This window comes from Propionibacterium acidifaciens DSM 21887 (genome assembly GCF_000426605.1).
GTDB lineage: Bacteria > Actinomycetota > Actinomycetes > Propionibacteriales > Propionibacteriaceae > Propionibacterium > Propionibacterium acidifaciens.
This window is the reverse complement of sequence record NZ_AUFR01000025.1, coordinates 1-44,621: the sequence shown is the minus strand read 5'-3', so window position 1 is coordinate 44,621 and position 44,621 is coordinate 1. Positions and strand designations below refer to the sequence as shown.

Genomic DNA, 44,621 nt, shown 5'->3' with positions numbered 1-44,621 from the left:
CTGGGAGCTGCGCAAGCGCGCCGTGAAGCACCGTGATTCGTGCCTGGACGGCATCGCCGGGTCCCTGCCGACGCTGGCCCGTGCCGCGAAGACCGCCCAGCGCCTCGACAACGGCGGCCCGGACGGGGTGCCGTTCGCGGCGGAGCCGATCACCTCCGTCGAGGCCGGCGTCCGGGTCCTGCGGCTCGTGCAGCGGGCCCAGGCCAGCGGCGTCGACATCGACCAGGCGGTCCGTGACGCCACCCGGGCCTGGGAGGACGAGATCCGCGCGGCGGAGGAGCCCTGACCGCGGATCCTCCGACGTGCCCGTCGATTCCGGAATCCTCCCGAAGGCTCTTCCGCCCGCCCCGGCGGCCCTCGGGGCATCTCGGGGCCCGGCCCGCCCGTGTCACCGGCTCCTCGGCCCCCGACAACAGCATCCGGCATGGTTTTCGGGGTCGCCGCCGGGAGCGGGTTCCCGGAGGGCTCCGGGACGGTTGGCTGCGTAGGCATGCGTATCCGTGCCGGCGCAGTGCGTAGCTCCCCATGACGACCATTGGAGAAGTCCGGGCCTCGAGCTTGAAATACTCTGATGGGTGGACGGGGAGTCGCCGCCTTCCCGGCCACCCATCGACACATGGTCGGGTGCAGAGGAGAGCTTGTGATGCAGAGTGCCATCACCGTCAGCGGGCTGCGGAAGGTCTACGGTGATTTCGTCGCCGTCGACGACCTCGACCTGCGGATCGAGAGTGGGGAGGTGTTCGCCTTCCTCGGTCCGAATGGCGCCGGTAAGACGACAACCATCGACATCCTCACGGGTGCGCAACGCCGCACCAGCGGGTCAGTGAGCGTGCTCGGGCAGGATCCGCAGCATGACGAGCGCGAGTGGCGGGCCCGGATCGGGGTGGTGCCCCAAGGGACGGCGAGTTACGCGGACCTCACGGTGCGTGAGGTCATTGATCATTTCAGTGCTTTTTACCCGGACCCGTTCCCCACCGGGCAGCTCATCGACATGGTGGGTCTCGGCGCCAAGACCACGACACTCACCAACAAGTTGTCGGGGGGCCAGCGCCGTCGACTCGATGTGGCTGTCGGCGTTGTCGGCAGACCCAGGCTCGTCTTCCTCGACGAGCCGACCACAGGACTCGATCCGGAGGCCCGCAGGGAGGCCTGGGACCTCGTGCGTCTGCTCACGCACGAGGGCGTGACGACGGTGCTCACCACTCATTACTTGGACGAGGCCCAAGAGCTGGCCCAGCGGGCGGGCATCATCGTGCACGGCAGGATGCTCCATGTGGGCACTCTGGACGAACTGGCGAGAATGACCGGCCGCCGGTACCGAGTCTCCTACGCGCTTGATCCTCTTGTCGAGGTGCCCTCGGACCTGGCGGAAGGACTCGGGTCCGAGCCTCACCGTTGTGAGTACACGACCGATGAGCCAACGGCATTGTTGAGGCTGTTACTGGACGCTGCCAAGCGGCAGGGCATTGCAGAGATCCCTGGCCTGCAGGTCAGCCAGCCCAGTCTTGAACAGATCTACCTGAACATGGTCGAACAGACGAAGGATCACCGATGAACGAGGCGATGCAGATCATGACGGTCCATGAGGACACTGCCGCACGGGCCGGGCTTCCCGGAACATTGCCGGGCGCCTTGGCGCGTTCCCGGGTCGAGCTGCGGTCATTCTTCCGGAACTGGCAGTCCTTGGTGTTCACCATGGCTCTCCCCGTGCTGATGCTGCTCGTGTTCGGAGCGGTGTTCACCGGCAAATTGCCGGGCACCGACACCGACTACAGACTGCTGTTCGTGTCGGGTATCATCGCAGCCGGCGTGATGAGCACCAGCTTCCAGTCCTTGGCGATCAGCGTCAGTCTCGACCGTGAGAATGGCCTCATCCGAAGACTGGCCGCCTCGCCGATGCCGAAAGCCGCGTATTTCATCGGAATCACGGTGAAGACGATCGTCACCACCTTGATCGAGACGGCCATCCTCGTGGTGCTGGGCATGGTGCTCTACGGATTGCCGATGCCATCCGATGCCGGACGCTGGTTGACTTTTGCATGGGTGGTTATGCTCGGGGTCACCTCCTGCTCCTTGGCAGGTATTGCGTACACGGCGCTGATTCCCAACGCCAGGTCCGCAGCGGCCATCGCCACGCCCCCGTTCATGATTCTCCAGTTCATCTCCGGGGTGTTCTTCCCTCTCATGATGATCCCGACCGTCCTGCGGTGCACGGCCAGTGCCTTCCCCCTGCTGTGGATGGCCAAGGGCTTGCGTTTCGTGTTCCTGCCCGACTCACTGGCGTCGGCTGAACCGGGTGGGAACTGGAATCTGGGCTTGGTGTGCGGAGCCTTGGCGGCATGGACCGTGGGCGGCGTCATCCTCGTTGTTCTCACCTTCCGGTGGCGGGGCCAGCGTGTGAAGTGAGGCCTCGTGGAGGCCGTTTCTCAGGAGCCACTCGAACAGGCCCGGTGGGGGAATTCCTCGCCCCACCGGGCCTGTTCGAGTGGCTTGGGAGCGACCGGGTCCCCGGCCCGCCGGTCAGCGCCTCCGGCTCCGCTCCTCCTCGGACCCGCTGTCGGCCTGATCCGGTCGTCGAGCGGGCGCAGGCTCCTGGCGGCTCGCCCCGACGATCTTGATCAGTTCGGTTCGACTGGAGATCCCGAGACGGCGATGGATGTTTCGCAGGTGAGTGTCCACCGTGCGCTTGCTCAGGTACAGCGCTTCGGCGGCCTGCGCATTGGTGCATCCAGCGATGACGCGCTCGACGACTCGCCACTCACTCGTGCTGAGCGCCAATGATCCGTCGCCGTCATCCGTGCCGGTGCCGTCGTCCTCGTGGGGGATGATGGCATCCGAGGACGAGTTCACGGTGCGCCACGATTCCAGCGCAGCATGGATGTCGTTCTGCAGGCACTCGGCCATCGCATCCTCATGACAGGCGACGAATATGACTCGGAGCCGCTGCCTCCAGTTCAGGAGCAACGGATTCGTGAGCTCGGCCGATGCAAGAGCACGACCGACGGCGAAGTATTTGTCGATGGCTGATTGGACGCTGCTCCCCCATTGATCGAGGTTCGCGGCGCAGTGGGTGGCGAACACGTGGAGAATGACATGGATCCCGTCGTCCGGCGCGGGGTGCCGGTCCGCGCCGGCGGAGTCCTTCTCGAGATACTGAATCGCGAGCCCGCAGAACTGCGTGACGGCTGAGGCGTGCAGGGCCGCGGTTGCTTCGGCGGCGCGTGACAGCAGCTCGCCGGCCAGCGCCGTGTCCTGCCGGTGGAAGGCGATGAGGGAATGGACGATGAGCGTCCATGCGTAATCGGCGCCGTGAGGGCTGACCAGGGCTCTGGCCCGCCAGCACCACACTGCGGCATCATCAGCGCGATCACTGAGGCACGTGGTCGGCCCGGCCGGGCAGCAGGCGATGAGGGGCAGTCCGCCTGAGGACAGTCCTTGTCGTGCGACGAGTCCCCGAAGATAGCGGCTCGTAGAACGTCGGGTGAAGGCGCGCAGACTCGCCACCCCTGCGCGGATGACGGGAGCAGTTGGGCCGTCGTCGTGGGACATGGCGACGATGCGCCGCAGCACGCGCAGGCGCTGCATGGGCTCGGTGCACGTCGTCGTCGGTGATGTCATGATCCACGAGAGCGCCGCCGTGACGGCACGGGGATCGTCCCGGCCGAGTCGGTCCAGAACTTTTTCGGCCAGGCGCGCGACCAGGACGGGATGCTCCAGCGCGACCGGCGGGGACAGCGCGGTGCACGCGGCGTCGGGTGCGGCTCCGCTGGCGTCGAGCTCCCTCAGCGCCGCCCCGAGAGCTCCCAGATCGGTGTCGGCGCAGACCACGGCCAGTCGGGCGGCCGCTTCGCCCGCTGACGAGTCGCCGGCGAGCTCTGGCAGGGCTTGCACGATGCATCTTCTGCCCTCCGTGCCGGCCGCGTCAGCCGCACGCCGAACCAGGTCCGCCACCTCGTGGGTCACGCGAGGATTTTCGCCCGAGGCGAGCAGCTCGAGCGGCCCGAGATGGTCCGCATCGCCGGGCGGGCTGTTGCTGAGCAGCGCGAGGAGGGCACGCTGGGCGACGGCGAAGGTCGAGGCGTCGAGATGCACGCGCAGCTGCTGCCACAGGGCGACGGTCACTTCCGCAGGCACGGGCTCCGACGAGAGGACCTGCGCCATGGAACGGATGGAGCGTGAGCCCGCGGCCCCCAGGTACTGACAGCCTTTCGGGGTGGTCGCCGGGTATGCACGCAGCGCACGGCACAGCAGGAACACCGCCTGATCCCGGGGCCGGGCGAACTGGGTCCTCACGACATACGCGACGGCTTCTGCCAGCGCCTCGATGATCGCTGACGCAGGGAATGGATCGTCCTCCCCGGTGCGGCGCAGCGCGGTCAGGAACAGCTGCGCCAAGGCGGGGTGACAACCGCACACCGTCTTGATCACTGTCCGGTGCGCGTCCAGCGCGTGGCCGGCCTGCTCCTGCAGGATGCGCCACGGGCTGTCAGGAGGCGTTCCGCGCCGAGTCAGCAGTTTTGGTTCCAAGTGACTGAGACGCGTCACGAGATCGAACTCATCCATGGTATCGGCCACGGTGACCACCACCTGCATGCCGTGGCGCACCAGGTTCTCGATGTCCGATGCCAACCCGGGTTCTGCGCGGAACATTCCGTGGTCATCGATGCAGACCTCGGTGACACCCAGTTCCGTGATGCGGGCGGGCCATGAGTCAGCCGGTGCAGCCGTCCTCTCGCTCTGGTCGTCACTGCGGTGGACGAGGGTCGCACTGCACTCCTCGGGGAGTCCCACCACGTAGGCGCGCCGTCCTGGTTCGGAGGTACCCGTCAAAGCCGTCTCGGGCCAGTCCGGAATCTTCTGTGCGGTGATGGCGGAGGTGATGCTCAGGGAGCCGTTCCGCCGAGCCGAGTCCAAGGGGTTGCTGCCCGCGGTAGCGGCTTGCCCAGACAATACGATCACTCCTCGGGGATGCTTTTCCTTGTCACCTGAGCATAGATCCTGAACCCGGGGGCCCTGGGGGAAGTCCGGCAGGCGTCTTCGGATTGGGGGTGGACCCGGGGTCTGGGGGCTCGGTCCGCCGCTCCCTCGTCCGGAGCCCGGACGTCTCCCTCCCCTCGTCCGTCCGCGGCTCGTCGTCGGCCCCGCGCAGCGCCCCGTCCCGAGCCGGTCCGGGCCCCTCCGGCGGGTACGGGGTTCGCGCGGACGACGCCCTCCGCCCCGCCGTCCAGGAGCCTCCCGACGCGGGCCCGGACGGCGGGGGAGCGGCCCGGTCCACCCGAGGTGCTCGTCCGACGCGGCTCCGACAACGGCGTCGGCCATCCGTCGATGCGGCGTGAGCCGCTCATCGCGCCCTCCGGGGCCTCCGGGGGCCGGACCGGAGGGCGGCCTCGGGCATGGTCCGCGCAGGGTTCGAACGGATAGGATTGGCACCGCGAGAGCGAGAGCCCGCGGCGAGAACCCGCTGTGCGCGGGCTCGCCCAACACTGAAAGGTCAACACCCGTGGCAGTTATCGAATTCCTTGAGGCTCGCGAGATCCTCGATTCGCGCGGCAATCCGACCGTCGAGGTCGAGGTCGTCCTCGACGACGGCTCCTCGGCCCGCGCGGCGGTCCCGTCGGGTGCGTCCACCGGCGCCTTCGAGGCCGTTGAGCTCCGCGACGGCGACAAGGCCCGCTACGGCGGCAAGGGCGTCCAGAAGGCCGTGAGCAATGCCGTCGACACCATCGGCGAGGAGGTCCTCGGCATGGAGGCCAGCGACCAGCGCGAGCTGGACGCCGCCATGATCGAGCTCGACGGCACCGACAACAAGGGCAAGCTCGGCGCCAACGCCATCCTCGGCGTCTCCCTGGCCGCCGCCAGGGCCTCGGCCGACTCCGCGGAGCTGCCGCTGTACAAGTACCTCGGCGGCCCCACCGCCAATGTGCTGCCCGTCCCGATGATGAACATCCTCAACGGCGGCGCCCACGCCGACTCCAACGTCGACATCCAGGAGTTCATGATCGCCCCGATCGGCGCCTCCAGTTTCGCCGAGGCCTTCCGCATCGGGGCCGAGGTCTACCACGCGCTGAAGTCCGTCCTCAAGGACAAGGGCCTGAGCACCGGCCTCGGCGACGAGGGCGGCTTCGCCCCGAACCTCGAGTCCAATGCGGCCGCCCTCGACCTCATCGAGGAGGCCATCAAGAAGGCCGGCTGCAGGCCCGGCAAGGACGTCGCCCTGGCCCTCGACTGCGCCGCCAGCGAGTTCCACGACAACGGCACGTACACCTTCGAGGGCAGGAGGCGCAGCAGCGCCGAGATGATCGAGTACTTCGAGGAGCTCGTCGAGAAGTACCCGCTGGTCTCCATCGAGGACCCGCTGGACGAGGAGGACTGGGAGGGCTGGGCCACGCTCACCGAGCGCATCGGCGGCAGGGTCCAGCTCGTCGGCGACGACCTGTTCGTCACCAACGTCAAGCGTCTCGGCAAGGGCATCGACACCGGTTCCGCGAACGCCCTGCTCGTCAAGGTCAACCAGATCGGTTCGCTCACCGAGACCATCGACGCGGTCAACCTGGCCCACCGCAACGGCTTCCACACCATGATGAGCCACCGCTCCGGCGAGACCGAGGACACGACGATCGCCGACCTCGCCGTGGCCCTGGCCTGTGGCCAGATCAAGTCCGGCGCCCCGGCCCGCGGCGAGCGCATCGCCAAGTACAACCAGCTCATCCGCATCGAGGAGGACCTCGACGAGACGGCCGTGTACGCCGGCGCCGGCGCCTTCCCGCGGTTCAACCCCGACCAGTGGTGAACGGCTGCTGAGCTCGTCCGACGATCGCACGGAGGGCGGCGCCCCGTCGGGGCGCCGCCCTCCGTCGTGTCCGGGGGCCTGCTCGGGTGCGGTCCGGGTGTGTGTCCTGTGCTCCGTGATGCGGCCTGTGCTCCGTGATGCGGCTGGTGGGGTTTGCTCGTGGATCGTGCGCGGGTGGTTTGGTGTGGGCGTTCGGGACGGGCGCCGCGCTCCGGCGTGCTCTTCGGGGCCCTGCGGGCGCGCCGTCGTGCGCGCCGGGTCGGGGATGCCGGGGCACTAGGATGTCGACATGGCTTCCCCACGATCCGGCAAGCCCTCCAGTGGGCGTCCCACGGCGGGCGACACCCCGGCGCGTCGCACCGCCCGGCGCACCTCCCGGCGCGCCTCGCGCGACCGGGACCGCGTCCAGGTGCAGGCCGGGCCCCAGGCCACTTCGGGCGAGGACGGCGTCGTCGAGCCCGAGGACAGTCACGGCGGCATCCACCTCACGAGGAGGCTCGTCGCAGTCCTGCTCGCGGGGGCGATGGTCGTCGTCCCGATCGTCTCGAACTTGACGGTCTACCTGAACCAGCGCCGGCAGATGGCGCAGGCCCGCGCCCAGATCGCCGCGAGCGACGAGCACATCGACGAGCTGCTCGACGAGCAGGAGCGCTGGTCCGACCCGGACCATGTGCGCGCCCAGGCCCGCGCCCGGCTCGGCTGGGTGCTGCCCGGCGAGGTCGGCTTCCAGGTCGTCGACGAGAACGGCAGCCCCTACGGCGGCGGCTCGAGCATCGACCGCACGGGCGCCTCGACCACCGAGGACCAGCCCTGGTGGGAGCGCCTCTGGAACTCCGTCGACGAGGCCGACACGCCGACCGGCGCGCCCTCGACGGCCGACGACGGGCAGATCGTCACCGGGGACGGGGCCGGCGCCGCGCCCACCCCCGGCGGCTGACCCGGTCTCCCGGCGCGGGGTGCTGCAGCTGCGGCGCGGGGCGAGCGCCTCCGTCACCGTCCAGGTTTCCCGGGCGCGGGGCGGTGGTTCGGAGGCTCTGGCAATCGGCACGGCGGCTGCTCCCGGCCTCCCGGGCGCGGGGCGCTGCCGCGTGGACCGGCGGTCGCAGCGAAGGCCGGGTCTGGCCTCCCGGCGCGGGGCGGTGTCTGCTTCACGACGCGAAGCGTCCGCCGAGCCGGCCCCGGCGCGGGGCGCTGCCGGGGCGGGGGTTACCCGCCCCGTGGAAGAATTGTGTCGTGCGTCAGTCCGAACCTCTCAGCGATGAGGATCTGAGGATCATCGCCGATCAACTCGGCCGGGCCCCCAGGGGGCTCGTGGCGGTGGCTTGGCGCAGCCCGTGCGGATGCCCGGGCGTCATCGCGACCGAACCGCGGCTCCCCGGCGGTTCGCCCTTCCCGACCTTCTACTACCTCACCGATCCGCGCGCCGTCGTCGGCTGTTCGCGCCTGGAGGCCGACGGCGTCATGGCCTCGATGACGGCCCGCCTCGGGCAGGACGAGGAGCTCGCCGCCGCCCACCGGCGCGCGCACGAGTCCTACCTGGCCGACCGTCGGGCCCACGGCGAGGTCCCCGAGCTCGAGGGCATCAGCGCCGGCGGCATGCCTCGGCGCGTCAAGTGCCTGCACGCCCTCCTCGCCCACGCCCTCGCGGCGGGCCCGGGCGTCAACCCCCTCGGCGACGAGACCCTGGAGCTGCTCGGCCCGTTCTGGGACGAGCCCTGCCCCCGACACGGCGCGCCCGCCGGGGAGGCGGCGTCATGAGGGTCGCGGCCATCGACTGCGGGACCAACACCCTGCGCCTGTTCGTCGGGACGCTCGACGCCGACGGCTTCCTGCGCGAGCTCGACCGCAGGCTGACCTTCGTCGGCCTGGGCGAGGGCGTGGACGCCACCGGGCGCTTCGCCCCCGACGCCCTGCGACGGGCCTTCCGGGCCTGCGAGCAGTACGCCGAGATCATCGCCGACCTGGACTGCTCCCGGACCCGCTTCGTCGCGACCTCGGCCACCCGCGACGCCGTCAACCGCGAGGAGTTCTTCGCCGGCGTCCGCGCGCGCATGGGCATCGAGCCCGAGGTGATCAGCGGCGTCGAGGAGTCCGAGCTGAGCTTCGCCGGGGCCGTCAACGGCATCCGCTGCCCGAGGAACCCCGTGCTCGTCATGGACAGCGGCGGCGGCTCCACCGAGCTGGTGCGCGGCACGGCCGCCTGCTGCCAGGACAGCGTCACGGCCGTCGAGCGGGGCGTCAGCATCGACGTCGGCTCGCGCCGCCTGCGCGAGCGCATCCTGCACGGCGACCCCCCGACGGCCGGCGAGGTCGGCGAGGCCCGCGAGCTCGTGCGCCACCAGCTGGACGGCGCCGGGCTCGATCTCGGCGGCATCGGCTCGTTCATCGGCGTCGCCGGCACCGTCACCTCGATGACGGCCCTCGCGCTGCGGCTGCGCCGCTACGACCGGGCCCGCGTCCACGGCGCCGCCATGGGCGCCGCCGCCGTCCACCGTGTCGCGGAGCGCCTGCTGACGAGCACGGTCGCCGACATCACCTGCTGGGGCCCGGTGCAGCCGCAGCGGGCCGAGGTGCTGTGCGCCGGCGCCCTCATCGTCGACGAGGTCGTCCGGCGGGTCGGGACCGCCGAACTCATCGCCTCGGAGGCCGACATCCTCGACGGCGTGGCCCTCGGGCTGCTCTCGGACGGGGACGGCCGGGGGCCGGCCGTCCGCTGAACCGGCCCGCCGACGAGGGCCCCGAAGGAGCCACCGGTCGGTAGTCTGGGCGCGGGCCCCCGTAGCCCAATGGCAGAGGCAGGCGGCTTAAACCCGCCCCAGTACGAGTTCGACTCTCGTCGGGGGCACGGCCGGGCCGGGCCCTCCGGCGCCGGCCCGGGGACGGGGTCCCGGTCCGGGGCTACGGTGTCCTCATGACCGACCCGCACCCGCTCACCGGCGTCCGCTTCGAGTCCCCGGTCCCGCCGGGGACGGGATGGCCGGGGGACCCCGCCCGGCCGGGCACCCCCGTCGCCCGCGACGCCGCCGGGGCGGCCCGCCTCGCCGCGGGCGCCGCGACCCTCGAGGAGCTGGACGCCGCCGTCTCCGTGTGCCGCGCCTGCCCGCGGCTCGTCGCCTGGCGCGAATCGGCGGCCACCGTCGGACGGCGCGCCTCCTTCGCCCACGAGCCCTACTGGGGCAGGCCCGTGCCGAGCTTCGGGGACGCGCGCCCGCGCATCCTCATCGTCGGCCTCGCGCCGGCCGCGAACGGGGCCAACCGCACCGGCCGCATGTTCACCGGCGACCGATCCGGCGACTGGCTCTGGGCCGCCCTCCACCGCGCCGGGCTCGCGCGCAGGGCCTCCTCGCAGTCCGCCGGCGACGGGCAGGAGCTCGTGGGGGCCAGGATGGGCGCCGCCGTGCGGTGCGCTCCGCCCGCGAACCGGCCCGCGCCCGCCGAGCGGGACGCCTGCGCGCCCTGGCTCGCCCGCGAGATCGAGCTCCTGCCGTCCGTCCGTGTCGTCCTCGCCCTCGGTCAGGTCGCCTGGGGCGCGGTGCTGCGCGTGGTCCGCGGCATCGGCTGGGACGCGCCCCGCCCCGCGCCGCGCTTCGGGCACGGCGCCGCCGCCCGGCTGTCCGCCCCGGACGGGCGGGCCGTCACGCTGCTGGGCTCCTACCACCCCAGCCAGCAGAACACCTTCACCGGCCGGCTCACCGCCCCGATGCTGGACGAGGTGCTGGCCGAGGCCCGCCGTCTGTGACGGCGCCCGCGCGCCGGCGTCGCGCCGTCAGGGCGCGGACGAGCCCGCAGGCGGCCAGCACCGCCGCGGCGCCGAGCAGGATCCGGGCCAGGAGGGCGAAGCCGCTGGCGCAGGCGCTGACCTGGGCATGCGCGACGAGGTCCTCCCGCAGCCGTGCGATGATCGCCCGGCCCGCCTCGCTGTCCGGCGTCGCCCGGGCGCCGGCGAGCGCCTCGGTCACCCGCTGCTGCAGTTCGCCCGCGTGCTCGGACGCGTAGTCGCCGGCGGCGTGCGCGATGTGCGCCGCCAGGAGCGCCACTCCGAAGGACGAGCCGATCTGCTGGCTCGCGCTGAGCACCGCCGAGGCCAGCCCGGAGCGCTCGGCCGGCACGCCGTCCGTCCCCCTGTTGAAGGCGACCGGGGTGGTGATGCCCACACCGACGCCGATGACGAGCAGCCCGGGCAGCGCGATCCGCGTGTAGTCGGCGTCGAACGAGACGCCGGAGAGAACGAGCAGGGCGAGGCCCTCCACGAGCAGACCCGTCGGCAGAAGGACCCGGGCGCCCAGCCTCGGCACGAGGAGGCGGCCGACGACCAGGGCGGTGACGATGACGGTGCCGACCATGGGCAGGAAGGCGACACCCGTGCGCAGCGGCGAGTAGCCGAAGTGGCGCTGCAGATAGGCGGTGAGCTGGACCAGCCCGCCCATCTGGGCGGCGCCGGCGAAGAACTGGGCGGCGTACGAGGCGGCGCGCGCCGGGCTCGCGAGGATCCACAGCGGCAGCACCGGCCGCTCGGCGCGGTGCTCGCACAGGACGAGCAGGGCCAGCAGGACGACGCCGGCGCCCAGCCAGGCGATCGTCTCGCGCGCCGTCCACGAGTGCTGCTGGGCGCGGTCGAGTCCGAAGACGATGCTGAAGATGCCGGCGCAGCCCAGCAGCAGCCCGAGCAGGTCGTCGTCGACGCGGTCCTGCCCGGGCTCGCGGGCGGCGGCGGGCACCTGCCGGACGCCGATGAGCAGGGCCGCGGCGGCGATCGCCAGGTTCACGTAGAGCGACCAGCGCCAGCTCAGGGCGTCGGTGAGGGCCCCGCCGATGAGCAGGCCGGCCGCCGCGCCCAGCCCGCCGGTCGCGCCGAGCACCGAGAAGGCCCTGGCGCGCGCCCGGTGGTCGGGGAAGGTGCTGCTCACCAGGGCGAGCACCGTCGGGGCGAGGAGTGCGGCGAAGGCCCCCTGGACGGCCCGGGCCGTCACGAGCACCGCGAAGGACGGCGCCAGGCCGCCGGCGAGGCTCGCCAGGGCGAAGCCGCTCAGCGCGATCGCGTAGCAGGCCCGCAGCCCGAGCGCCTGGACGACCCGCCCGCCGAACAGGACGAGACCGCCGAAGGCCAGCGTGTAGGCCGTCACCGCCCACGGCTGCTGAGCGGGTGTCATCGCCAGGTCCGCCTGCATGTCGGGCAGAGCGATGGCGATGATCGTCATGTCGAGCACGACCATCAGCTGCGCGATGACGGCGCTCACGAGGACGCGCCGTCGCGGCGTCGGAGGCGCCGTCCGGGTCGCGTCGGTGTCGAGGATCAGTGTCACGAGAACTCCTATATCAAAACGAGCGTTTTCGCAACAATAGGCCGCCGCGAGTCAAATGACAATGATCGTTTTTGTTTGCTCGGGGATCGCCCCGGGTCACGTGGCGCCCGATGGCGTGCCCGCGGCCGCCGTTATGATCAGGCCATGCCACGGGTGAGCGAGGAGTACCGGCACGGTCAGGCGCAGCGCATCCTGCGGGCCGCGCGCGCCTGCTTCGCCGACGACGGCTTCCACGCCGTGACGATGGACCAGATCATCGCCGCCGCCGGCGTCTCGTCGAGCACCGTCTACCGCTACTACCCCGAGGGCAAGACCCAGCTCATCCATGCGGTCTCGGCCGAGCGCCTCGGCCCGCTCATCGGCTACCTCGAGGAGGTGGCCGGCAGGAACGACCCGGCCCCGCCGGACGAGGTCCTGCGGGAGGCCATGTCGCTGCTCCTGCCTCCGGGCGCCGACGAGGCGATGATCGTCCAGGACGTCCGCCTGGCGGTGAACGCCTGGGCCGAGGCCGCTCGCGACGAGGTCGTGCGGACGATGCTCGGGGGGAATCTCGCCCGGATCCGCGCGCTCGTCACGGCGATCGTGCGCTCCTGGATGCGCTGCGGGCGGCTCTCGACCTCGCTCGGCGTCGAGCAGGCCGCCGAGCTGCTCATGGATGCCGGCTTCGGTCTCGTGGCCGGGCTGGCGATCGAGGGGGGCGGGTCGGCCGCGGTGGTCCGACGGCGCCTGCATCGGCTGTCCGCGGCCGTCGACGAGATCCTCGCCGCGCCGGGCCCCGCCGACGGGTGAGGAGGAGCCGGTGCGCCGTCACGGGGCCGCTCCGGGGGCGAGCGCCCCTTCCCCTCCGGGCGCGGACCGCTACGCTGGAGGAAAGGCCCCAAGGGCGAGTCGACCGATTGGAGCGTCGTGCGCAGCACCAACCCCGTCCTCAGCAGGAGTGACGCGTTCACCCCCGGCCACCGTCAGACCGGTTTCCAGAACCCCGGCCCCCAGCAGTACGCCCAGCCGGGCCACGGCTACGGCCCCCAGCAGTACGGTCAGCCCGTGTACGGCGCCCAGGCCTGGGGGCAGCCCTCCGGCTACGCGCCCCAGGGACAGGCCCCGGCCGTCATGACGATCAACGACGTGCTGGCCAAGACCGGCACGCTGTTCGTCGTCCTGCTCGCCGCGGCGGCCGTCTCCTGGCTCTTCCTGCCCACCGCGCTGCTCTACCCGGTGGCCATCGTCTCCTCGCTCGTCGCCGTCGTGACGTCGGTCGTCGTGACCGTGCGCCACTCCACCTCGGTGCCGGCCATCATGGTCTACACCGTCGCCGAGGGCCTCATGCTCGGCGCGTGGAGCAGGGTCTTCGAGTACCTCTACCCGGGCATCGTCTCGCAGGCGGTGCTCGGCACCCTCGCGGCGACGGCCGTGGTCCTCGCCGCCTACCGCTACCTCGGGGTGCGCGTCACCGGGCGGCTGCGCCGGATCGTCGTCCTGTCGGTCATCGCCTATGCCGTCGTGGCCCTCGTCAACTTCGTCGTCGTCCTCCTCGGCGGGAGCCTCGGCCTCACGGAGATCGGTTCCGGCGCAGGCATGCTGAGCTGGCTCTTCGCCGGCATCGGCGTCACCCTGGCCGTCATGTGCCTGCTCATGGACCTCGAGGAGTGCGAGCGCGGCGTCCGCATGGGCGCCCCCGCCAAGGAGTCCTGGCGCGCCGGCTTCGGCCTCATGGTGACGCTCGTGTGGCTGTACACGAACATCCTGCGCATCCTCAGCTTCCTCCGGAACTGACCGGGGACGGGACGCAGCGGAGGGCCCCGCCGATGGCGGGGCCCTCCGCTGCGTCCCCGGGCCCGTCCGCCTGAGGCGCTCGACCGTGTTCCCTCGGGCGGGGTCCCCGTGCGCCCGGGGACGGACGCCCTGTGCCGGAACGCCTCAGGGACGGCCGCAGAGGGCGTCGCGCCGCCGGCGCAGCGCGGCGATGTCCGCCGGGTCGTCCAGGACGGTGAAGCGCAGGTGCTTCGTCTCGGACGACTGGGCCGGCAGGCGGTGCAGGTCGCCGCGCGCCTCGTGGTACCCGCGGCCGTGGACCGAGGAGTTCGACGGCTCGAGACCGACGACGTAGTCGCCGGAGGCCATCGACTTCCACTGCGTGAAGCAGGGGAACTCCCGGGTCGAGAACTCGACGACGAGCGCGAGCCCGAGCCCGTCGTTGACGACCCCGGCGAAGGTCGAGCCGTCGTCGGCGGCGAGGGTGTGCAGGTAGACCGACTCGGGCACCTCGGGGCGCGGCTCCTCGACGCCCGACCAGGGGGTCGGATCGGCCGCCGCGTCCTCGTTGCGGGGCTCCGCGCCGAGGCTCGGGATGACGACCTCGGCCCCGGGCGCGAGGAGCGGCCAGCCGATGTTGCAGTGGTACATGAGCATCATGGGCTCGTCGCGGAAGCCCTCGTTGACGACCTCGTCGACGAGCTCCAGGGCCGGCTCGCCGAGGCGAGTGCTCAGACGGCGACGCAGCAGGAGGTTCTCGCCGAAGAGCTCGGCCTCGCGGACCTCCCCGTGGACCGACAGGACGTAGTCGTCGCCCTCCCAGGCGGCGTCGTGGCCGACGTGCTCGGCCGGGCTCGTGCGGAGCCGCCCGTGCATGGGGTACTCGCGCCCCTGGGGGTCGCGCCAGGGGGCGCCAATGTTCTCGAAGCCGCAGGTGAAGAACAGCCCGCCCATGATGGACCGCTGCGCCTCCAGACCGTGGGTGTCGAAGGGGTTGCGGCCGTTGAGGCCGGGCTTGGAGGTGAAGGTGAGGTTCTGCCCGCGGTACTCGAGCCGGGCGACGTCGAGCGCCTTGTCCGCCATGGCGGTGAAGCACAGGGGCCCGTTCTTCACCTCGATCGTGCGCATGCCGGCCGCCCGGCCGTCCTCCTGCCGCATGGAGCGCACGAAGGCGAGCTGCTGCATCGAGCCGACCCGGGCGAGCGTCTCGGTACGGTTCATCGGTGGTCCTCCTGGGATCCTGCGCCGTGTCGGCGGGGTGCCGCGGGGAGCCCGGCGCCGGCTCCCGCGTCGCACCGGGGGCCGCTCCTGGGTGCGGGCCCGGGTACGGACAGCCCATCACAGATCACGACGCGCAGGAAGGGGCCGGGCCCGTCGCGCACCGCCCGACGGGCTGGTTGGCGGGCTCCGGCGCGCCGTTCAGCGGGCTCCGCCCGGGTGCCCGCCGCCGATGCTGCCGAGATGCTTGTCGAGCGCCGATCGCGCGCCCGAGGTCCACGGCAGCGCGCGCCAGTGGCGCACCGACACCCAGCGCGCCGACTCGGTGGTGCCCCCGACATCGAGCACCCGCGGGGGCCTCGGCTCGGCGCAGACGGCCGTGTAGATGATGCGCAGCGCCTGGAAGTCCTCGAGCACGCCGGCGGGGGAGGTGCCGATCCAGTGGTTCGACTGGAGGTCGACGACGCGCAGGATCCGGATGCGCTGGTCGGCCTCCTCCAGCACCTCGCGGATGACCGCCTCACTGGGCGTCTCGCCGGGCTCGACGCCGCCGCCGGGCAGCTGCCAGCGCCCGGGCACGGCGGTGCGCCGGCTGCAGGTCGTGCCGAGCACGCCGAGGGGGGAGCGGACGATCGCATAGGCGGCCACGCGCTGGCGCGGCACCGGCTCGACGCCGTTCTCGCGCGGCAGGGCGTGGACGCGGTGGGCGTGGCGCCGGGGCATCCGGCTGCCCGCGCCCCGCTGGGCGACCCGGGCCGTCATGACGATCCCGTCGTCGCACCCGGAGGCCGACATCCAGTCGCTCACCGTCCAGCCCCTGCGCCAGAGCAGCTGGCGAGGGTCCTGGCCATGGCCGACGGTGACGTCGACGACGGGTCCCTCCGACAGACGATGAACCCCGACGATGCGCACCGCCCAATTCTTCCACGCGGCCGGGGCGTCCGGTGGACGGAACCGCCGTCGAGCGGGTGCGCGGTGAGGGGCCGCCCGCGCCGCGAGGCGCGGAGCGCGGCCGTCGTCCCCCAGCGCCGACCCCCGGCCCCCGGGCCCGGGACGCCCCGAGCCGCCGACAGGCGCAGCCCGGTCGTCATGTCCGGCCCCCGGGCGCGGGACGACGGACGCCGACCTGTCTCATCGACGAGGGGAAGTCGAGCCGGTCTCCTCGGTGCGGGACGACGCCGTGCGGCGGCGGGGACCAGCTCTGCGAACGAGGCCGGCTCCCCGGGCGCGGGACGACGCCCCGTGCGGCTACTTCTCCTGCACCGCGCCGCTCATGTCGGTCACGATCTCGGTGCCGCCGGCCTGGAAGCGCATGAGCGGCTCGGTCCTGCCCGACTCGACGTTGATCGTGACGGTCACGTCGGGGGCGGGGCTGCGACCCCCCTGGCCGGCCGTCTGCGCGATGAGCCGGGCGATCGTCTCGGGGCTGATGAGAGAGGAGTCGAACGACGGGTTCTTGTCGCTGTTCTTGATCGTCGAGACGATCGTCGGCAGCCCCACGCGCCGGGTGCGCTCCTCGACGGTCGCCTCGTCGGTGCGCACCCGCACGCTCAGGGCGTCCGCCTTGATCGTCACCGAGAGCACCTGCGGCGAGTTCTGGACGGTGTCGGCCAGCGCCTCGGCGATGTCGGCTGCGCGCGTCAGGTCGAGCTCGTTGATGACCGAGCCGTCGTCGCGGAAGAAGACGGTGCTCGACTCGGGCGTCGTGGTGACCGTCATGAGCACATTGCCGTGGTCGTACTCGTTGATCTGGAGGTCCTGGTCCTGGTTGGAGCCGGAGACCTCGGCGGCGGTCTCGAAGAGGGCCGCCACGTCGTCGAAGGCGAAGTCGTCGGGGTCGAACCGGGCCTGGTCGATGTACTTGATCGTCGAGTCGAGATGGGAGATCGCGCCGTTGGCGTAGCCGATCGTCTCGGCCTTGTCGTCCTCGGTGAGGTAGGTGAGGTTCGCCGCCGCCGCGGTGACCTCGATGCGCAGCACCGGGCGGTCGCCGCTCGCGTGGCGCAGGAAGCCGATGACCTGGCGGGCCCTGCCCGGCCGGGTCAGGTCGTACGCCGGGTCGGGCGCGGAGCCCGGGCTGGCCTGCGAGGCCGTGCTCGTGGGCGCGGGGGAGCCGCTGGGGCCGGTCCTGCCCGCCCCACGGGCGCAGCCGGCCAGGGCGAGGGCCCCGGCGACGAGGGCGCACAGGACCGCGCGGGCTCGGGCGGTACGGCTGGACATGGCCCCCACGCTACTTCCCGAGGCCCGGTCGTCCTGCCCGGCGCGCGGCGGACGCGCCGGACGGCGCCGGGGCGCCGGGGTGCCACACTGGGGCCGTGATCGATCTCAGCGCCCGCGCCGACGAGGTCGCCCCGCAGCTGCTCGGGGCGGTCGTCCGGCGGGGATCCGTCGCCGTGCGCCTCACCGAGGTCGAGGCCTACCTGGGCCTCGACGACCCCGCCTCGCACGCCCACCGCGGCGAGCGCGGGCGGGCGGCCGTCATGTTCGGGGCGCCCGGCAGCATCTACGTCTACGTCAGCTACGGCATCCACCGCGCCGGCAACATCGTCTGCTCGCCGGCGGGGCGGGCCTCGGCGGTGCTCCTGCGCGCCGGTGAGGTCGTCGACGGCGCCGCCGACGCCCGGGAGCGCCGGGGGCTGCCCGCCGACCGGCCCGACGCGCTCCTCGCCAGGGGGCCCGGCAACCTCGGCCGGGCGCTCGGCCTCGACCTGTCCGACAACGGCCTGCTGCTCGGCGGGCCGGACGGCCTCTTCGGGCTCACCGCGCCCGGCGGGCCGGCGGGGCGGATCCTCGTCGGGCCGCGCATCGGCATCTCGCGGGCGGTGTCCGCGCCGCTGCGCTTCTGGCTCGCCGACGAGCCCTCCGTCTCGGGCCGCCGGGGCGGGACGCCCTGGGGCGGAGGGACGGGCCCCGTGGGGGGACCCTCCGGCGGAGGGGACGGGCCCGGAGCCGGGGCCCGTGGGGCCTGACGCGAGGGGCCTCCCGGGCACGGCGGGGGAGTCGTGAGGGGTCGTCCGGCCGGCCCGAATCCGGCCCCCTCCGCTTCCGCCCGGATGCGCATCGGAATAGGGTTTGGGTACGTCGGGTCGCAGCGTTGCGGACGAGCCGAGCGCCGATCCGGCCCACATGAAGAGACCATCGGATGAATCGAGGTTCCCATGTCGGAACAGCCAAAGAATGAGGCGCCCGAGTCCTCTCCCGACGGCGTCGTCGTGACGCGCACCATCGCCCAGCCGCTGTCGCGGGTGTGGGGCGTGCTCATGACGAAGGAGGGCTCCGAGGCGCTGCTCGGCCGCGGCGCCATGCTCGGCGAGAAGGGTCAGGCGTGGAAGGCGGCGGACGGCCGCTCGGGCGTCATCAGGAGCTTCCACCCCCGCGAGCAGGTCCGCTTCTGGTGGCGGAAGAACGACGACGCCCCCGCCTCTCTGGTCGACCTGCGGGTGGCGGCCCCCGACGAGGGGCACACCGAGCTCACGGTGACCCACACGAGGCTCGCCGAGGGCGTCGACCCGGCGTACCTCCAGGGCCGCTGGGAGGCGGCCCTCGAACGCATCGAGAGCGACTGCTTCTAGTCGATTCATCGCAGTCCCCGCGGCGCGGTCGGTCCGGTCGAGCACCGGGCGGGCCGCGCCGCCGCTCGTTGCGGGGCCCACCTGCCGCGCCTGCGCGTCGGCGGGCCCCCGTCGCCCCGAGCCGCGTGGGCGGCATGTGCCGGCCGTCACGGCGCCGGCCGGCGTCCCCCTAGACTCACCCGGGTGAGCAGGGCGAGACGATCGGCGGGCAGGCTGGGGCGCAGCCTCGTCGTCGTGCACCCCGAGCCCGGACGCGCCGCCCGGGCCGCCCGCTGGTGCGCCGCCGTCGCCACCGGGCTGGTGGTCTCCTGCCTCATCTTCGGCCCCTCGCTCGGCTCGATGGGCCTCATCGGCGCCCAGGCCGCGCACACCGGCCGCGAGGCGCCCCTGCGCAACCGCGTGAGGATGCTGCTCGTCGTCGGGCCCGCGACCCTCGCGATGGAGTGCGTCGGCGCCCTCGTCGGCCCCCGCACGTGGCTCATCCCCCCGCTGTTCGGCCTGCTCACCCTCGTCATCGTGTGGACTTGGCACGCCCTGCTCACCGGGCCTCCGGGGCCCATCAACACGATCTTCGCGGCGGCCTTCTCGGCGTACATGACGGGCCACGGCTACGCCCTCACGACGCTGCTGAGGGTCACCGGCCTGTCGTGGCTCATCGCCTCGCTGACCTCGGTGGTCATCCTGTCGTTCGATCTCTTGGCGCCGGAGCGCGGGGCGGTCGACGAGGCCGATGAGGCGGTCAGCGCGTACCGCGACCGCCCGGACGGGTGCCTCGCGCGCCGGGCGAACCGGATGCGCTCGGAGGCGGTCTTCGCGGTGAACAACGCCTGGCACGTGCTGCGCACCGGGCGGCGCCGCCTGACGGGGCGCACCGCCGCCCGCCGCGACATCGAGGAGCGGCTCATGGGCATCCACCTGAACCTCGTCGACGTGCTGCGCGGAGAGTCCTTCCCGACCTCGAGCCTTGACATCGGGGAGAACTTCCGGCGGGTGCCGCTGGGGCGGCCGTCGGCCCGCTACCTGCTGAGGACCGCCGCCGACCGCGGCTCGCGCCCCCGGCTCGTCGCCGCCCGGGCCGCCCCGGCGGTCCTCGCGGCCTCGACGATGATGATCGCCTCGCCTGTCGGCCACGCCTACTGGGCGATCCTGTCGAGCCTCATCGTCCTGCACATGGGCGCCTCGCGCGCCGATCTGACGATCCGGGCGGCCCACCGCGTCATCGGGACCGGCGTCGGCGTGCTCTGCTACGTCGGCATCGTCGCCCTCCAGCCCGCGCCATGGGTCCGGGTGGGCATCGTCGTCGTCATGATCTACGGCCTGGAGGTCATCGTCACCCGCAACTACGCGGTGGCCGTCGTGTGCATCACGATCTTCTCGCTCATGATGACGCCCGTCGTCTCGCGCGCCGACATCGCCGTGCTCATGCGCGACCGCGTCGTCGAGACCGTCATCGGTGCCGGCGCCGCCACCGGCATGATCTGGCTCGTCGGGCGCAGCGCTCCGGTGCTGCTCGTGCGCAGCCAGTACCGGCGCACGCTGCGGTGCATCGAGCGGGTGCTGGCCGACCTGTCGGCCGGCAGGCTCGTCACCCGGGCCTCCCGCGAGGACCGCCGCACGATGGTCTTCGAACTCGGCCGGGCCTCGGAGATCCTCTCGTCCCAGCGCCCGGACGACCCCGAGACGCTGTCGCGCTGGCAGGACGTGCAGGAGGAGGTCAACCTCTTCGGCTTCGACGTCATGGCCTCGTGCTGGCGCCGCCTTCCCGGCGGCGACCCGGCCGCGGCGCGGGCGCACGATGCGCTGTCGCGGCTGCTCGACTCGCTGCCGCCGATCTCGTCGCGGACGATCGAGACGTGCGCCTTCACCGCGCAGGTGCGCGCGATCCACCAGCGCTACATGAGCGAGAGCTCCCGCCGGACCAGGGCCGGCGGCTGACCGGCTCCGCTCAGCCGTCCTGCTCGGTCCGCCGCTTCGCGTGCATCGCCTTGATCGAATCGGTGAGGCCGCGCAGGAAGGCGATCTGGCCGAGGTCCTTCGTGATCTCGTTGAGCAGCTCGACGAGCGAGGAGCCCACGCTCCTGCCGCCCTCGAGCACGCGGTCGAGGTTCTCGGCGGCCCCCGACTCGAGCACCCTGGCGCTCGCTGCGGAGACGGCCCGGTAGTAGTCGCTCAGCAGCGCGGCGTCGACGACGCGGTAGTCCTCGTCCTCGACGGTCTCGGCGGACTCGGGCAGGTCGAAGCGCTCGGCCCAGCCGTCGTCCCAGACCTGCGCCGTGTCGCCGATGCGGGCGAACAGCTCGTCCTGGCGGCGGGCCATGGTGAAGGCCAGCCACGAGACGGAGTGGCCCTGCTTCTGGGCGCGGTGGAGCAGGGAGCGGGGGGACATGCCCTCGAGCTTGCCGGGGAGCTCGTCGGCGATGCGCGCGAAGGCGTCCCTGATGAGGTCAACTGAATCCATGACCCCATTATGCTGGCGCGTCGCCGCGCCGGGGCGGACGACCGGCCCGCCGGGGCCCGGGCCGCTCAGGGCTGCCGCCAGCCGGGGGCGGGGACGTTGGAGCGGACCGAGGGCAGGCCGTGCAGATAGGCGATCTGGCCGAGGTGCTGGGTGATGTCGTTGATGACCGAGACGATGCGCACCCCGGCGGTGACCGGGGGATCCCAGGTGGCGTCGACGATGCGGTCGAGGCTCTTGCCGCGCTCGGCCTCGAGGACGTCGAGGGTCTGCTCGTGCACGGCCGCGTAGTAGCCGAGCAGGAGCCCGGGGTCCGCGACGGTGAACCGGTCGACCTCCTCCTGGCTCTGGCCGTAGCCCCCGTCGTGGGGTCCGTAGGGCAGGTCGAAGCGCTCGCGCCACCCGGTGTCCCAGACCTCGGTGCGGTCGTCGAGGGCGGCCATCTGGGCGTCCTCGCAGCGCCCGATGTGCCAGACGAGCCAGGCGATCGGGTTGCCGGTGGTGTGGGCGCGGCGCAGCAGGGAGTCGGCGGGGAGCCCGTCGAGTTGGCGGGGCAGTTCCTCGGCGACCCTGGTGAAGGCGTCCTTGAACAGGTCGATTGAGTCCATGGGGTCAATTGTCCCTTGTCGGGCCCCGTCGCGTCAGACCCGTCGGCGGCCCGCAGTGGGATCGGGCCGGTCCGCCCCCGCCCCGGCCGCGCGGTCCCGCGCCTCCCCGTCCGATGCCGAGGACGACGGCCCCCTCTCCCGGACGCGCGGCCCGCACGGTGCGGGCCGCCCGCGGTCTGCGGGAGCCGCTCCACCGTCGGCGAACCGGCGCGCCGGGGTCGGGCGGGGTGTTGCCCGAGGTCCTCCCCGTGCCTACCATGGCCCGTGACGACGGCCGGAGCCGTCGGGCGCCGCCGCTGCGGCGCCGGATCGTGGCCGATTTCCCGGCCCGCCGGTCCTTCCGCCCTGAGGAGCAGTACATGGCACAGCGCACCATCTGCCGACCCGCGGCACGCCGGATCCAGGCGCCCGTGGTCGACTGTTGCGCTCCGATCGCCGTGCGCCAGTGAGCCCTTCCGCGTCGGTCTGACGCGCCGCCGACGCCCGGCCCGGGCCGTTCGGGCGCCGCGTCCCGGCCCGCGTCGAGCGGCCTCCGCACCGGCAGCACCATCACCGTACCCGTCCCGCGGGACGAGTGCGCCCCGAACCCATCAGCCCCGGCACGGCCCGGCCGTGCGCAGTCAGAGAAGACCAGGAGAAGACGAATGCCCGGAACGAACAACCCCGCCGACGGCGCGCACGGGACCGGGAGGGTCCTGCCGTCGGGCGCCGTCGTCCAGGAGACCGGAACCACCCGGCGGGCCGGGGACTCGCGGCGGCTCTCCCGCCGCGGCCTCATCGGCGGCATCGCGGCCGGCGCCGTCGGCGGTCTCGTCCTCGGCGGCGCGGCCGGGGGAGTCCTCGGCGACCGCCACGGCAGGTCCGCGGCCGCCGCGGACGCCTCGGCATCGGCCGAGGCCCGCCGGCTGACCCTCATCTACGGCGGCGACGTCTGCGACGCCCCCGCCATCGTCGCCCTCGAGAAGGGCTTCTTCGCCGAGCACGGCCTGGACGTCGGCCTCCACAAGACCGTCGGCGACGAGGACATCAAGGCCGCCGTCGGCTCGGGCACCTACGACGCCTCCAGCGGCATCTTCTACAGCTGGCTCAAGCCCGTCGAGCAGGGCCAGAACGTGAAGTTCATCGCCGGTCTGCACAGCGGCTGCCTGCGGCTCCTCGCGCGCAACGACTCCGACGTCAAGCAGATCTCCGACCTGCGCGGACGCTCCATCGGCGTGCCCAGCCTGTCCAGCTCGGCGACCATGTTCTTCTCCCTCGACCTCGTCGACGCCGGCATCGACCCGTCGGCCGAGGCCGGCGAGGTGCAGTGGAGGGTCTACGACACCTCACTCGTCGCCGATGCCCTGAAGAACGGCGAGGTCGACGCCATCGCCACGAGCGACCCGATCGCCTACCGCCCGATCCAGGAGGGCTACGGCTGGGAGCTGGCCACCAACATGACCGGGGCGAACGCCCAGGCCTACTGCTGCTGCACCGCGCTCAACGGCGACCTCGTCGCGGACGAGCCGGACGTGGCCCGTGAGCTCGTCACCGCGTGGGCGGAGGGCTCGCGCTACGTCGCCGGCAACGAGGACGAGGTCGCGCACCTCGAGATCGACAAGGGCTACGTCGCGGGCGACGTCGACCTGGTCGCGACCCTGCTGCGGAGCTACCGCTGGGAGCCCTCGGTCACGAAGCTGCGCGACGCCCTCACCCCGGGCATCGAGAAGTTCAAGCGGACCGGCTACCTGGACCCGGACGTCGACACCGACGCCCTCGCCGACCGGGCCTTCGACACCCTCGGACTGGACTGGTGAGCATGAGCGCAGTCGGACCGGAGCGCCGGGGCACCGCGCCCGGGGCGGACGCGGCGGGCACGGCGTCGGAGCGCGAGGCGGCCCTCGTCGCCGACCCGCAGGTCGTCGCCGAGCTGGTCCGGCGGCACCGGCCGCACAGCGTCGACCACGCCCTGGCCGGCGCCGCCGTCGCCCTGTGGGCCGCCGTGGCGATCGTCGTCGCGCTCGTGCCCTCCACCGGCGCCTATCTCGTGAAGGGGGAGGCCCAGGCGTTCTGGCTCGCCGTGGCGTTCACCGCCGGGCTCGGCGCCGCATGGCTCGGCTCCCGCGTCTGGGCGGCGTCCTCGCGCTGGCTCGGCGCCTGGGCGCCGTGGTGGATCGCCACCGCCGTCGTCGTCCTGGCCTGGGAGCTGCTCACCGCCAAGACCGGCGCCCTGCGCCCGCCGTACGTGCCGAGCCCCGGCCAGATCATCGCCGAGGGCTGGTCCGACCGCGCCCTGCTGGCCCGCTCGGTCGGCAACTCGCTCCTGCTGCTCGCCGCGGGTGTCGCCGTGGGCGGCGTCGTCGGCCTGGCCACCGGCCTGTGGATGGGCTGGTCGAGGCGCGCCGGCTACTGGCTCGACCCGATCGTCAAGTACATCGGCCCGGTGCCGACGCTGGCGTGGATCCCGATCGTCTTCATCGCCTTCCCGAACTCGTTCAGCGCGGCCGTCTTCCTCGTCTCCCTCACCGTGTGGTTCCCGATGGCGGTGACGACGAGCGCCGGCATCCGCGGGGTCTCCCGCGAGTACTTCGACGTGTGCCAGACGCTCGGCGCCTCCACCCGCTTCCTCATCCTCAGGGTCTCCCTGCCCGCGGCCCTGCCGAGCATCTTCACCGGCGTCTTCATGGCGCTGCCGACGGCCTTCGTCACCCTGACGATCGCCGAGACGCTCGGCGTGAACTCCGGCCTGGGCTGGTACATCAACTGGAAGAAGGGCTGGAGCGCCTACCCCGCGATGTACGCGGCGATCGCCCTCATGGTGATCATCTGCGGCTCGCTGCTGACCGCCGAACTGGCAGTGCGCAACCGCGTGCTGTCCTGGCAGAAGGACCTGACCCGATGGTGAACACGATCCCAGGGGGCGCGGCCCCCGAGAGCACGGGCCCCGGGGGCGCCGCCACGGCCGGAGGCGGCGCCGTCGACGCCCTGAACGTCGTGCAGGCCTTCGTCTCGCACCGCAGGCCGCTGCCCGTGCTCGACGACGTCTCGCTGTCCGTCACGCCCGGCCGGTTCGTCTCGCTCGTCGGCCCCTCGGGCTGCGGCAAGTCGACCCTGCTGCGGCTCATCGCCGGACTCGACCGGCCGATCCGCGGCGAGATCTTCGCCGACGGGTACCGGGTTGACGGCCCCGACCCCTCGCGCGGCGTCGTCTTCCAGGACCCGACGCTGCTGCCCTGGCTGACCGTCGAGCAGAACATCGGGCTCGGCCCGCAGGTGCGCGGCGTCGCCGACCGGCCGGACGAGCGCGAGCGCGTCGACGAGATGATCGAGATGGTCGACCTCGGCGGCTTCCGCCGGGCCTACCCGTCCGAGCTGTCCGGCGGCATGGCCCAGCGCGCCTCGCTGGCCCGCGCCCTCGTCAACCGTCCGCGCATCCTCCTGCTGGACGAGCCGCTCGGCAAGCTCGACGCGCTGACCCGCTCGACTCTCCAGCACGACATCGCGAGGCTGTGGGAGGCGCGGGGCTTCACCGGGATCATGGTCACCCACGACGTCGAGGAGGCGCTGCTCCTGTCCGACCGGGTCGTCGTCTTCTCGCCGCGCCCGGCCCGGGTGATCGCCGACCTGCCCGTCGCGCTCGAGCGCCCGCGCGCCCGGGACGATCCCGGTTTCCGCGCGCTGCGCCGCACGATCCTCGGCCTGCTCGGGCAGTGAGGGGCTGCTGGGCGGCAGGGAGAATTCGCACCGCCGCCGGCCGGTGATGGGGCCGACGGGGCACCGCCGGGCGGGCCGGGGGCGGTCCCCGCCCGGCGGTTCCATGGGCGACGGGCGCCCGACTCCGGACCGGGCGCCCGTCGCCTGCGCCCGACCCTGCGTCCTCGGGCGTCTCCCGCACCGCGCCCTCGGGCGGCATGCGCCGGGCACGGGTCCCGACCGACGGGCCCTGCGCCGCCCCGGCCCGCCCGCCGGGGCGCTCCTCGTGCCGTGCACCGTGCCGTGCGCTCCGATGTGCGCGCTGCCCGCGTTTATTCTCTCGTCAGCCCGTGGAGGAAGAACAGGCCCAGAGCTTTTGACTCATGTCTCGACGAATTAGCTTCGTGCCATCGGCCGGTCGTGCCGTGCCCGGGCGAACAGGACCCCAGGAGTGAAAGAGTGAAGGGGAGAACAGGATGAGGATCGGTATCGTGCTCGGCAGTGTCCGGGAAGGGCGCGCGGGCGAGCCCGTCGCGAACTGGGTGCTCGAGAGGGCCAGGACCCACGGGGGCGCCGACGTCGAGTTCATCGACGTGAAGTCCTTCGGCCTGCCCGTCTTCGACGGCGCCTACCTGCCCGCCATGGCGGACAAGAAGTACGACGACCCGGCCGTCCAGGCCTGGAGCGACGCGGTCGACGCCTGCGACGCCTTCGTCATCGTGACCCCCGAGTACAACCATTCGGTGCCCGGCGGCCTGAAGAACGCCGTCGACCACCTCGGCGGCGAGTGGCTGGGCAAGCCGGTCGCCTTCGTCGGCTACGGCGCCGACGGCGCCGTGCGCGCCGTGGAGCACTGGCGGCAGATCTTCGGCAACTTCGACGCCAAGGCCATCCGCGCCCAGCTGTCGATCAACATCTTCGCCGAGATGACCGAGAACGGCTTCGTCCCGAACGAGCGCCGCGCCGGCGAGCTGGACGCCCTGCTCGACTCGCTCATCGCGGCCGTCGGGTGAGCACGCCCGGTACCGGACGGCCGACGGGCCCCGCGGCGGCGGCGCTGCGGGGCCCGACTGCGTTCCCGCGCCGGGCGGCGCGTTCCGGCACGACGACCGGCGCCCGAGCCCCGGTCCCATGCCCGCCTCAGCGTCCGTTCAGGTCCCAGTCGATGGGCGGGGCCCCGGCCGCGGCGAGCGCCAGGTTCGCCCGGCTGAAGGGTCGAGAGCCGAAGAAACCCGAGCGGGCCGACAGCGGGCTCGGATGGGACGACTCGATCACGGGGATCCCGCCGGCGGTGAGCATCGGGGCCAGCGACCGGGCGTCGCGTCCCCACAGGATCGCCACGAGCGGGCCGCCGCGGGCGACGAGGGCGTCGATGGCGGCGCCGGTGACCTGCTCCCAGCCCTTGCCACGGTGGGCGGCGGGACGGCCGGGCTGGACGGTCAGGCACCTGTTGAGCAGCAGGACGCCCTGCTCGAACCACCCGGTCAGGTCGCCGTGCGGGGCCGGGGCGATGCCCAGGTCGTTCTGGAGCTCCAGGTAGATGTTGGCGAGGCTCTTCGGCAGCGGGCGGACGTCGCGCCCGACGGCGAAGCTGAGGCCGATCGGGTGCCCGGGCGTCGGATAGGGGTCCTGGCCGACGATGAGCACCCGGACGTCGGCGAGCGGCCTGCTGAAGGCCCGCAGCACCCGGTCCCCATCGGGCAGGTAGCCGCGTCCGGCGGCGATCTCGGCGCGCAGGAACTCGCCCATGGCGTGGATCTGCTGCTCCTGGCCCGCCAGGGCCTGTGCCCAGTCGGGCGCCATGAGCTCGCTGATCGGGTGGACTGCCATGATGCCTCCTCCTGCGCGGTCCGGGCGCCCGCGCATCACAGAACAGGGTAGCGGCGCGCACCCGGGATGATCATCCGAGCCGGGGCCCGGTTCGTCGCCCCGCGCATCCGGGCCCGGACGCTGGCGCGAGGGCTCGCCGCATGGCTCCCCGATCGGGTCCGCGCCGCATGGCACACTGGCCGACATGGCAGTCTCGACCGGCGACAGCAGCTCGCGCCACCGTCGCAACGCGCTCACGGGCCTCGGCGGGCGCATCCCGCGGCTCGGCGTCTCCGCGCGCGGGCGCGTCCACGGGCGCGAGGACGGGCCCGGGCCGGACCCCGACCCCCGGGCGTCCGACTCGATCACGCTCACCGCGGAGCAGCTCACCGCGCTGCGCGGCGCCAGTGTCGAGAGCTTCGTGCCGCGTCCGCTGCGCATCCTCGCCGCGTGGAGCTGGCGGATCCTCATCGCCGCGGCCTTCGTCGCCCTCCTGTGGTGGCTCGGCTCCCAGCTGTCCGAGGTCGTCATCCCCCTGGCTGTCGCCCTGCTCCTGTCCGCCGCCCTCCAGCCCCTCAACGCCCGCATGGTCCGGCACCGCTGGCCGAGGTGGCTCGCCTCACTGGGCTGCCTCCTGCTCGTCGCGCTCATCGTGCTCGGCCTGCTCAGCCTCGTCGGGGCCCAGATCGCCACGCAGTGGACGCAGCTCGTCGACCAGGCCATCGCCGGCGCGCGGGGATTCGTGGGCTGGCTGGCCGACAGCCCGCTGCACATCAACGCCGAGCAGATCGACTCGCTCGTCTCGCAGGCCACCGACTGGGTGCAGCACTCGCGCGCGACCCTCGCCGCGGCCGCGGCCACGGCGGGCTCGAGCATCGGCAGGTTCTTCGCTGGCGCGGCGATGGCCCTGTTCGCGACCTTCTTCTTCCTCAAGGACGGCTCGCGCCTCGTCGACGGGGGAGTGCGGCTCATGACGCGCGCCAGCCGCCTCACGGTGATGCCGGCCATCGTCTCGGGCTGGGCCTCGCTGTCCAGCTATGTGCGGGCCGCCATCGCGGTGGCCGCCGTCGACGGCATCGGAGCCGGCATCGGCGCCGCGGCCCTCGGCTCGAACCTGTGGCTCGCCATCATGGCCCTCACCTTCGTCTGCGCCTTCGTGCCGATCATCGGCGCCATCACCTCGGGCGTCGTCGCCGTCGCGGTCACGCTCGTCACCCTCGGCCTCTGGAAGGCCGTCATCATGCTGGCCATCTTCGTGGCCGTCATGCAGCTCGAGTCCCACGTGCTCCAGCCCCTGCTGCTCGGCCGCGCCGTCTCGATCCACCCGCTGGCCGTCCTGGTCGGCATCGCGGTGGGCATGTCGGTGGCCGGCATCGTCGGCGGCGTCTTCGCCATCCCCATCGTGGCCTTCGTCACCGGCGTGCTGCGCGCCATGCACCCCGACGAGACGGCCGAGGACGAGCTGACCACCGCCGACGAGGTGCTCGACGCCGAGGAACGGGTCGCCGGCGACACCGCCGGGGGCATCGGGGACGACGCCACGAGCGCAGGCGGAAGCGCCGTCGGGCGGGCCGGGGAGGCCCCCGCCGGCCCCGAGGACGGGGCGCCCCCGGACGACCCCTGAACGGTGCGGCCGCGGGGCGGGACGGTCGGGGCCGGGTCGGCCGATCCCTTATATTGACGCCATGAGCGATTCCCCCGAGCTTGACGCGATCCTGTCCGAACTGGCCCGCGGGGCCATCGACACCGCCGAGGCCTCCCGGCGCATCGCCGCGCTGGAGCGGGCCGAGGACGAACCCGAGGCGCTGCCCGGCGCCGTGAGCGCCCGCCCCATCCCCGAGCTGACCGGCAGCGGCGGCATCAACGCGGTCACCATCCGCGCAACCGGCCAGCGGGTGCGCGTCATCGGCGACGAGGCCGTCGACACCGTCGTCGTGAGCGGCCAGCACACCCTGCGCCGGCGCGCCGACGGGCTCGACATCCTGGCCACCGGGCACCTCGGGCCGAGCGTCAGGGGCTTCTCGCCCATCCACCCGCCCCGGAGCGCCGACGACCTCAAGCAGCTCGGGCTCGGGGCGGCCCTCGTGGTGAGGGTCAATCCGCACATCCAGGTGAACACCCAGCTCTCCGGGGGCTCCCTCGTGGGCCGGGGCGTCCCGCACTGGGGGCGCGTGCGGGTGAGCGCCGGCCTCACCAGGCTGAGCGATGTCGCCCAGCTGAACGACGGCCTCTTCCAGGCCGGCTCGGCCGTCGTGAGCGGCCCGCTCAGCCGGGGGGCCAACGTCCTGCGCGTCGAGTCGGGCGGCCTCGTCGTCGAGCTCACCGCCGGCGCGGACGCCGCGCTGAGAGCCAGGAACCAGCTCGGCGCGGTGCGCTGGCCCGGCGGCAGGGGCGACCGCTTCGACGAGTACGTCGTCGGTCGGGGGCAGGCGCGCACGGAGCTGTCGGGCGTCATGAGTCGCATCGTCGTGCGCGACCCGGTGGCCTTCCCCGAGGAGGCCGACAGGCCGACCGCGGGCGATTGGCTGCGTGTCGGCGGGGAGCGGCTGCGGGACGGCGCCCGCCTCGTCGTCGAGAGGGTCCGCGAGGTGCAGGCCGCGCACCAGGACGCCCGTGACGGCGGCGCGGAGGGCTCGGAGACGCCCATCGGGCGGTGATTCCGGCCGCGGGGGACTCGTTCTGCAGCGTCCGGGCGGCATGCCGACCAGCATGCGGCAGCGGTTCCGGTGCGTCGGTCGGGACCATGGGGGTCCCGACCACGGGTCACGGCCGGGCGGTGCACGAACCCGCTCGGTATGGCGGACGTCCCACGCGCGCACGGCGGCGCTCCACCTCCATGACGTGCTGCGGCGCCGGAAGGCCGACACCGCCCCTGCGCACGCGGCGGCGCCGTGCGCGGTGACCGGTCGGTTACGAGTCCCTGAGTAGATCGTCGACGAGACCACCGTCGTGCGTGCGAGGGCGGTCGGTCGGGGCGCAGCGCGCTCCGAGGTGGTGGCCCGGCTGCTCGGCCCCGGCGGTTCAGGCGCGCGATTCGATCTTGACGATCGTCACGCTGATCTGCCGGCCGTTGGGCGTCTCGTAGGAGACCTCGTCGCCGGCCCGGTGCCCCAGCACGGCCGCGCCGAGCGGGGACTGGGGGCTGAAGACCTGGGTGTCCAGCGAGTCGTCGGCCCCGAGCATCTCGCGGCTGCCCAGCAGGAAGACGTCCGTGTCGTCGGGGTCGCCGTCGTAGGCGATCGTCACGGTGATCCCCGCGGCGACCTCCTCGGGCTCCTCCTGGGCGCCACCGACATCGGCGGTACGCAGCATCTGCTCCAGCTGACGGATGCGGGCCTCCATCTGGCCCTGCTCCTCGCGCGCGGCGTGGTAGCCGCCGTTCTCCGACAGATCGCCCTCGGCCTTCGCAGCGCCGATCTTCTTCGCGATCTCCGCACGGCCCCGCCCCTTCAGGCGGTTGAGCTCCTGGGCGAGCTTGTCGTACGCGTCCTGCGTCATCCAGATCGTCTGCTTGTCGGTCATTGCTCCATCCTATGACGGCTGTGGACACGGTTCGGTGCGTCGAGCGTGAGCGTGCACAATGAGGATCATGCCAGTGCCGGGAGGTCGAGAAGGGGCGGACGAGGGGCTCCGTCTGCTGCACGTGCACGCCCACCCCGACGACGAGTCGAGCAAGGGGGCCGCGACGACGCTGAGGTACATCGCGGGGGGCGCCCGGGTGATGGTCGCGACCTGTACCGGCGGAGAGCGCGGCAGCGTGCTCAACCCCAAGATGGACCGCCCCGAGGTCTGGGAGAACATGCCCGAGGTGCGCCAGGGCGAGATGGAGGCCGCGCGCGCGATCCTGGGCGTCGAGCACCGTTCGCTGGGCTTCATCGACTCCGGCCTGCCCGAGAGCCCCGACGAGCCGCTGCCGGAGGGCTGCTTCGGTCTGACCGATCCCGTCGAGGCCGCAGCCCCGCTCGTGCGGGTCATCCGCGAGTTCCGTCCCCAGGTGATGACCACCTACGACGAGAACGGCGGCTACCCGCACCCCGATCACATCCAGTGCCACCGCGTCTCCATGGCGGCCTTCCGCATGGCCGCCGACCCGGACGCGCTGCCCGAGTCGGGGCCCGCCTGGCAGGTCAGCAAGCTTTACTACCAGGTGAGCTTCCACCGGGCCCGTTTCGCGGCCTTCGACGAGGCGATGGCCGCGGCCGGTCTGGGGCACCCGTACGCGGAGCGGCTGGCCCGCTGGGGCAACCTCGACTACGAGCAGCGCATCACGACGCGGGTGCCCTGCGGCGACTACTTCGAGCGCAGCGATGACGCCCTGCGCGCCCACGCCTCGCAGATCGACCCCGACGGCGCCTGGTTCCAGGTGCCGGTCGAGATCCGTCGGCGCGTCTGGCCCACCGAGGACTACCAGCTGGTCTACTCGGCGGTGCCGACCTTCATGCCCGAGACGGACCTGTTCGCCGGCCTGCGCGCCGGCGCGCAGGCGCCCGACCCGGCCGACACGTGGGTCATCTGAGCCCACGGGCCACCGGGGCCCGGAGCGGGCGGGGCGTGCCCGCGACGCCCGGCCCGACCGGAGCGGACCGCCCGGACGGCCCGTCCGAGGGGCGGGTGCCCTGAGGGTGCGTGCGGGCCGCCGGCCCCGACGGGTCGCTCGTGCCGGCGGCCCGGCCGGACGGTTCACGTGCCGAAGAGGCGTTCGCGTGCCGGTCCGGAGACCGCTGCACGAGGCATCCCAGTGGCCACAAGGCCTCACTTGCCGAAACGGCGTTCGCGCTGCTGGTAGGAGCGCAGGGCGCGCAGGAAGTCGATCTTGCGGAAGTCGGGCCACAGCGCCTCGCAGAAGTACAGCTCCGAGTGAGCGCTCTGCCAGGGCAGGAAGCCGCTGAGGCGCTGTTCTCCCGAGGTGCGGATGAGCAGGTCCGGGTCGGGCTGGCCGCGCGTGTAGAGGTGCTCCGAGATCTGGTCGACCTCGAGGGTGCGGGCGAGCTCCTCCAGCGTCGTGCCCCGCTGCGCCTCGGCGGCCAGCAGCGAGCGGACGGCGTCGCGCAGCTCGTGGCGGCCCCCGTAGGCGACGGCCATGTTCACCTGGGTGCCGGAGTGCCCGGCGCTGGAGCGCTCGGCGCTGCGCAGGCGCTCGGCGATCGTGGCGGGCAGCAGGTCGAGGTCGCCGACGATCATCACGCGGTGCCCCGGGACGGCGGCCAGGTCGTCCGTGAGCCGGGTGATGACCTCCATGAGGGGGTTCAGCTCGTCGTCGGCGGAGCGCTGGAGGTTCTCGGTGGACAGCACCCACAGGGTGACGGTGCCGATGCCGATCTCGTCGCACCAGCCGACGAAGTCGCACAGCTTGGCGGCGCCGGCCTGGTAACCGACCTCCAGGGGTCGTCCGGGGGCGTTGAGTCGGGCCCAACGGCGGTTCCCGTCGGCGAGGACCGCGACGTGGCGGGGCAGGGAGCGCGGGTCGAGGGCGCCGCGCAGCCGATTCTGGTAGGTCGTGTAGATGAGACCCTCAGGGCTGAGGCGATCGATCGCCCTGTTCACCATGTCCCGGCGCGCCATGGGCCAAGACTACAAGCCGCCACGGGGCCGCTGTCGGCGTCGGGGGAGGATCAGGTGATCGACAGGGGAGGAGACTTCCCCGGGACCCTAACCTACGGTACGGTAAGTTAGGTGATCCCAGGTGATGAGCAGATGCCCTTGCAGTCCCGTCCCGGCATCGTCCGTGCAGCGCCCCCCTCCGAGTCCAAACCCCGCCTGCGCGGCTGGCTGCACGCCGTCACGGCCCCGCTGCTGCTGCTGGCCGGGCTCGCGCTCATCGTCGTCACGCACTCGCTGGCCGGGCGCGTCAGCGAGGCGATCTACCTGCTCACCGGCCTCATGCTCTTCGGCAACTCGGCCGTCTACCACCGCGGGCACTGGTCGGGGCGGGTCGGCGCGGTGCTGCGCCGCTTCGACCACTCGAACATCGCGATCTTCATCGCCGGCACCTACACGCCCCTGGCCGTCCTGCTGCTGCACGGCGGTTCCCGGGCGGTGCTGCTGTCGCTCATCTGGGGCTGCGCCGTCGCCGAGGTGGCCTGCCGCAACCTGTGGATGAACGCGCCGCGCGTGCTCTACACGGTGCTCTACGTCGTCATGGGCTGGACGGCCCTGTTCTGGCTGCCCCAGTTCTGGCGGGCCGGCGGGCCGGCGGTCGTCTGGCTCCTCCTCGCGGGCGGCCTGTGCTACACGGCGGGCGCCGTGTGCTACGCCCTCAAGAGACCCAACCCCTGGCCCGCATGGTTCGGCTTCCACGAGTTCTTCCACACCGGCACGGTGCTCGGCGCCGGGTGCCATCTCGTCGCGATCTGGCTCGCCTCCTGTCGGTGAGTCCGCCCCTCGGTTACTGTGGATGAGACCCGATGGGGCCGCCCCAGTCGGAGGGGCTCCCCGCGGACAGGAGCAATGAGGGAGCAATGGTCATCAACGGCGACGAGCCGCGGGACACCACCGGCGGCGACGGGACCGACAACGACGAGGAGGCCGCCGGCGACGCGGTCGCGGCGGACGACCGGGCCGGGGCGGACGGCGCGGCGGAGCGCGTCGACTGGCGCCACCCGAGACCCGAGCAGGGTGCCGAACGGGTGCCGAGCGGGCTCGTGTGGCACAACCCGGGCTTCATCCCGCAGACCCGCCGCCCCGTGTCGACGCACAGGCTCGACGAGGACCTCGAGCGTCACTTCGACTCCGGGGCGGTCGCGGTGACGACCACCGCCCGGGACGACGAGGCCGGCGGGCGGATCCCCCCGGAGCAGCCGGCCGGCCCGGACCGCGCGGAGGCCGATTCGGCGGACGACGTCGATCCTGACGAGGACATTCTCGACTGAGAGGTCGTCCTCGCGTTCATGCCCATGAGCACCACGGCCATGGGGGCGGGGTTCCTCGCGCAGTGCTCGACGGTCGTGCGGAGGGGCCCCGTCGCAGGAGGACGGGAACATTCTCGACCGAGGGGCCGTCCTCCGAGGGACCGTCCTCGGGCCCGGCCGCGACGCCCGCCCAGGCCCCGGTCGCCCGGACCCTGGCGGGAGGACGCTCCCGGGGCCTGCGTCCGGCCGGTCGCTCGATGGAGGCGGACCACCGGCGCGGGGCCGCGAGGGGCCGACCCCGGGGTGCCGGCTCGGGCTCTGCGGGGGTGGCGGGTTTCCGGGTCTTGATGGGTCAGGGCGTAGGAACCCGGTCCTCACAGAGGCCGGAACCAACTAACCGAGCCTCCACGAAACCCGGGCAATACACCCCCATGATCCCGTCGCCCGGCCCGCCGGACAGGACCGCTGCACCGTGAAGGGCGCACCAGCGACACGACTACGAGCAACCCGACAGGGCCACGCCCGACCCCGAACCCCCGCTCGACCGTCCCCGCCGGAACCGGGAACCGCGGTGACCAGCCCGCGAACACCAGACCGACCACGCATCGCACGACACACCGCACCCCGATCCCGACACCCGGCAACGAACAAGCACCTCACGCAACCAGCACAAGAGCACCCCACCCCACCCGGCAGAGAACACCCGCACATCAGCCGTCCTGCGCGGCGGGTTCGTCGTCGGGCCGGCCGCCGTCGGGCTGCGCCGTCCGGCGCGCCTCGTCGATGAGCCTGCGCGCCCCGTCGAGCTCGGCCTGGCAGTAGGCGGCCAGTTCCTCGCCGCGCTTCCACAGCTGCATCGACTCGGCCAGCGGCACACCGCCGGACTCGAGCCTCGCAACGACCTCGGCCAGTTCGGCGCGGGCCTGCTCGTAGCTGGGTTTCTCGTCCGCCATGGGTTCTCCTTCCGTCGGTCCCGCCCGTCGCTGCCCGTCGGGACTGCTTCCACTGGTCGTGTTGTCGGGCTGGTCGTGGCCCGGGGGTCGTGCCTCCACGCGGGCCGCGGGCGCGCGGGCCGTGCCACCCCATTCACGTGCCGCCATTCACTGTCGCATCCGATGCGGGAACTCAACGAGGGGCGCGGGCCCGGGTCGCGTCCCCCGCCGGATCAGCCGGCCGGGGGCCGGGGATCGCGTCGTCCACCTCGACGACCAGCCGGCCGTCCGCGAGGAAGACCATGAGCTGCTCGCCGGGCTCCGTGTCGCCGACCGAGGCGACCGAGGCGTTGTCGGAGTCGGCGATGATCGCGTAGCCGCGCTCCAGGGTGGCCTTCGGGGACATGGCCCGCACTTGGGCCAGCGCATGGTCGACCGCCTGGGACTCCTCGGCGACGATGCGGTCGATCGTGGTGCGCAGCCGCAGGCGCGCCATCTCGAGCTGCTGCACGTGGCCGGCCAGCGCCGAACCGGGGTCGCGGAGCACCGGACGCGAGGCGAGCCGGCCCAGCTCGTAGTACTCGGAGCTCACGCGGGCGTCGATCGCGGTGCGCGCCCGGCCCAGGAGCTCGGCGACGTACCGCTGCTCGTCGGCGGCGTCGGGGACGATGCGCTTGGCGGCGTCGGTGGGGGTCGAGGCCCGAAGGTCGGCGACGAGGTCGAGGATCGGGGTGTCGGGCTCGTGACCGATCGCGCTGACCACCGGGGTGGCGGCCGCGGCGACGGCCCGGACGAGCCCCTCGTCGCTGAAGGGCAGGAGGTCCTCGAGGGAGCCGCCTCCGCGGGCGATGACGATGAGGTCGATCCGCGGGTCGGCGTCGAGCTCGACCAGCGCCGCGGCGACCTCGGCTGCGCTGCGCGGGCCCTGCATGAGCGCATGGCGCACCTCGAACCGGGCGGCCGGCCAGCGGCGCAGCGTGTTGGTGAGCACGTCGCGCTCGGCCGCCGAGCCGGCACCGGTGATGAGGCCGATGCGGGACGGGACGAAGGGCAGGGGCCTCTTGCGGGCCGGGTCGAACAGGCCCTCGGCCTGCAGGGCGCGCTTGCGCTGCTCCAGCTCGGCGAGCAGCCGGCCCTCGCCGGCGATCCGGATGACCGAGCACTCGAACGACAGACGGGCCGTCTTGTTCCAGACGCGCGGGCGCAGGCAGGCCAGGACGGTGGTGCCCTCGGTGAGGGGCCCGGCCGCGTCGAGCACGGCGTTCGTCGCGGTGGCCTGCGCCGAGACCTCCAGGGAGGTGTCGCGCAGGGTGAGGAACTGCATGCTGTAGTTGGCCCGGCGGCGCAGCTCGATGATCTGGGCGCTCACCCAGACCCATCCGCAGCGCTCGACCCAGCCCTTGAGCATGCCGACGACGGCGCCCAGCGGCTGGGCGGTCTCGGGGCTGTTGCGCGGGCCCTGCTCGGTCGGTGTTCCAGGCATGCCCCTCACGGTAGTCGGCGCAGCCGACGGTCCGGGGCGCCGGGCGGCAGGCGGCTCCGGGGGGTACCCGTTCTCCTGTCGGTCGTCTCGATGGTGTCGGTCGAGCCGCATGGCCGTGTCGTCCTCGGCGTCCGGGGAGCATCCGTCCTCCCGCCGGTCGCCCCGACGAGGGCTCCCGGAGGCGAGGGGTCCCGGTCCCGGGCGTCGGGGCGCAGCGGTTGTCGGCGTGGACTCCGGAAGGATCGGCGAGTTCCGCTCACGGGCGCCGGAACGCGGCCGCCGACCCGACCCGGCGGGGGAACTCGTAGCCCGATGGCGAGCCCTCGGCACGTGGACGACGGCCAGGGTGCCGAGCCTCCTTCGGCGGGCCCTCAGCCGTGAAGAATCCGGGGCCGGCCCGGATGACGGGGCCCGTAGACTGGCCGCATGAGTGATGCGTCGGCCTCCCAGCCAGCCAAGCGCGTCGTCGTGGCGGCGCCCCGCGGCTACTGCGCGGGCGTGGACCGCGCCGTCGTCACCGTTCAGAGGGCCCTGGCCGTCTACGGGGCGCCGGTCTACGTGCGCAAGCAGATCGTCCACAACAGGCACGTCGTCGAGACCCTCGAGCAGGAGGGCGCCGTCTTCGTCGACGAGCTCTCCGAGATGCCGTCCGGCTCGCTCGTGATCTTCTCCGCCCACGGCGTCTCCCCCGCCGTCCGCGCCGAGGCCGTCGAGCGCGGCCTGCGCACCATCGACGCGACCTGCCCGCTGGTGACCAAGGTGCACCACGAGGCGAGGCGCTTCGCGAAGCAGGGCGTGCCGATCGTGCTCATCGGGCACGCCGGCCATGAGGAGGTCGAGGGCACCACCGGCGAGGCCCCCGACGACATCACGCTCGTGCAGACCCCCGACGATGTCGACGAGCTCGACATCGACCCCGGCGCCCCGCTCGCCTGGCTCACCCAGACGACGCTCAGCGTGGACGAGACCCGCGAGACCGTGGAGCGCCTGCACGAGCGCTTCCCCCGTCTGATCGACCCGCCGAGCGACGACATCTGCTACGCCACCCAGAACCGCCAGGGCGCGGTCAAGCAGATCGCCGGGCACTCCGACCTGGTGATCGTGGTGGGCTCGCGCAACTCGTCGAACTCGGTGCGGCTGGTCGAGGTGGCCCTCGAGAACGGCGCGCGGCGGGCCGAGCGCGTCGACAACGCGGGCGAGATCGACCCCGCCTGGCTCGAGGACGTGACGACGATCGGTATCACCTCGGGCGCCTCGGTGCCCGAGCGGCTCGTGGACGGCGTGCTCGAGCGGCTGGCCGAGCTCGGCTACCCAAGGGCCGACGAGGAGCGCCTGGTCGAGGAGTCATTGAGCTTCGCCCTGCCGCCGGAGCTGCGCGCGTGCCGCGCCGGCGGGCCCGGCCGCAGGACCCGCTCCCCGCTGGCGCCTCGGGCCGTCGGGCCGGTCGCGGACGCGCCGGGTGCCGAGGATCGGCCCGCCGCGCCCTCCGAACCCGCCGTCACAGGGGCCTGACCGGGCCTGACTGCGCTCTCGGGCCGCCTCGCCGACGGGCGGCCTGCCCGCTCCCGCCTCGGCCGGCGCACTCCTCGGGCGCCGGCCGAGCACTGTCCGGGTGGGGAGGATGAGGGGGCCGGGTCTCCTCGGCGCGTCCCGGCGCATGACGCCCTGTGCTCACGGTCCGTGCTCACTGCGCCCACGGTCGCCGCCTCCGTGACCCCGCCGCCTCTTTTCTGATCGGAGCGGGGGCGCAGGGTCCTCCTGGTTCGCGTCGGTGTCCCGTCGGGCCCCTCGGCGCGCCTTCGGTCGGCGCGCCTTCGGATTGCCGGAGCGCCGGTCCTGGCCGCCGGTCTCCTTCATGATCATCCCCATGATCCTCAGCACGCCTTCGGATTGCCGGGGCGCCGGTCCTCGTCGGACACCAGCTCGGGCGCCGTCATGACGCGCGGGCTCGTCTCGACGGCGCGCGGGCTCTCCAGCTCGCCGTCGGAGCCCTGCAGCTCGTTGATCCGGCGGGCGCTCACGAGCACGCGCTGCTCGAGCGAGCCGATCGTCCTGTTGTAGGCCTCGACGGAGGTCGCCAGCGACCGGCCCAGCTTGTCGAGGTGGCCGCTCATCGTCGCGAGGCGCTCGTACAGCTCGCTGCCGAGGGCGGCGACCCGGCGGGCCGACTGCGCGAACGCCGCCTGCTTCCAGCCGTGCTGCACCGCGCGCAGCATGGGGATGAGGATCGACGGGCTGGCCAGGAAGACCGAGTGGGCGGCCGCGTACTCGTGCAGATCGGGGCGCCCGTCGAGCGCGACCTGGAGCAGCGCGTCCGACGGCAGGAAGAGGATCACCATCTCGGGACTGCCCGCGTCGAGCCGCCAGTAGTTCTTGGCGCCCAGCTGGTTGATGTGGGTCACCACGTTCTTCACGTACTGGCCGAGCAGGGCGGTGCGCTGGTCGGGGTCGTCGGTGGCGAAGGCGTCGATGAAGTTGCCCAGCGGCGTCTTGGCGTCGACGAAGATCGCCCTGCCATCGGCCATCGCCACCCGCATGTCGGGGCGCAGGCCGCCGTCGTCGGTGGCGACGGTCACCTGCGTGTCGAAGTCGCAGCGCTCCACCAGCCCGGCGATCTCGACGACGCGGCGCAGCTGCGTCTCGCCCCAGGCGCCGCGCACCTGCGGCTGGCGCAGGGCCGTGACGAGGGCCGCGGTCTCCTTGCGCAGCGACTCGCTGCTGGAGGCGACGGTCTCGACCTGGCGGCGCAGGTCGGCGGCCCCCTGGGCCCGGTCGCGCTCGACCTGGAGCAGACGGTCGTTCATCGCCTGGAGACTCGTGCTGATCGGCTCGAGAAGGCTCCTCGTCTGGTCGAGCCGGGCCTTGGCCGTGCGGTCGACGCTGACCGCCTGTCGCTCGGCGGTCGCGGCCGACAGGCGCTGGAACTCGTGGGCCATCGACGTGCGGTCGGAGGTGATCGCCTGGAGCTGCGCGGCGGAGGCGTCGCGCTCGGCCTTCGCTCGGGCGAGCTCGGTCCGCTGCTCGCCCGCCTGCGAACGCGCCTGCGAGCGGCCCAGCAGGAAGCCGACCGCCAGGCCGACGGCGATCAGGACGAGGGCCCAGATGAGTGTCGTGGCGTCCATGGCCCGAACTTTTCCAGCGGGCACTGACGATTTCCCGAAGGGGCTCGTCGGGTCGCGATTCGCGGCGGGGGGCGGCATGGCCCCCGCCGGAGGACGATCCGCCGGTGCGGTCGGGTTGTGCCGGCGCGGCTTGGTTCAATGGGGCCATGGCCGATCCCACGGATTTCATGACGGGCTTCGCGCAGTTCATCACTGCCGGCCCCACCAGCTACCACACCGCCGCCGTCATGGCGCAGGGCCTCGCCGAGGCCGGTTTCACGCGGCTCGACGAGCGACAGGAGTGGGGGAGCGTCGCGGGCCGGCGGTTCCTCGTGCGCGGCGGCGCGCTGGTCGCCTGGGTCGCGCCCGACGGGCTCGACGACGACGCGGGGGTGCGCATCGTCGGCACGCACACCGACTCGCCGGCGCTCACTCTGAAGCCCTCCCCGTCGTTCGTCCGCGCCGGCTGGCAGCAGGCCAACGTCGAGGTCTACGGCGGCCCGCTGCTCAACTCCTGGCTCGACCGCGAGCTGGGCCTGGCGGGGCGCGTCGTCACCCTCGACGGCGTCGAGCGCCTCGTGTCCACCGGCCCGGTGCTGCGCGTCAGCCAGATCGCGCCCCACTTCGACCGCGGCGTCAACGAGCGGCTGACGATCGACCGCCAGTACGAGCTCGTGCCCAGCTACGGGCTCGGCGACGAACCGGACATCGTCGAGTGGGTGTGCTCCCGGGCGGGCGTCCCCGCGGGCGAGGTCGCCTTCGGCGACATCCGCGTCGTCCCGACCCAGGCTCCGGCGGTCTTCGGCATCGGGGGCGAGTTCTTCGCCTCGGCCAGGCTCGACAACCTCTCGTCGACCTATCCGGCCTACCGGGCGATCGGGGAGACCCGGCCGGGCCGCGACATCGCGCTGTTCGTCGCCTTCGACCACGAGGAGGTCGGCTCGGGCACCGCCTCCGGGGCGGCCGGCCCGCTCCTGTCCGACGTTCTGGCGCGCATCGCCGACGGCTACGGGTTGGGCGTCGACGCCCGCCGCGCCCTGCTGGCGCGCAGCTCGTGCATCTCGGCGGACGCCTCGCACGCGGTGAACCCCAACCACACGGCCAAGTACGACCCCCTCGTCCAGCCGGCGATGAACCGGGGGCCGGCCCTCAAGGTGAACGCCCAGCAGCGCTACGCCACCGACGCGATCTCGACGGCGCTGTGGGAGCGCGCCTGCCGCGCCGCCGGGGTGCCGCACCAGGTGTTCGTCTCGAACAACGACGTGGCCTGCGGCACGACGATCGGGCCCCTCACCGCCCAGCGGCTGGGCGTTCCGACGGTCGACGTGGGCGTGCCGATCCTGTCGATGCACTCCACCCGCGAGATGTGCGGCACGAGCGATCCGGAGCATCTGTGCGCGGCGCTCCGCGCCCACTGGGCCGGGGCCTGATCGGCGCCGGAGGGGCGGCGGAAGGGTAACCTGGGCGGACGTGGCACTCACCATCGGAATCGTCGGCCTGCCCAACGCCGGCAAATCGACCCTGTTCAACGCTCTGACCCGCAACGACGTGCTCGCGGCGAACTACCCGTTCGCGACGATCGAGCCCAATGTCGGCGTGGTCGGGGTGCCCGAGCCCCGACTGGCGGTGCTGGGGAGGATGTTCGGCTCGCAGCGTCTCGTGCCCGCCACGGTGAGCTTCGTCGACATCGCCGGCATCGTGAAGGGCGCCAGCCAGGGCGAGGGCATGGGCAACGCCTTCCTCGCGAACATCCGCGAGGCCGACGCGATCTGCCAGGTCACCCGCATGTTCGAGGACGCCGACGTCACACACGTCGACGGTTCGATCAACCCGGCCTCCGACCTGGAGACGATCACCACCGAGCTGGTGCTCGCCGACCTGCAGACGATGGAGAGGGTGCTGCCCAGGATCGAGAAGGAGGCGGCGATCAAGAAGGAGTCCCGCCCCCGCGCCGCCGCCTACCGCGAGGCCTACGAGGTGCTCGGCGCCGGCAGGGGCGTCTTCCAGGCCGGGCTCGATCTCGAGCCGCTGCGCGATCTGTGGCTGCTCACCGCCAAGCCGTACATCTACGTCTTCAACTGCGACCAGGACGAGCTGGCCGACGAGGAGCTGAAGGCCCGCACCCGCGAGCTCGTGGCCCCTGCCGAGGCGATCTTCCTCGACGCGAAGTTCGAGGCCGAACTCGTCGAGATGGACGAGGACGAGGCCCGCGAGTTCCTCACCGAGATGGGCGTCGACGAGCCGGGCCTCGACAAGCTGGCCCGCGTCGGGTACGACACGCTCGGCCTGCGGAGCTTCCTCACGGCGGGCGAGAAGGAGTCCCGCGCCTGGACGATCCACAAGGGCTGGACCGCCCCGCAGGCCGCCGGCGTCATCCACACCGACTTCGAGAAGGGCTTCGTCAAGGCCGAGGTGGTCAGCTACGACGACTTGGTCGAGTACGGCTCGAAGAAGGAGTGCCAGGCCGCCGGGAGGGTGCGTCTGGAGGGCAAGGACTACGTCATGCAGGACGGCGACGTGGTGGAGTTCAGGACGGGGCTTGCAGCTGGGGGCAAGAAGTGAGTGAGGGCGAACCCGAGGACCCGAGCACCAGCAGGTCCTGCTCTCCGCTCTTGACGCGTTCGTCCAGGTCGGTTGAATCCACCGATGATCGCCGCCTCGGAGTGGTACCGTGATCCGGTACGAGCGATCGCGAGGAGGGTTCATGTCGATCAGTGCCAGTGAGGCTCGCAGGACACTGTTCCCGCTCATCGAGCGGGTGAATGCGGATCGTGATGCGGTCGAGATCGTTTCTCGTCATGGCAATGCCGTCCTGATGCCCGCCGATGAGTACGCGGAATGGCAGGAGACGGCCTACCTGTTCCGCTCTCCAGCCAATGCCCGTCGTCTGCTGGACGCTTGCGAGCGCGCCCGGGGCGGTGAGGTTGTCGTGCATGAACTCGATCGATCGGGTGAGGACGCCTGAGATGCGCCTGGTCTGGGTCGATTCTGCGTGGGAGGACTACGAGCACTGGCAAACGGCTGACCGCAAGATCCTCAAGCGTGTCAACACGCTGATCGACGCATGCCTGCGCGACCCATTCGACGGCATCGGCAGACCGGAACAACTCAGATACGGCGCGCCGGGCGCGTGGTCTCGGCGCATCACGGAGGAGCATCGTCTGGTCTACCTCGTCGACGGCGACGATCTGATCATCCTGCAGGCGCGCTACCACTACTGAGCCGTCAGTGCTGCTCACCGGCCGCACTGGCCGGCGAACACCGTGTTCTCGAGCATTGGTGCGTACCGCTGCGGCACGAGCAGCAGCTGGACCAGCCCGACGAGCGTCGGGACGATCTGGAGGACGGCCACGGCCAGTGGGCATCCTCGGACGGCCCCCACGATGCCTTCTTCCTCGGCGCAACAGGCATGCGACGTGCCCGCTCATGCATCCTGTGCACGTCCACGCCCTCGCCCAACGTCTCCGGCCATGGAGATCAAGTGATCGCTCGCCTGGACTCGCCGCGTGAGTCACGCCAGCCCCACTGCTCATGACGAGGCAGTCCCCGACCCCAGCGACCCCGCGTACTGGGACGCGCGCTACGGCGAGTCCGGGCGGGTCTGGAGCGGTGACCCCAACGGCGCACTCGTCGACGAGGCGGCCGGTCTCGCACCCGGCCGTGCCCTCGACGTCGGCTGCGGTGAGGGGGCCGACGCCATCTGGCTCGCCTCGCAGGGCTGGCGGACCACGGGGCTGGACGTCTCGATCGTCGCCCTCGAACGGGCCCGGGCCAACGGGGCGAAGGCCGGAGTGGGCGTCGAGTGGCTGCATGCCGGCCTGCTCGACGCAGACCTGGACCCCGGGTCGTTCCAGCTCGTCTCGGCCCAGTACCCGGCGCTGGGACGCACAGCGGATCGAGCGGCGGAACGCCTGCTGACCAGCCTGGTCGCCCCCGGCGGGACGCTGCTGTTCATCCACCACGACGTGTCCGGCTCACCCCACGGGCATCACGGCGACTTCGGCGGCGTCGTCATACCGCAGCATGTCCTCCGCGTCTTGGACGACGGCTGGACGATCCTGACCAATCAGACGCGCCAGCGGCGTGTCAGCGGGGGAGCGGGGGCCCTCCACACCAGGGACATCGTCCTGCGCGCCCAGCGGACCCGCTGAGAAAAGGGGCTCTTCACAATTGACGGCGTAGTTGGGGTCTGAAGCCGCCGGTTTCGAGGAGGCTTCGGGTGATGTATGGCCGTCATGAAACAGGATCGTTTCTGGTTTCGCGGGGTGGGGGTGTTCGAAGTCGTAGTCGAATGTTCGGCCGGTGACGTATGAGGCGAATGCGCCGAAGGTTTCTTCGGGGGTCTCGTGCTGGATGGTCGCGATGTTGTTCTTGGCCGCGTTCCGGACGTGCTCGACCGGGTTGTGGTCGGGCGCGTACGGCGGCAGATAAACCGGTGTGATGCGCTCCAGCAGCCGGCCGGGCTCGTGGAGGCCGGTCAACGCTCTCGCGTGGTGGGATCGGGCGTTGTCCAAGACGACCGCGATCTCGCCGGCCTCGGTTTCGCGTTGAAGCCGTTCCAGCGCGAGGATCGTCTGCTCGGTGTTCTGGTTCTGCTCGATCGGGTACGGCGTGACTGTTCTGCTGGTCGGGGGAGGGCGTCGGAGAAGGACTGGGACGTCTTCTGCCGGTCCACGGACCGGTCTGGTGCGCTGTCCTTTCGGGGGCTGCATGCGGCGGGTCCGGGCCTCGTGCTCCAAGCGGGCCTCGTCCGCCGTGCAGACCTCCCGGCCCTGGTCCAACAGAGCATTGACTTGGGTTTTCACCTCGGCCATGCGTCTGGTGATGGCTTTCTCGTCGCGGTGCTCGTCGAACGGGTCGGGCAGCTCGAGACTCAGCCCGCACAGGCGCAGGAGCAGCTGATACGAAGAATCCGACTCGTACTCCACGTCGAACATGATCTTCACGACGTCACGTATCGTTGGGACGTCCCAGAACTCGGCGTGGACACCCGACCGGGAGGGCGGCCGGGCCAGGATGGCCTTGAGTTCTTCCTCCTGGGTGCGGGTGAGTTTCGCCGCGTTCTGGTTCCCGGCGTG

At 72.5% G+C, this 44,621-nt stretch carries 38 protein-coding genes, 1 tRNA gene and 4 pseudogenes; 29 read left to right on the top strand and 14 right to left on the bottom strand.

Going from position 1 to position 44,621, the window contains the following annotated elements:
- The 3 genes and pseudogenes from K336_RS0109285 to K336_RS0109275 all read left to right on the top strand — a co-directional run.
- A pseudogene (locus K336_RS0109285) lies at positions 1-286 on the top strand (MazG family protein); the annotation flags it as partial.
- A 357-nt stretch (positions 287-643) separates the two neighbouring features.
- The gene (locus K336_RS0109280; RefSeq protein WP_043150722.1) at positions 644-1,555 is read left to right on the top strand and encodes an ABC transporter ATP-binding protein; all 912 of its coding nucleotides are present in this window, start codon (positions 644-646) and stop codon (positions 1,553-1,555) included.
- Positions 1,552-2,406: an ABC transporter permease gene (locus K336_RS0109275; RefSeq protein ID WP_051245583.1), complete on the top strand. Its 855-nt coding sequence runs from the start codon at positions 1,552-1,554 to the stop codon at positions 2,404-2,406. The genes K336_RS0109280 and K336_RS0109275 overlap by 4 nt, the downstream gene beginning before the upstream one ends.
- A 114-nt stretch (positions 2,407-2,520) precedes the next feature.
- Here K336_RS0109275 and K336_RS19380 read toward each other — a convergent pair whose 3' ends face one another.
- On the bottom strand, positions 2,521-4,650 hold the full coding sequence (locus tag K336_RS19380; RefSeq protein WP_211223482.1) for a helix-turn-helix domain-containing protein: 2,130 nt from the start codon (positions 4,648-4,650) through the stop codon (positions 2,521-2,523).
- A gap of 850 nt (positions 4,651-5,500) precedes the next feature.
- On the opposite strand from K336_RS19380, the gene eno reads away from it, so the two are divergent.
- From eno to K336_RS0109240, 6 genes are all read left to right on the top strand, one after another.
- The gene (gene eno, locus K336_RS0109265) at positions 5,501-6,790 is read left to right on the top strand and encodes a phosphopyruvate hydratase (RefSeq protein ID WP_021798072.1); all 1,290 of its coding nucleotides are present in this window, start codon (positions 5,501-5,503) and stop codon (positions 6,788-6,790) included.
- Between the two features lie 289 nt (positions 6,791-7,079).
- Positions 7,080-7,727: an FtsB family cell division protein gene (locus tag K336_RS17075; RefSeq protein ID WP_051245581.1), complete on the top strand. Its 648-nt coding sequence runs from the start codon at positions 7,080-7,082 to the stop codon at positions 7,725-7,727.
- A 296-nt stretch (positions 7,728-8,023) separates the two neighbouring features.
- A complete protein-coding gene (locus K336_RS0109255; RefSeq protein WP_021798073.1) occupies positions 8,024-8,548 on the top strand; it encodes a DUF501 domain-containing protein in 525 nt (174 codons plus the stop codon).
- Positions 8,545-9,507, top strand: coding sequence for a Ppx/GppA phosphatase family protein (locus K336_RS0109250; RefSeq protein WP_021798070.1), 963 nt, complete (start codon positions 8,545-8,547; stop codon positions 9,505-9,507). The genes K336_RS0109255 and K336_RS0109250 overlap by 4 nt, the downstream gene beginning before the upstream one ends.
- Before the next feature lie 55 nt (positions 9,508-9,562).
- Positions 9,563-9,635, top strand: a tRNA-Leu gene (locus K336_RS0109245).
- Positions 9,636-9,701: 66 nt separating this feature from the next.
- The gene (locus K336_RS0109240) at positions 9,702-10,529 is read left to right on the top strand and encodes a uracil-DNA glycosylase (protein ID WP_028706871.1); all 828 of its coding nucleotides are present in this window, start codon (positions 9,702-9,704) and stop codon (positions 10,527-10,529) included.
- Here K336_RS0109240 and K336_RS15690 read toward each other — a convergent pair.
- On the bottom strand, positions 10,480-12,093 hold the full coding sequence (locus K336_RS15690; RefSeq protein ID WP_051245580.1) for an MFS transporter: 1,614 nt from the start codon (positions 12,091-12,093) through the stop codon (positions 10,480-10,482). The two genes, K336_RS0109240 and K336_RS15690, sit on opposite strands and share 50 nt — an antisense overlap.
- A 144-nt stretch (positions 12,094-12,237) precedes the next feature.
- Here K336_RS15690 and K336_RS17070 point away from each other — a divergent pair, with 144 nt between their 5' ends.
- Both K336_RS17070 and K336_RS15680 read left to right on the top strand, forming a co-directional pair.
- On the top strand, positions 12,238-12,882 hold the full coding sequence (locus K336_RS17070; RefSeq protein ID WP_028706870.1) for a TetR/AcrR family transcriptional regulator: 645 nt from the start codon (positions 12,238-12,240) through the stop codon (positions 12,880-12,882).
- A gap of 117 nt (positions 12,883-12,999) precedes the next feature.
- Positions 13,000-13,866: a Bax inhibitor-1/YccA family protein gene (locus K336_RS15680; RefSeq protein ID WP_043150707.1), complete on the top strand. Its 867-nt coding sequence runs from the start codon at positions 13,000-13,002 to the stop codon at positions 13,864-13,866.
- A 144-nt stretch (positions 13,867-14,010) separates the two neighbouring features.
- Here K336_RS15680 and K336_RS0109220 read toward each other — a convergent pair whose 3' ends face one another.
- From K336_RS0109220 to K336_RS15670, 3 genes are all read right to left on the bottom strand, one after another.
- Complete coding sequence (locus tag K336_RS0109220; RefSeq protein ID WP_028706868.1) at positions 14,011-15,066, bottom strand: aldose 1-epimerase family protein; 1,056 nt, start codon at positions 15,064-15,066, stop codon at positions 14,011-14,013.
- 198 nt (positions 15,067-15,264) lie between these two features.
- Entirely contained in the window at positions 15,265-15,858 is a 594-nt protein-coding gene (locus K336_RS17795) for an NUDIX hydrolase (protein WP_081660737.1), read from the bottom strand.
- Between the two features lie 453 nt (positions 15,859-16,311).
- On the bottom strand, positions 16,312-17,283 hold the full coding sequence (locus K336_RS15670; RefSeq protein ID WP_028706867.1) for a hypothetical protein: 972 nt from the start codon (positions 17,281-17,283) through the stop codon (positions 16,312-16,314).
- A 95-nt stretch (positions 17,284-17,378) separates the two neighbouring features.
- Between K336_RS15670 and K336_RS15665 the strand changes: the two are divergent.
- The 3 genes and pseudogenes from K336_RS15665 to K336_RS15660 all read left to right on the top strand — a co-directional run.
- Positions 17,379-17,942, top strand: a pseudogene (locus K336_RS15665) (DNA-3-methyladenine glycosylase); the annotation flags it as partial.
- A gap of 279 nt (positions 17,943-18,221) precedes the next feature.
- On the top strand, positions 18,222-18,635 hold the full coding sequence (locus K336_RS0109200) for an SRPBCC family protein (protein WP_021797177.1): 414 nt from the start codon (positions 18,222-18,224) through the stop codon (positions 18,633-18,635).
- A 183-nt stretch (positions 18,636-18,818) separates the two neighbouring features.
- On the top strand, positions 18,819-20,570 hold the full coding sequence (locus K336_RS15660) for an FUSC family protein (protein WP_021797551.1): 1,752 nt from the start codon (positions 18,819-18,821) through the stop codon (positions 20,568-20,570).
- Between the two features lie 10 nt (positions 20,571-20,580).
- Here the strand turns inward: K336_RS15660 and K336_RS15655 are convergent, their stop codons facing one another.
- Entirely contained in the window at positions 20,581-21,093 is a 513-nt protein-coding gene (locus K336_RS15655; protein WP_021797554.1) for a DUF664 domain-containing protein, read from the bottom strand.
- Between the two features lie 65 nt (positions 21,094-21,158).
- Entirely contained in the window at positions 21,159-21,698 is a 540-nt protein-coding gene (locus K336_RS15650; RefSeq protein ID WP_021797548.1) for a mycothiol transferase, read from the bottom strand.
- Positions 21,699-22,342: 644 nt separating this feature from the next.
- Here K336_RS15650 and K336_RS15645 point away from each other — a divergent pair.
- The 4 genes from K336_RS15645 to K336_RS0109160 all read left to right on the top strand — a co-directional run bounded on the left by K336_RS15645 (position 22,343) and on the right by K336_RS0109160 (position 26,383).
- On the top strand, positions 22,343-23,494 hold the full coding sequence (locus K336_RS15645; RefSeq protein WP_051245577.1) for an ABC transporter substrate-binding protein: 1,152 nt from the start codon (positions 22,343-22,345) through the stop codon (positions 23,492-23,494).
- 2 nt (positions 23,495-23,496) lie between these two features.
- On the top strand, positions 23,497-24,582 hold the full coding sequence (locus K336_RS0109170; protein WP_028706865.1) for an ABC transporter permease: 1,086 nt from the start codon (positions 23,497-23,499) through the stop codon (positions 24,580-24,582).
- Positions 24,576-25,391, top strand: a complete 816-nt coding sequence (locus tag K336_RS15640; protein WP_081660734.1) for an ABC transporter ATP-binding protein — start codon at positions 24,576-24,578, stop codon at positions 25,389-25,391. Before K336_RS0109170 ends, K336_RS15640 begins: the two co-directional genes overlap by 7 nt.
- A 455-nt stretch (positions 25,392-25,846) precedes the next feature.
- A complete protein-coding gene (locus tag K336_RS0109160; protein ID WP_028706864.1) occupies positions 25,847-26,383 on the top strand; it encodes an NADPH-dependent FMN reductase in 537 nt (178 codons plus the stop codon).
- A gap of 127 nt (positions 26,384-26,510) precedes the next feature.
- On the opposite strand, the gene K336_RS0109155 is transcribed toward K336_RS0109160, so the two are convergent.
- Positions 26,511-27,200, bottom strand: a complete 690-nt coding sequence (locus K336_RS0109155; protein WP_021797422.1) for a uracil-DNA glycosylase — start codon at positions 27,198-27,200, stop codon at positions 26,511-26,513.
- A 184-nt stretch (positions 27,201-27,384) separates the two neighbouring features.
- Here K336_RS0109155 and K336_RS15635 point away from each other — a divergent pair, with 184 nt between their 5' ends.
- A complete protein-coding gene (locus tag K336_RS15635) occupies positions 27,385-28,803 on the top strand; it encodes an AI-2E family transporter (protein ID WP_021797423.1) in 1,419 nt (472 codons plus the stop codon).
- Between the two features lie 61 nt (positions 28,804-28,864).
- Positions 28,865-29,836, top strand: a complete 972-nt coding sequence (locus K336_RS17065; RefSeq protein WP_021797421.1) for a hypothetical protein — start codon at positions 28,865-28,867, stop codon at positions 29,834-29,836.
- A 364-nt stretch (positions 29,837-30,200) separates the two neighbouring features.
- Here K336_RS17065 and greA read toward each other — a convergent pair whose 3' ends face one another.
- The gene (greA, locus tag K336_RS0109140) at positions 30,201-30,701 is read right to left on the bottom strand and encodes a transcription elongation factor GreA (protein WP_021797424.1); all 501 of its coding nucleotides are present in this window, start codon (positions 30,699-30,701) and stop codon (positions 30,201-30,203) included.
- Positions 30,702-30,768: 67 nt separating this feature from the next.
- On the opposite strand from greA, the gene mca reads away from it, so the two are divergent.
- Entirely contained in the window at positions 30,769-31,695 is a 927-nt protein-coding gene (gene mca, locus K336_RS0109135) for a mycothiol conjugate amidase Mca (protein WP_043121397.1), read from the top strand.
- Between the two features lie 236 nt (positions 31,696-31,931).
- On the opposite strand, the gene uppS is transcribed toward mca, so the two are convergent.
- Positions 31,932-32,741, bottom strand: coding sequence for a polyprenyl diphosphate synthase (uppS, locus tag K336_RS0109130; protein WP_028706862.1), 810 nt, complete (start codon positions 32,739-32,741; stop codon positions 31,932-31,934).
- Positions 32,742-32,873: 132 nt separating this feature from the next.
- Here uppS and trhA point away from each other — a divergent pair, with 132 nt between their 5' ends.
- Both trhA and K336_RS0109120 read left to right on the top strand, forming a co-directional pair.
- Positions 32,874-33,551 carry a PAQR family membrane homeostasis protein TrhA gene (gene trhA, locus K336_RS0109125; RefSeq protein WP_051245576.1) on the top strand — a complete coding sequence of 226 codons (678 nt, stop codon included), beginning with the start codon at positions 32,874-32,876 and terminating at the stop codon, positions 33,549-33,551.
- Between the two features lie 86 nt (positions 33,552-33,637).
- Positions 33,638-34,048, top strand: coding sequence for a hypothetical protein (locus K336_RS0109120; RefSeq protein ID WP_028706860.1), 411 nt, complete (start codon positions 33,638-33,640; stop codon positions 34,046-34,048).
- A gap of 689 nt (positions 34,049-34,737) precedes the next feature.
- Here K336_RS0109120 and K336_RS15625 read toward each other — a convergent pair.
- Positions 34,738-34,980, bottom strand: coding sequence for an exodeoxyribonuclease VII small subunit (locus K336_RS15625; protein ID WP_043122619.1), 243 nt, complete (start codon positions 34,978-34,980; stop codon positions 34,738-34,740).
- A gap of 172 nt (positions 34,981-35,152) precedes the next feature.
- Positions 35,153-36,442 carry an exodeoxyribonuclease VII large subunit gene (gene xseA, locus K336_RS15620; RefSeq protein ID WP_021798298.1) on the bottom strand — a complete coding sequence of 430 codons (1,290 nt, stop codon included), beginning with the start codon at positions 36,440-36,442 and terminating at the stop codon, positions 35,153-35,155.
- A gap of 426 nt (positions 36,443-36,868) precedes the next feature.
- Between xseA and K336_RS15615 the strand changes: the two are divergent.
- Positions 36,869-37,828 (top strand): annotated as a pseudogene (locus tag K336_RS15615) (4-hydroxy-3-methylbut-2-enyl diphosphate reductase); the annotation flags it as partial.
- A gap of 488 nt (positions 37,829-38,316) precedes the next feature.
- Here the strand turns inward: K336_RS15615 and K336_RS0109100 are convergent.
- Positions 38,317-39,564: a DNA recombination protein RmuC gene (locus K336_RS0109100; protein WP_028706859.1), complete on the bottom strand. Its 1,248-nt coding sequence runs from the start codon at positions 39,562-39,564 to the stop codon at positions 38,317-38,319.
- A 146-nt stretch (positions 39,565-39,710) separates the two neighbouring features.
- On the opposite strand from K336_RS0109100, the gene K336_RS0109095 reads away from it, so the two are divergent.
- The 5 genes and pseudogenes from K336_RS0109095 to K336_RS19375 all read left to right on the top strand — a co-directional run.
- Entirely contained in the window at positions 39,711-40,973 is a 1,263-nt protein-coding gene (locus K336_RS0109095; RefSeq protein ID WP_028706858.1) for a M18 family aminopeptidase, read from the top strand.
- Between the two features lie 40 nt (positions 40,974-41,013).
- Positions 41,014-42,105, top strand: coding sequence for a redox-regulated ATPase YchF (gene ychF / locus K336_RS0109090; protein WP_028706857.1), 1,092 nt, complete (start codon positions 41,014-41,016; stop codon positions 42,103-42,105).
- 142 nt (positions 42,106-42,247) lie between these two features.
- Positions 42,248-42,508: a type II toxin-antitoxin system Phd/YefM family antitoxin gene (locus K336_RS0109085; protein ID WP_021797566.1), complete on the top strand. Its 261-nt coding sequence runs from the start codon at positions 42,248-42,250 to the stop codon at positions 42,506-42,508.
- The gene (locus K336_RS0109080) at positions 42,477-42,764 is read left to right on the top strand and encodes a Txe/YoeB family addiction module toxin (RefSeq protein WP_450091336.1); all 288 of its coding nucleotides are present in this window, start codon (positions 42,477-42,479) and stop codon (positions 42,762-42,764) included. Before K336_RS0109085 ends, K336_RS0109080 begins: the two co-directional genes overlap by 32 nt.
- A 285-nt stretch (positions 42,765-43,049) precedes the next feature.
- Positions 43,050-43,499: pseudogene (locus tag K336_RS19375) on the top strand (class I SAM-dependent methyltransferase); the annotation flags it as partial.
- A gap of 18 nt (positions 43,500-43,517) precedes the next feature.
- Here the strand turns inward: K336_RS19375 and K336_RS19950 are convergent.
- The coding region (locus K336_RS19950; RefSeq protein ID WP_081660732.1) for an IS630 family transposase at positions 43,518-44,621 on the bottom strand (1,104 nt) is incomplete at its 5' end.

Excerpts from the sequence above, each read along its gene's own strand:
- uppS (WP_028706862.1), bottom strand. The coding sequence starts at position 32,741 with ATGGCGCGCCGGGACATGGTGAACAGGGCGATCGATCGCCTCAGCCCT.
- K336_RS17070 (WP_028706870.1), top strand. The coding sequence starts at position 12,238 with ATGCCACGGGTGAGCGAGGAGTACCGGCACGGTCAGGCGCAGCGCATC.
- mca (WP_043121397.1), top strand. The coding sequence starts at position 30,769 with ATGCCAGTGCCGGGAGGTCGAGAAGGGGCGGACGAGGGGCTCCGTCTG.
- K336_RS0109100 (WP_028706859.1), bottom strand. The coding sequence starts at position 39,564 with ATGGACGCCACGACACTCATCTGGGCCCTCGTCCTGATCGCCGTCGGC.
- K336_RS15650 (WP_021797548.1), bottom strand. The coding sequence starts at position 21,698 with ATGGACTCAATCGACCTGTTCAAGGACGCCTTCACCAGGGTCGCCGAG.
- K336_RS0109275 (WP_051245583.1), top strand. The coding sequence starts at position 1,552 with ATGAACGAGGCGATGCAGATCATGACGGTCCATGAGGACACTGCCGCA.
- K336_RS0109220 (WP_028706868.1), bottom strand. The coding sequence starts at position 15,066 with ATGAACCGTACCGAGACGCTCGCCCGGGTCGGCTCGATGCAGCAGCTC.
- K336_RS0109120 (WP_028706860.1), top strand. The coding sequence starts at position 33,638 with ATGGTCATCAACGGCGACGAGCCGCGGGACACCACCGGCGGCGACGGG.
- K336_RS0109200 (WP_021797177.1), top strand. The coding sequence starts at position 18,222 with ATGTCGGAACAGCCAAAGAATGAGGCGCCCGAGTCCTCTCCCGACGGC.
- K336_RS0109080 (WP_450091336.1), top strand. The coding sequence starts at position 42,477 with ATGAACTCGATCGATCGGGTGAGGACGCCTGAGATGCGCCTGGTCTGG.
- K336_RS15645 (WP_051245577.1), top strand. The coding sequence starts at position 22,343 with ATGCCCGGAACGAACAACCCCGCCGACGGCGCGCACGGGACCGGGAGG.
- K336_RS15625 (WP_043122619.1), bottom strand. The coding sequence starts at position 34,980 with ATGGCGGACGAGAAACCCAGCTACGAGCAGGCCCGCGCCGAACTGGCC.
- K336_RS0109095 (WP_028706858.1), top strand. The coding sequence starts at position 39,711 with ATGGCCGATCCCACGGATTTCATGACGGGCTTCGCGCAGTTCATCACT.
- K336_RS0109250 (WP_021798070.1), top strand. The coding sequence starts at position 8,545 with ATGAGGGTCGCGGCCATCGACTGCGGGACCAACACCCTGCGCCTGTTC.
- trhA (WP_051245576.1), top strand. The coding sequence starts at position 32,874 with ATGCCCTTGCAGTCCCGTCCCGGCATCGTCCGTGCAGCGCCCCCCTCC.
- K336_RS0109280 (WP_043150722.1), top strand. The coding sequence starts at position 644 with ATGCAGAGTGCCATCACCGTCAGCGGGCTGCGGAAGGTCTACGGTGAT.
- K336_RS17065 (WP_021797421.1), top strand. The coding sequence starts at position 28,865 with ATGAGCGATTCCCCCGAGCTTGACGCGATCCTGTCCGAACTGGCCCGC.
- K336_RS0109085 (WP_021797566.1), top strand. The coding sequence starts at position 42,248 with ATGTCGATCAGTGCCAGTGAGGCTCGCAGGACACTGTTCCCGCTCATC.
- xseA (WP_021798298.1), bottom strand. The coding sequence starts at position 36,442 with ATGCCTGGAACACCGACCGAGCAGGGCCCGCGCAACAGCCCCGAGACC.
- greA (WP_021797424.1), bottom strand. The coding sequence starts at position 30,701 with ATGACCGACAAGCAGACGATCTGGATGACGCAGGACGCGTACGACAAG.
- K336_RS15670 (WP_028706867.1), bottom strand. The coding sequence starts at position 17,283 with ATGTCCAGCCGTACCGCCCGAGCCCGCGCGGTCCTGTGCGCCCTCGTC.
- K336_RS15640 (WP_081660734.1), top strand. The coding sequence starts at position 24,576 with ATGGTGAACACGATCCCAGGGGGCGCGGCCCCCGAGAGCACGGGCCCC.
- K336_RS17795 (WP_081660737.1), bottom strand. The coding sequence starts at position 15,858 with ATGTCGGCCTCCGGGTGCGACGACGGGATCGTCATGACGGCCCGGGTC.
- K336_RS0109240 (WP_028706871.1), top strand. The coding sequence starts at position 9,702 with ATGACCGACCCGCACCCGCTCACCGGCGTCCGCTTCGAGTCCCCGGTC.
- K336_RS17075 (WP_051245581.1), top strand. The coding sequence starts at position 7,080 with ATGGCTTCCCCACGATCCGGCAAGCCCTCCAGTGGGCGTCCCACGGCG.
- K336_RS15635 (WP_021797423.1), top strand. The coding sequence starts at position 27,385 with ATGGCAGTCTCGACCGGCGACAGCAGCTCGCGCCACCGTCGCAACGCG.
- K336_RS15655 (WP_021797554.1), bottom strand. The coding sequence starts at position 21,093 with ATGGATTCAGTTGACCTCATCAGGGACGCCTTCGCGCGCATCGCCGAC.
- K336_RS0109170 (WP_028706865.1), top strand. The coding sequence starts at position 23,497 with ATGAGCGCAGTCGGACCGGAGCGCCGGGGCACCGCGCCCGGGGCGGAC.
- K336_RS0109155 (WP_021797422.1), bottom strand. The coding sequence starts at position 27,200 with ATGGCAGTCCACCCGATCAGCGAGCTCATGGCGCCCGACTGGGCACAG.
- K336_RS19380 (WP_211223482.1), bottom strand. The coding sequence starts at position 4,650 with ATGTTCCGCGCAGAACCCGGGTTGGCATCGGACATCGAGAACCTGGTG.
- K336_RS0109160 (WP_028706864.1), top strand. The coding sequence starts at position 25,847 with ATGAGGATCGGTATCGTGCTCGGCAGTGTCCGGGAAGGGCGCGCGGGC.